Origin of the sequence: Hyunsoonleella ulvae (assembly GCF_016827605.1) — a bacterium.
GTDB lineage: Bacteria > Bacteroidota > Bacteroidia > Flavobacteriales > Flavobacteriaceae > Jejuia > Jejuia ulvae.
The window spans coordinates 173,015-230,685 of sequence record NZ_JAEPJQ010000004.1 but is presented as its reverse complement, the minus strand read 5'-3'; the positions used below and the strand labels follow the sequence as shown (position 1 = coordinate 230,685).

The 57,671-nt window shown below is 33.8% G+C and carries 47 protein-coding genes (2 of these 47 running past the window's edge); 22 read left to right on the top strand and 25 right to left on the bottom strand.

Going from position 1 to position 57,671, the window contains the following annotated elements; genetic code table 11:
* Positions 1–2,288, top strand: partial view of a T9SS type A sorting domain-containing protein gene (locus tag JS605_RS12235; RefSeq protein WP_203258016.1) — the end only. Its footprint begins 2,647 nt before the window's first position; 2,288 of the gene's 4,935 nt are visible here — the last part of the coding sequence; its start codon lies off the left edge, out of view; the stop codon is at positions 2,286–2,288.
* Between the two features lie 148 nt (positions 2,289–2,436).
* On the opposite strand, the gene JS605_RS12230 is transcribed toward JS605_RS12235, so the two are convergent.
* From JS605_RS12230 to JS605_RS12220, 3 genes are all read right to left on the bottom strand, one after another.
* Positions 2,437–4,755, bottom strand: a complete 2,319-nt coding sequence (locus tag JS605_RS12230) for a TonB-dependent receptor plug domain-containing protein (RefSeq protein WP_239000338.1) — start codon at positions 4,753–4,755, stop codon at positions 2,437–2,439.
* Positions 4,756–4,792: 37 nt separating this feature from the next.
* Complete coding sequence (locus tag JS605_RS12225) at positions 4,793–5,692, bottom strand: FecR family protein (RefSeq protein WP_239000337.1); 900 nt, start codon at positions 5,690–5,692, stop codon at positions 4,793–4,795.
* 180 nt (positions 5,693–5,872) lie between these two features.
* Entirely contained in the window at positions 5,873–6,391 is a 519-nt protein-coding gene (locus JS605_RS12220; RefSeq protein ID WP_203258014.1) for an RNA polymerase sigma factor, read from the bottom strand.
* Positions 6,392–6,613: 222 nt separating this feature from the next.
* On the opposite strand from JS605_RS12220, the gene JS605_RS12215 reads away from it, so the two are divergent.
* Complete coding sequence (locus JS605_RS12215; RefSeq protein WP_203258013.1) at positions 6,614–8,341, top strand: hypothetical protein; 1,728 nt, start codon at positions 6,614–6,616, stop codon at positions 8,339–8,341.
* A 549-nt stretch (positions 8,342–8,890) separates the two neighbouring features.
* Here the strand turns inward: JS605_RS12215 and JS605_RS12210 are convergent.
* The 3 genes from JS605_RS12210 to JS605_RS12200 are packed head-to-tail and all read right to left on the bottom strand — an operon-like array spanning position 8,891 to position 11,310.
* Positions 8,891–9,445, bottom strand: a complete 555-nt coding sequence (locus JS605_RS12210) for a hypothetical protein (RefSeq protein WP_203258012.1) — start codon at positions 9,443–9,445, stop codon at positions 8,891–8,893.
* Between the two features lie 6 nt (positions 9,446–9,451).
* Complete coding sequence (locus JS605_RS12205) at positions 9,452–9,922, bottom strand: RNA polymerase sigma factor (RefSeq protein ID WP_203258011.1); 471 nt, start codon at positions 9,920–9,922, stop codon at positions 9,452–9,454.
* Positions 9,922–11,310, bottom strand: coding sequence for a serine hydrolase domain-containing protein (locus JS605_RS12200; RefSeq protein ID WP_203258010.1), 1,389 nt, complete (start codon positions 11,308–11,310; stop codon positions 9,922–9,924). Before JS605_RS12200 ends, JS605_RS12205 begins: the two co-directional genes overlap by 1 nt.
* A gap of 355 nt (positions 11,311–11,665) precedes the next feature.
* On the opposite strand from JS605_RS12200, the gene ffh reads away from it, so the two are divergent.
* Positions 11,666–12,994, top strand: a complete 1,329-nt coding sequence (gene ffh / locus JS605_RS12195; protein ID WP_203258009.1) for a signal recognition particle protein — start codon at positions 11,666–11,668, stop codon at positions 12,992–12,994.
* 80 nt (positions 12,995–13,074) lie between these two features.
* On the top strand, positions 13,075–13,950 hold the full coding sequence (gene folD, locus JS605_RS12190; RefSeq protein WP_203258008.1) for a bifunctional methylenetetrahydrofolate dehydrogenase/methenyltetrahydrofolate cyclohydrolase FolD: 876 nt from the start codon (positions 13,075–13,077) through the stop codon (positions 13,948–13,950).
* 284 nt (positions 13,951–14,234) lie between these two features.
* On the opposite strand, the gene JS605_RS12185 is transcribed toward folD, so the two are convergent.
* Positions 14,235–15,437 (bottom strand): T9SS type A sorting domain-containing protein, encoded by a 1,203-nt coding sequence (locus tag JS605_RS12185; protein WP_203258007.1) that lies wholly within the window; start codon positions 15,435–15,437, stop codon positions 14,235–14,237.
* Positions 15,438–15,720: 283 nt separating this feature from the next.
* On the opposite strand from JS605_RS12185, the gene JS605_RS12180 reads away from it, so the two are divergent.
* The 5 genes from JS605_RS12180 to JS605_RS12160 all read left to right on the top strand — a co-directional run bounded on the left by JS605_RS12180 (position 15,721) and on the right by JS605_RS12160 (position 20,987).
* A complete protein-coding gene (locus JS605_RS12180; protein ID WP_203258006.1) occupies positions 15,721–16,098 on the top strand; it encodes a LytR/AlgR family response regulator transcription factor in 378 nt (125 codons plus the stop codon).
* A gap of 151 nt (positions 16,099–16,249) precedes the next feature.
* Positions 16,250–18,286: a beta strand repeat-containing protein gene (locus JS605_RS12175; RefSeq protein ID WP_203258005.1), complete on the top strand. Its 2,037-nt coding sequence runs from the start codon at positions 16,250–16,252 to the stop codon at positions 18,284–18,286.
* 48 nt (positions 18,287–18,334) lie between these two features.
* The gene (locus tag JS605_RS12170) at positions 18,335–18,553 is read left to right on the top strand and encodes a hypothetical protein (RefSeq protein WP_203258004.1); all 219 of its coding nucleotides are present in this window, start codon (positions 18,335–18,337) and stop codon (positions 18,551–18,553) included.
* Positions 18,554–18,600: 47 nt separating this feature from the next.
* Positions 18,601–19,959, top strand: a complete 1,359-nt coding sequence (locus JS605_RS12165) for a T9SS type A sorting domain-containing protein (RefSeq protein ID WP_203258003.1) — start codon at positions 18,601–18,603, stop codon at positions 19,957–19,959.
* A gap of 5 nt (positions 19,960–19,964) precedes the next feature.
* Positions 19,965–20,987: a PAS domain S-box protein gene (locus JS605_RS12160; RefSeq protein ID WP_203258002.1), complete on the top strand. Its 1,023-nt coding sequence runs from the start codon at positions 19,965–19,967 to the stop codon at positions 20,985–20,987.
* On the opposite strand, the gene JS605_RS12155 is transcribed toward JS605_RS12160, so the two are convergent.
* A complete protein-coding gene (locus JS605_RS12155) occupies positions 20,984–21,745 on the bottom strand; it encodes a LytR/AlgR family response regulator transcription factor (RefSeq protein WP_203258001.1) in 762 nt (253 codons plus the stop codon). The two genes, JS605_RS12160 and JS605_RS12155, sit on opposite strands and share 4 nt — an antisense overlap.
* Before the next feature lie 270 nt (positions 21,746–22,015).
* Here JS605_RS12155 and JS605_RS12150 point away from each other — a divergent pair, with 270 nt between their 5' ends.
* Positions 22,016–25,426 carry a ligand-binding sensor domain-containing protein gene (locus JS605_RS12150; protein WP_203258000.1) on the top strand — a complete coding sequence of 1,137 codons (3,411 nt, stop codon included), beginning with the start codon at positions 22,016–22,018 and terminating at the stop codon, positions 25,424–25,426.
* Entirely contained in the window at positions 25,423–26,172 is a 750-nt protein-coding gene (locus JS605_RS12145) for a LytR/AlgR family response regulator transcription factor (RefSeq protein ID WP_203257999.1), read from the top strand. The genes JS605_RS12150 and JS605_RS12145 overlap by 4 nt, the downstream gene beginning before the upstream one ends.
* Here the strand turns inward: JS605_RS12145 and JS605_RS12140 are convergent.
* From JS605_RS12140 to JS605_RS12110, 7 genes are all read right to left on the bottom strand, one after another.
* Entirely contained in the window at positions 26,156–26,914 is a 759-nt protein-coding gene (locus tag JS605_RS12140; protein WP_203257998.1) for a pseudouridine synthase, read from the bottom strand. The genes JS605_RS12145 and JS605_RS12140 overlap by 17 nt on opposite strands.
* 18 nt (positions 26,915–26,932) lie before the next feature.
* Positions 26,933–27,760, bottom strand: a complete 828-nt coding sequence (locus JS605_RS12135) for an alpha/beta hydrolase (protein WP_203257997.1) — start codon at positions 27,758–27,760, stop codon at positions 26,933–26,935.
* Between the two features lie 3 nt (positions 27,761–27,763).
* On the bottom strand, positions 27,764–28,126 hold the full coding sequence (locus JS605_RS12130) for a cupin domain-containing protein (RefSeq protein ID WP_203257996.1): 363 nt from the start codon (positions 28,124–28,126) through the stop codon (positions 27,764–27,766).
* 1 nt (position 28,127) lies between these two features.
* A complete protein-coding gene (locus tag JS605_RS12125; protein ID WP_203257995.1) occupies positions 28,128–29,102 on the bottom strand; it encodes a YitT family protein in 975 nt (324 codons plus the stop codon).
* 4 nt (positions 29,103–29,106) lie between these two features.
* Positions 29,107–29,664 carry a hypothetical protein gene (locus tag JS605_RS12120; protein ID WP_203257994.1) on the bottom strand — a complete coding sequence of 186 codons (558 nt, stop codon included), beginning with the start codon at positions 29,662–29,664 and terminating at the stop codon, positions 29,107–29,109.
* A gap of 33 nt (positions 29,665–29,697) precedes the next feature.
* Positions 29,698–31,236 (bottom strand): helicase HerA-like domain-containing protein, encoded by a 1,539-nt coding sequence (locus JS605_RS12115; RefSeq protein ID WP_203257993.1) that lies wholly within the window; start codon positions 31,234–31,236, stop codon positions 29,698–29,700.
* 65 nt (positions 31,237–31,301) lie between these two features.
* Complete coding sequence (locus tag JS605_RS12110; RefSeq protein WP_203257992.1) at positions 31,302–32,030, bottom strand: hypothetical protein; 729 nt, start codon at positions 32,028–32,030, stop codon at positions 31,302–31,304.
* Positions 32,031–32,162: 132 nt separating this feature from the next.
* On the opposite strand from JS605_RS12110, the gene JS605_RS12105 reads away from it, so the two are divergent.
* Positions 32,163–32,792, top strand: a complete 630-nt coding sequence (locus JS605_RS12105; RefSeq protein ID WP_203257991.1) for a 7-carboxy-7-deazaguanine synthase QueE — start codon at positions 32,163–32,165, stop codon at positions 32,790–32,792.
* Between the two features lie 92 nt (positions 32,793–32,884).
* Here JS605_RS12105 and JS605_RS12100 read toward each other — a convergent pair whose 3' ends face one another.
* Positions 32,885–33,430 carry a DUF2911 domain-containing protein gene (locus JS605_RS12100; RefSeq protein ID WP_203257990.1) on the bottom strand — a complete coding sequence of 182 codons (546 nt, stop codon included), beginning with the start codon at positions 33,428–33,430 and terminating at the stop codon, positions 32,885–32,887.
* Between the two features lie 228 nt (positions 33,431–33,658).
* Here JS605_RS12100 and JS605_RS12095 point away from each other — a divergent pair, with 228 nt between their 5' ends.
* Positions 33,659–33,961, top strand: coding sequence for a DUF202 domain-containing protein (locus JS605_RS12095; protein WP_239000336.1), 303 nt, complete (start codon positions 33,659–33,661; stop codon positions 33,959–33,961).
* 4 nt (positions 33,962–33,965) lie between these two features.
* On the opposite strand, the gene yiaK is transcribed toward JS605_RS12095, so the two are convergent.
* From yiaK to JS605_RS12070, 5 genes are all read right to left on the bottom strand, one after another.
* Positions 33,966–34,982 (bottom strand): 3-dehydro-L-gulonate 2-dehydrogenase, encoded by a 1,017-nt coding sequence (gene yiaK / locus JS605_RS12090; protein WP_203257989.1) that lies wholly within the window; start codon positions 34,980–34,982, stop codon positions 33,966–33,968.
* A 154-nt stretch (positions 34,983–35,136) separates the two neighbouring features.
* Positions 35,137–38,475 (bottom strand): bifunctional amidotransferase subunit GatB/aspartate--tRNA ligase AspS, encoded by a 3,339-nt coding sequence (gene gatB/aspS, locus JS605_RS12085; RefSeq protein ID WP_203257988.1) that lies wholly within the window; start codon positions 38,473–38,475, stop codon positions 35,137–35,139.
* On the bottom strand, positions 38,475–39,875 hold the full coding sequence (locus tag JS605_RS12080) for an amidase family protein (RefSeq protein WP_203257987.1): 1,401 nt from the start codon (positions 39,873–39,875) through the stop codon (positions 38,475–38,477). The genes gatB/aspS and JS605_RS12080 overlap by 1 nt, the downstream gene beginning before the upstream one ends.
* Before the next feature lie 3 nt (positions 39,876–39,878).
* Positions 39,879–40,148, bottom strand: a complete 270-nt coding sequence (locus JS605_RS12075) for an Asp-tRNA(Asn)/Glu-tRNA(Gln) amidotransferase subunit GatC (protein ID WP_203257986.1) — start codon at positions 40,146–40,148, stop codon at positions 39,879–39,881.
* Between the two features lie 480 nt (positions 40,149–40,628).
* Positions 40,629–41,897: a porin gene (locus tag JS605_RS12070; RefSeq protein WP_203257985.1), complete on the bottom strand. Its 1,269-nt coding sequence runs from the start codon at positions 41,895–41,897 to the stop codon at positions 40,629–40,631.
* A gap of 519 nt (positions 41,898–42,416) precedes the next feature.
* Here JS605_RS12070 and gyrB point away from each other — a divergent pair.
* The gene (gene gyrB / locus JS605_RS12065; RefSeq protein ID WP_203257984.1) at positions 42,417–44,357 is read left to right on the top strand and encodes a DNA topoisomerase (ATP-hydrolyzing) subunit B; all 1,941 of its coding nucleotides are present in this window, start codon (positions 42,417–42,419) and stop codon (positions 44,355–44,357) included.
* An 89-nt stretch (positions 44,358–44,446) separates the two neighbouring features.
* Here gyrB and JS605_RS12060 read toward each other — a convergent pair whose 3' ends face one another.
* The 4 genes from JS605_RS12060 to JS605_RS12045 form a co-directional block, all read right to left on the bottom strand.
* Positions 44,447–44,902 carry a hypothetical protein gene (locus JS605_RS12060; protein WP_203257983.1) on the bottom strand — a complete coding sequence of 152 codons (456 nt, stop codon included), beginning with the start codon at positions 44,900–44,902 and terminating at the stop codon, positions 44,447–44,449.
* 147 nt (positions 44,903–45,049) lie between these two features.
* Complete coding sequence (locus JS605_RS12055; RefSeq protein ID WP_203257982.1) at positions 45,050–45,628, bottom strand: porin family protein; 579 nt, start codon at positions 45,626–45,628, stop codon at positions 45,050–45,052.
* Positions 45,629–45,659: 31 nt separating this feature from the next.
* Positions 45,660–46,442, bottom strand: coding sequence for a zinc metalloprotease (locus JS605_RS12050; RefSeq protein ID WP_203257981.1), 783 nt, complete (start codon positions 46,440–46,442; stop codon positions 45,660–45,662).
* Positions 46,443–46,527: 85 nt separating this feature from the next.
* Entirely contained in the window at positions 46,528–47,580 is a 1,053-nt protein-coding gene (locus JS605_RS12045) for a hypothetical protein (RefSeq protein ID WP_203257980.1), read from the bottom strand.
* Between the two features lie 368 nt (positions 47,581–47,948).
* Between JS605_RS12045 and JS605_RS12040 the strand changes: the two genes are divergently transcribed.
* The 8 genes from JS605_RS12040 to secDF all read left to right on the top strand — a co-directional run.
* Positions 47,949–48,470 carry an RNA polymerase sigma factor gene (locus JS605_RS12040; protein WP_203257979.1) on the top strand — a complete coding sequence of 174 codons (522 nt, stop codon included), beginning with the start codon at positions 47,949–47,951 and terminating at the stop codon, positions 48,468–48,470.
* Positions 48,471–48,537: 67 nt separating this feature from the next.
* A complete protein-coding gene (locus tag JS605_RS12035) occupies positions 48,538–49,452 on the top strand; it encodes a FecR family protein (protein WP_203257978.1) in 915 nt (304 codons plus the stop codon).
* The gene (locus JS605_RS12030) at positions 49,439–51,982 is read left to right on the top strand and encodes a TonB-dependent receptor plug domain-containing protein (protein WP_203257977.1); all 2,544 of its coding nucleotides are present in this window, start codon (positions 49,439–49,441) and stop codon (positions 51,980–51,982) included. The genes JS605_RS12035 and JS605_RS12030 overlap by 14 nt, the downstream gene beginning before the upstream one ends.
* A gap of 94 nt (positions 51,983–52,076) precedes the next feature.
* Positions 52,077–53,093: a DUF6588 family protein gene (locus tag JS605_RS12025; protein WP_203257976.1), complete on the top strand. Its 1,017-nt coding sequence runs from the start codon at positions 52,077–52,079 to the stop codon at positions 53,091–53,093.
* Positions 53,094–53,478: 385 nt separating this feature from the next.
* Positions 53,479–54,405: a malate dehydrogenase gene (gene mdh / locus JS605_RS12020; protein ID WP_203257975.1), complete on the top strand. Its 927-nt coding sequence runs from the start codon at positions 53,479–53,481 to the stop codon at positions 54,403–54,405.
* Between the two features lie 70 nt (positions 54,406–54,475).
* Entirely contained in the window at positions 54,476–55,414 is a 939-nt protein-coding gene (locus JS605_RS12015; protein WP_203257974.1) for a SecDF P1 head subdomain-containing protein, read from the top strand.
* Positions 55,415–55,438: 24 nt separating this feature from the next.
* On the top strand, positions 55,439–56,053 hold the full coding sequence (locus JS605_RS12010; protein ID WP_203257973.1) for a hypothetical protein: 615 nt from the start codon (positions 55,439–55,441) through the stop codon (positions 56,051–56,053).
* Between the two features lie 184 nt (positions 56,054–56,237).
* A protein-coding gene (gene secDF / locus JS605_RS12005; RefSeq protein ID WP_203257972.1) for a protein translocase subunit SecDF crosses the window boundary here: on the top strand, positions 56,238–57,671 show its 5' end (the start). 1,560 nt of this gene lie beyond the right edge of the window; only the first 1,434 of its 2,994 coding nucleotides appear in the window; the start codon lies at positions 56,238–56,240; the stop codon falls past the right edge of the window.

Genomic DNA, 57,671 nt, shown 5'->3' with positions numbered 1-57,671 from the left:
CTTTAGATGTAACAGGTATATCAGCAACCTTAGGATTTTGTACAGCCGATGCAGGAACAATAGCAGCTAATGCGGATACAGTAATATTAACAGGAGATAGTGTAACTATAAGTGCTACTCCAGATGGCAACATAGTAATACCAGAGGGATACAGCAGTATTTTTGTACTAACCTCAGGAGATAATTTAGTAATAGAAGCTGTAGACTCAGAACCAAGCTTTGCAGTAACAGCACCAGGAAAATATACCATCCACACATTAGTATACGATGGCAGACCTGACAGTGCGAACTTCTTAGATTTAGGTGTAGTAGAGTTTGGCGTAACCACAGGAGTAGATGTACTCAATCTAGTAGGATCAGCAGGTATTTGTGCGTCCTTGGATGCAACAGGTGCCCCATTAATGGTTGAAGAAGCCTGTACAGCTGATGCAGGAACACTAACCGCCAATGCTGATACAGTAACATTAACAGGGGATAGCGTAACCATTAGTGCTACTCCAGATGGCAACATAGTAATACCAGAGGGATACAGCAGTATTTTTGTACTAACCTCAGGGGATAATTTAGTAATAGAAGCTGTAGACTCAGTGCCGAGCTTTGTAGTAACAGCACCAGGAAAGTATACGATCCACACATTAGTATATGATGGCAGATCTGATAGTGCTAACTTCTTAAATTTAGGTATTGTTAACTTTGGGGCGACTACAGGAGGAGATGTTTTAGAAGTAGTTATGTATAATAATTTATGTGCATCGTTAGATGTTAATGGTGCAATGTTTACAGTAATAGAAGCAGAAGGATGTACTGCTAGTGCAGGAACTTTAGCATCTACAGCTACAGAAATATGTTCTACAGGAGAGACGATAATATCGGCCCAACCAAATGGAGATGCGGTTGTACCAAATGATTATTCTACTCTATATGTATTAACCGAAGGGGATGAACTCATTATTCGTCAAATTGCAAATGTACCAGAGTTTAATGTTATAGGTGGAGGAGATTTCACAATACACACATTTGTATATCCAACAGGTTTAGATTTAAGTGGAGTTGTTCCAAATGAGACGACAGGTTTTGACGTAAATGGACTTTTAATTCAAGGAGGAGGAGAGTTATGCGCTTCTCTAGACGTAGCTGGGGCGCCAGTAAGTATAATAAATCCAGATGCAGGTACACTAACAGCCAATGCAGATACAGTAACTTTATCTGGGGGCTCTGCAATGATATCAGCTACACCTAATGGAGATATTAATGTTCCAATAGAATATAGTGTATTGTATGTTCTTACCCAAGGTACTGAATTATTGATACGTCAAGTAGGAGGTAGTCCAGAGTTTACAGTAAATGAAGCAGGAAATTATACAATTCATACATTGGTGTACCCAACAGGATTAGACTTGAGTGGAGTTGTACCAAATGAAACGACAGGTTTTGATGTAAATGGGCTTTTAATTCAAGGAGGAGGAAGCTTATGTGCATCGCTAGATGTAGCGGGTGCTCCTGTAATGGTAGAAAATGAAGAAGAAATTTGTGAAGCATCTTCGGGTAAAATGTACGCTCCTAAGCCAATTCAATGTTTAGACAGAAATGGAGCGACAATTGCTGCTAAGTTTTATGAACAACCAAATGTTCCAGAAGGATTTGCACAGTTGTATGTATTAACAGAAGCTTTTTCTCTAACGATATTACAAGTGTCAGCAACTCCAGAGTTTTCGGTAAATCATCAAGGGTTTTATAGAATCCATAGCCTAGTGTACAATCCTGATACTTTAGATTTAAGCGTTGTGCAATTAGGTAAGACAACAGGTTTTGATGTAGTAAATTTAGTAGCAGAAAATAACATTTGTGCATCGCTAGATGTAAGAGGTGCCATTAGTTTAGTAATTGGTTCTAAGTGGTTCTGTTATTTCTTCAATAAATACAGAGCGCGTCATTGGAAAAATAAAAGCGGAAAAGGAACAAATGATGAAGATTTAGCAGGCTATATTGACACCTACAATAGTTATGAGGAGTTTGAGGCATCATTTGTAGAACAGAATGACCAAGTAAGGTTCTACCCTAATCCAGTTGTTAATAATTTGAATGTAGAAATTAGATTATTTGATAATGAAGAAATGAGTTATAACATCATGGATATTAGAGGAAGGATGATTATGAGCGGTTCTGCAGAAGCATTAAAATCAGGTAAATTTACCTTGAATACAAACCAATTTTCAAAAGGAATGTATGTCGTGAATTTTGTGTCAGAGTTTAGAACGATAACCAAGAAAATTGTTATTGAAAAGTAATTATATAGATTCATAAATACTTAGAATTAATCCTGTGAAGTTTACTTCACAGGATTTTTTATACAGCAAAAAAGCCTTGAAAAGGAGTTTTTAACTTATGTTGATAGATATGTCTCGCGTTAGGAATTTATACTAAGGGCAGCAAAAATTAAAAAACAACCCTAAAACTCACATTTGGAGTAATGCCAAGAGAAATATTCTCTATTGGAGTTATGTCATTATCGGTATTTAAAATGTAATACCTATTAAGAATATTTTTTTTGTTTAAAATATTCCACAGGGAAGCCCCAATAACAGCTTTGGAAGTTTTTGAGATATTAAAGTTATAAGTAGCGGAGATATCGGCACGTATATAATCTTCCAAATTAGAGGCATTGGGAGAGGTGTAATTTATTTCAGTATCATCTTCATTTTGAATAAATGTAGGCAGTGTTGTTGGTCTACCAGAAAACCAATTAAACCCAGCAGCGAGTTTAAAATTGTTGTTGGTGTATGTACTTGCAAAAGTAAGCGCGTGTCTCACATCAGCATTATTTGGGAATGGTTCTCCGTTATTAAGTTCTGGGAATGTGTAATTATTAATACTATAAGAATAGCCTAACCAAGTACTTATTGCATTTTTAAACTGTTTATTTATTAGTACATCAACACCTTTAATTTCATAACCACCAATACTGTTTTCAAATTGATATTGGTTCTGGAATCCTTGGCTTCGTGTGGTAATGCCATCTACGTTTTTGATGAAAGCTTCGGCACTAATCAAAAAACCGTTTCTATTAAAATGTATACCCGCTGAGGCCTGTTTACTTTTAACAATTGGCACGGGATAAAGCGATTTTCCATTAATAACTTCTACTTCAGTTTTATCATTTGAAGCAATCCAACGGCGTTTTTCAACACCTAAAAAATCATTTTGTAAATCGATGATTTGCGATGTAGTTTGGCTTTTTAATTCCCCTAAAAGTTCAAACCTAAAATTATTTAAAAACCGCTGACTAAAGTTTAGGCGAGGTTCAATAAGTACATCATCAAACTTATTAAATATAGTAACCCTTGCACCAATATTTAATCTGGTTTGTGCATTTGTAGAAAGAAAAGCACTTTCAGCGTAAATGGAATTACTAATAATTACATCTTTAATATTACTGCTGAAATTTGGATTGTTTACATCTTCAAAATTACTAATACCAACTTCAGAAAGTTGATACCCTAAATTAAATTTATAGTTAAGATTTGGATTATAATTAATGTCTAATCTTGCAGACCTTTCCAACACTTCATTCTCTTGAAATAGGCGTTGTTGATTAATAATATCAAAGTTAGTGCCGTTTAAGTCGTATTTGGTTTCATAAAATTGTGTGCGAGTAGATAGCACGTCGCTCCAATCCCTTGTGTAGGTTAATCCGTATGCTAAGTTTTGTTGTGATAGGTTGCTGTTAAGCGCTTCATCCCTGTTATTTACAGTAGAACGTTCCTCATAATTTAGTGAGTTATTAATGTTCATAAAATGAAGTCGTACTCTGTCTTTTTTGGTAATATCGAACAAAAACTTAGCGGTAACATCATAAAAAGAAAAATCTTCGTTTTGAGAAATAACAGCATCACTTTGCGCATTGTTCGATAGGTCTGAATCCTGAAACACACGCTTAAAATACTGATCGTAGGTGGGAGTTACAATTAAATCGGTAATAGAACGTCTAGTAGACACTTGTAGTTCGGTATTATGAGATAAAGGGATTTTAGCATACGCATGAGCATTAATTAAATTAAAACCAGCCCCAGCGTTAAATTTACCATCAATGGCATCAGAAAGTTGCATGTCAATCACACCAGAAATACCATCTCCAAATCTAGCTCTAGTACCATTTTTAGATACGTTTACCTTTTTTGTTGTATAAGGATTAAAAGCTGAAATCAATCCATAAAAATGTCCAGATTGGTACATTTTAATACCGTCCCAAAGTATTAAATTTTGATCGTGGGTACCACCACGAATGTTAATATTGGACACAGATTCTTCAACACTAAATACACCTGGTAATGCTTGAATGGTTTGTAATACATCAGGTTCAATCAATCCGGGGAGGATTCCAAATTGTTCTGGCTTTACTGTAAGCGAACCATCATTAAGTTTAGTAATACCAGAGGTTAAATAGTTATTTACAACTACCTCTTCAAGCTGTTCTCGAATAATAGTTTTATCGTTATTAGTGGGCTTCACAATGGAAACAAAACGTTCACTTATAATATTAAACTTTAACTGGGTATCTACCTCTAATTCAAAAAGTGCATCAGCTAATTCAATATCAGCCTCTGGTAAAATAGCTTCAATATCAGCCACAGTTTTATCAACATAAGAAAAACTAACATCATAGCGCTCAGAAAGTATTTTTAAAATAGAGATAAGTGGTTGTGTTTTTTGATTGGTTTGAGGGTTGCCTTGCGAAACACCTTTAAGACCATTCAAAAAAAATAAGAGACTTAAAAGAAAAAGGAGTCTTTTTCTATTCACGCTTTAAAATGATCGTATTGTTTTGTTTACTATACGTTACTTGTAAAGGTAATGCAATAGATTTTAATGCAACATCGATATCTTTATGAGTAAACGAACCCGTAAATAGTTGTGTAGAGTCTATACCAACCAAAGTAATATTAACCTGGTATTGTCTTTCAAATTCGGCAACTACTTGTTTAAACGGAATACTTTTAAATTCACTTTCGTTATTCAACCACGAAGGCATGGAGCGATACTCTTTTTCTTTAGCAATAATTTTCCCATCGATAACTAGAAAGCTGTCTCCAGGCTTTAATTTTGTTTCATGAGATTTGTGTGTAACCCCAACTAATCCTTCGTAGCAAATAACCTCAAAATAATTGTCCCGTTGTTTTACATTAAATTGAGTACCATAAACCGTAACGGTTCCTGATGTTGTGTTCACGTTAAATGTAGAGCCTTTGGCTACCTTAAAAAAAGCTTCGCCTTGTAGCTCAACATCACGCTGTGTTTTCCATTCATTTTTATTATAAGCTAACAACGACTTTGCGTTGAGGGAAACGGTAGATGCATCAGGCAAAATTTCGGTCTTTACCTCGGCTATTTCAGTTGAAACAGTGGTGTCAAGCGTAGTGGTGTAGTAGTATATACTAAAACAAATAGCAATAACAGCAGCAACCCGCATTAGTGGTTTTAACCAATGGTTTTTAGGAACAACATCTCCTTTAATAGTAGATAATACGTTTTCTAACTCAGCAGAAGTATCGTATGTATCTGCCTTAAACTGTTGCAGATTGGTATTTAACTTTACTAAATCCTCATAGTCTTCAAGGGCTTTAAACGCCTCGAATTCCTGATCGTTTAGATCGTTATTTAACCATTTTAATATGAGTGCTTCTCTATTCATCATGTCGTTATTCAATGATATAACAGGTTACTTTTATTTTTTCCTACCCTGTCATTTAATTTTTTTTCAAAAACTTAAATTTCAGTGTTCAGTGTTCAGTGTTCAGTGTTCAGTGTTCAGTGTTCAGTGTTCAGTGTTCAGTGTTCGAAATCTGCTAACTCCAACTGAATACTTCTTACTAAATTAAAGTTCCTTAATCTCCTTACGCAATTTAGTCAACGCTCCATAAATACGTTTCTCTACCGCTTTGGTAGAAATATCTAAGAGTTCTGCAATTTCCTTAAAGCGTTTGCCTTCTACCCGGTTCATCATAAATGCTACACGTTGCGGTTCGGTTAAATTTGCCAAAGCACGTTGTAATTTATCATTATATTCTGCTTCCTGCATTAAAAACTCTGGACTTTCGTTAGTGCTCATCTTAGGTTTTATCGTTTGCTGATGTTTCAGTACCACTTTTTGGTGTGCTACCTCATTCAACATTAAATTATTAGCAGTGGTAAATACAAAACTTTTGGCTTTGTCAGGAGATATCTTGGCGCAATTTTGCCATAGCTTAACAAAAGCTTCCTGTACTTTATCCTTTGGGTTTAGTAATTCGCCAAATTTATAATATAAAAAGTCGTGTAAATTTTTAGAATGTTTATTGAATATAGAAGAAAATATACGCTCTTCACAAATATTTTCGTGTAATTGTTTGGCCATTGGTTTGTTGGTTAACGCTACTAAAATAAGGGTTTTTTGGTTTTAGGTTTTGGAATTTGGAATTTATTTTTTGATTTTTTTTTAGATACAGGGTAGGAGTTTTTAAAGATGGCATGTTTTATAATAAAATGCTTGAGCACATCTTAACGTTTAGTACTGCTATACTTTAAGAAAAAGAAAAGAAAAAACAATTTTGCAAGTTTAACCCAAAAAACATATACCATGAAAACCAAGTTTAAATTTTTAGTATTACTACCTTTTTTTGTCCTTTTACTATTTACCTCATGTCAGGAGGAGGAAGTTTTTATTACTCCTCCAGACGAGGCTGAAACACTTACTGCCACTTCAGAACTTACAAGTTTTTTAAGTGCAACTTCTAAAAACGACGGTTCTAAAGACAATATTATAGATGGTACAAGTTGTATCTCTGTAAAATTACCAGTTGTTGTAAAAGTTCGTGGCGTAGAGATTAGAATTGATTCTGAAGCTGACTATATAAAAATAAAGCGTTTATATAACGAAGTTGCAGATGATATAGATCGTTTAGACATTATATTTCCAATTACCATCATTACTTCAGATCATGAAGAAATTACAATAGAAAATGCAGAAGCATTATCAGAATTTATTGCTGAGTGTAAAGGCGATGATGAAGAGGATGAAAAGGAAATAAGATGTGTGGATTTTCAATTCCCAATTTCATTTTCTGTATTCGATAGAGATTTTGATATCATAGAGGTTGTAGAAATAGAAAACGACAGACAATTACACCGTTTTATGAAACGTGTTAGAAACGCTGAGGTTTTTGCAAGTTTAAACTTCCCTGTAAATATGGTGTTAAAAGATGGTACAGTATTAACTGCCGAAAATAACGAGCAATTAAAGCGTATTATAGCAGCAGCTAAAGACAGTTGTGATGAAGAAGAAGATTTTTCAAAAGAGCGTTTAGAAAATTATTTAAAAAGATGCCCTTGGATAGTTTACGAATTTAAAAGAGATAACCAAGATAGAGATGAGTATACCCAATACGCTATTAACTTTAAAGACGATGGTGTTGTAACAATGCGTTCAAGAAACGGAGACGTGTTAACGGGAGAGTGGGAATTAAGCCGTACAAGACGTGGTGTGCTTTTAGAGATGGCTTTTGAAAATTTAGCCGACTTTACCTTAAAATGGTTGTTATACGATTTTGAAGACGGAAAAATTAAAATCCATGAAATAGGCGGTAACAGAATTATCCTTAAAAGAAACTGTGAAGTAGTAGTTGATATTACAAAAGAGCGTGTAGAAAACTTCCTAAAAGAATGTTTATGGAGAGTAGCAAGATTACAAGTTGTAGGCGCTGATGATGAAAAAAAATATATTGGTACACCACTTAAATTCTTTGGAGATAACATTGTGAAAATTAGAATTAATGGAGAATTAGTAGAAGGAACGTACGAAGTATTAGTAAGAAATGCTGGAATTGGTTTAGAAATAAACCTAGAAGGTAGACCAAACTTAAAATTACAATGGTTAATTACATTCTTAGAAGAAGATATAATCAAGCTAAGTAATGAAAATAACGAAATGATTTTAAAGAGAGACTGTCCTGATAAAGATGAAGATGTAAATTACATTACAGAGGTGCTGATAAGTGGCGTTTGGGAAGTAGCATCTTATATGGTTCTTGATGCAGATTTAACTGCAAACTACGATGGTTACGTAATCGGTTTTGATCAAAGTGGTAAATTATTTACCGCAGGTGAGGGTGAGTACGTAGGGTCTTGGAGAGGTTACAGATACGAAGGCTTAAACTTAGGTTTAAATTTTGGAACCGATGATGCACCATTTTTCGAATTAAGACACAGATGGAAAATCAAAGAAATCACACCAAACAGAATTGAGTTAAAAGATTACAATTCTAATGGAGAAATAGAGCGCATATTAGTTCTAGAAAACATACAGTAATTTGAAAAAGAGAATATATTTTGCTTTTGGTTGATAAAGGACACTTCTAGAGTATTCGGTTAGTAGGTTAGTTAACTAATAGAGTCCTTTATAAAGGCTGCTAAATTTAATTTGGCAGCCTTTTTTTAGTGAAACCCAAACTTGAACAGCTTGTAGAACGCACTCAAGTTTGTTGTTTGAACTAATCCCGCTAAAGAGCGGGATCACATAGTTTATAAAAGTTTTATTATGGGCGTTACCCGCAAGGGGACGGGTCTGCCTGCCGGTAGGCAGGCTTTCTACTAGTCGCTCTTTGTGAGGAGCTCCAATATTTAGCCTGCACTGAGCGGAGCCGAAGTGTTCAATCCCTAACGCAGGTTGTTTGCCAACTTTATTTTTAACTTAAAGTGTAATTGTATTTTGGGAGGTTCGTTTAACGGTATCGTATAAGCGCAGTAGCAGATTTTATGCAACTGCCTTTCAATTGAAAATATACTTAAATTAAAACAAAACGATTCAAGTTGGTACCTGAACCGCTATTGCGTTTATAGAATGTTGCCACACGTTTTTTCAAATATTGGAATTTTCAAATTCCTTGATAGTCGTTTTGATTGCTTTAATTCGCTTAATCCAATTTCTGTTAGATAAATATACTAAAAACAATAGAGTTAAAATTATTCCAGCAAGTAAGAAGTATTTTTCTTGGGTAAATTTAATAGATGATGTGAAAAATGAGATGAATGCTGAGCCAAATAAAAATGCAGAAAACAGAATTGAGAAAGCCACTTGGTTTAATTTATTTTGAAAATGAATAAGAGACTTTTTAAGGTTGTCATCTTTTAACGGATTTTGCAAGACATACCATCCAACAAAGCGAGCGATGATATATCCGATTGCACTTACGATTAAAAAAACATTAGCCCACAGCGGTTTGTCCGCACCGTCAAAGCCAGTATAATAAACTGCTGAAAAAATAAATAGCAAAACAGCCTCAATCAGAAACTTAATTTTAATCTTCTTAATTTTTGGGTGGTTTTTAATTTTGGTCATCATCAATAATTCGGTCTGATTTCTTTTGCCTTTACCGGTATTTTTCCAGTTTGATTTTATGTGATCTATTTCCATTGTTTTCTATTTTAATTTCTTTTTGAGTTTTTCTTTAATCCTATTGACTTTGACACCAACATGATTTTCAGTTATCCCTGTCATTTCAGCGATTTCCCTATATTGATAGTCTTCTAAATACAAAGCTATAATTGCTCTTTCTGCTTTGTTTAAAGTCCTAATTGCCTCAAACAATCGTTCCTCATTTTCAGATGGTATTTCAGCGTGATTTTGTTGAGTGCCTTTAGGAATACTTTCTTTAAATTCAATTTCTATTTTGTTCCTTCTAAAGATTGCTATAGCTGTATTTAATGCTATCCGATACATCCAAGTGCTTATTTTTGATTCTTTGCGGAATTTTGGAAATGCTTTCCATAATTGAAGTACGATTTCTTGGAATAAGTCTTCTTGGTCTTCTTTGGTATCTCTATACATCTTGCAAACTTTATAGATAACACCTTGGTTTTCTTCCACAATTTTCAAAAAATCCGTTTCCATTATTTATCATCTTTTTTGAATTGGAATGATTTACCCATCCCGTTTGCAGTTAGACCTGTAACCACATCGACATCATTAACTTTAAAAGTGAATTCTATTTCTACTTTTTTACCAAAAAATTGATGATTCCCTTTTGGATAAATTTCAAAAGGTGGATTTCCTCCAAGTTTAGCATAAAGACTGTTCTCGGCTTTAATTATATTTAGTATCATTTTGTTTTCTTCCGTGATAAACTCGCCACTATACATTTCGAGGTTTACAGGTTTTTTTGAAACTTCTTCTATCGATGGTATTTGAAACGGTTTTCCAAAGATAATTTTCTCAACGTCTGATGCAATACTTGTTATTGGTAGTGTCGAAACGTTACTTAAGATAATGATGCTCGTTTTATCATTATCTAAATATATTGATGTGTATGTAGAGTAGCCCCAAGTTCCACCACCGTGATAGAATTTTTTGGGTGAGTCAGAATTCAAATACCAACCATATCCATAACTATCGCCATTTTTTGGCTTTGTATTGATTGTATTTGCAAATACAATTTCCTTCCCTTTTGTGCTCAAAAGCTTATTAGAGAAATAGCTGTTATTCCATTTTAACAAATCTGTAGCTGTAGAATACATATCTCCCGCACCTTTAAGCATCGAGTAATTTCGATAAGGTGCAACTACTAAACTATCATCCGTAATCAAATGATAACCAGAAGCCATCTGTGGAATGATTTTTAAATCATCTACAATTCCGGTTTCGCTCATTTGTAATTTTTTCAAAACTTTATCTTTCAATATATTCTCAAAACTATTTTTATAAACGTTTTCAAGGATTGATGCTAAAAGATAATAACCCAAACTTGAATATTGCATTTGTGAACCTGATTCAAAAAGCAAATCAAGTGTATTTATTTCCTCAATCACTTGTTCTGTTGTTGTGTGTAATTTTGATTTTGACTGCCAATAGTCTTTAATACCTTCATTGTGTGGTAGTCCTGAAGTATGATATAATAATTGCTCGATAGTTATATTTTTAAATTTAGACGATAGACTATTTAGATAGTCGCTGGCTTTATCTTGAACATTTAACTTTTGTTCTTCCTGTGCGATAGCGATGAGTGTTCCTGTATAAGTCTTTGTAATTGATGCTATTCGATATTTAGCTCCGTTTTTCAATTCGACACTATTTTCATAGGATGCCATTCCTATCACTTTTTGAAAGACTATGTTATTTGCTTTGGCTATTAGAATCTCTCCGTTGAAACCCTTTTTTAGATGAATAGCATTAAGATAGGAGTCAAGTGTACCAGCATCAAAAGTTTCTTTTGTTTGGGATTTTACTGTTAGCGATATGTTATACAGTAGAATAATTGCTAATAATTGTTTTGTAAATTTCATGAGACAACGATTTAAGTTCCATTTTCTATATAGGTTGTCTCAAAAGTTCAAAATCTTACAAACGACTATTTTTTTGGTATGGACGAGTTCTTTTAAATGTGTGGTAACTGTGTCACGGATATGCGCCGTTATGATACTGAAACGAGTTCATCACAAGTGGCTTATATCCGCCGTTAAACGAAGTTAGTAGAAAATTTTTACAAAGTCAAATAGTATTCTCTGTAAAACATCAGTTTAAATTAGGTTGTAAAACCCCAATTCAATCCTATTAAAAACCAAATATTTCGCTATTTTTGCAGTTCAAAATTTTAATACAAAAGGCAGATTGTAACTGCTTACTGAATACTGAAAAATTATGTTCAATAATTTAAGCGATAAACTAGATAAAGCCCTACACGTTCTTAAAGGCCACGGTAGTATTACCGAAGTAAACGTTGCAGAAACGTTAAAAGAAGTAAGACGTGCGCTTTTAGATGCCGATGTTAACTTTAAAATAGCCAAACAGTTTACCAATACCGTTAAGGAAAAAGCATTGGGACAAAACGTATTAACTACGTTGCAGCCTGGGCAACTTATGGTTAAAATTGTAAAAGATGAGTTAACTGAGTTAATGGGAGGTGATGCTGAAGGGGTTAATTTATCGGGCACACCAAGCGTCATTTTGATGTCTGGTTTACAAGGTTCTGGTAAAACAACATTTTCTGGTAAACTTGCCAACTACCTTAAAAATAAAAAGACGAAAAAGCCTTTATTGGTAGCCTGTGATGTGTATCGTCCTGCAGCGATAGATCAGTTGCATGTGGTTGGGGAACAAATAAATGTTGAGGTGTATAGCGATAAAGGGAATAACGATCCTGTTGCTATTGCGCAAGCTGGTATTGCGCATGCCAAAGCTAATGGGCATAATGTGGTAATTATAGATACCGCAGGGCGTTTAGCCGTAGATGAGGCGATGATGACCGAGATATCCAACATCCACAAAGCCATTCAGCCACAAGAAACTTTGTTTGTAGTAGATTCTATGACAGGGCAAGATGCGGTAAATACAGCAAAAGCCTTTAACGATATTTTAAATTTTGATGGGGTTATCCTTACCAAATTAGACGGGGATACACGAGGTGGTGCAGCTATTTCCATTAAATCGGTTGTAAATAAACCTATAAAGTTTATTGGTACAGGCGAGAAGATGGAAGCTATAGATGTATTCTATCCATCTCGTATGGCAGATCGTATTTTGGGCATGGGAGATGTGGTATCTCTTGTAGAACGCGCTCAAGAACAGTTTGATGAGCAAGAGGCCAGAAAGCTCCAAAAGAAAATAGCAAAAAACCAGTTTGGATTTGACGATTTCTTAAAGCAAATACAGCAAATTAAGAAGATGGGGAACATGAAAGACCTCGTGGGTATGATTCCAGGGGCTGGTAAAATGATGAAGGATGTAGATATCGATGATGATGCCTTTAAAGGTATAGAGGCCATAATTCACTCTATGACCCCAAAAGAGCGTTCAAACCCATCAGTATTAAATGCTAGTAGAAAAAAACGTGTTGCAAAAGGATCAGGAACGTCTGTTCAAGAAGTAAATCAATTGTTAAAGCAATTTAACCAAATGAGTAAGATGATGAAGATGATGCAAGGAGGTGGCGGCAAGAAAATGATGCAGATGATGAAGAATATGCGATAACTTAGGTTTTAGCTCTTGGCTCTCAGCCTTTAGTAAAAACTATATCCAATACCTATTACCCAAAAAACTAAAACCTAAAAATGACAATTCTAGACGGTAAAAAAGTAAGTAACGATATAAAAAATGAAATTGCAGCCCATGTAGAATCCATGGTCGCAAAAGGAGAAAAAGTACCACACTTAGCCGCAATTTTAGTAGGTAAGGATGGGGCAAGCATGACCTATGTTAACGCTAAGGTTAAAGCTTGTGAAAAAATAGGTTTCAAGTCTACCCTAATTGAAATGCCAGAATACACTTCTGAAGAAGAGTTGTTAGAAAAGATACATCAATTAAATACTGACGATAACATTGATGGCTTTATAGTACAACTACCACTGCCAGAACAAATTGATGAACAAAACGTATTAATGGCTGTAGACCCTGATAAAGATGTAGATGGGTTTCATCCCACCAATGTTGGTAGAATGGCTTTAGATTTACCAACCTTTTTACCCGCAACGCCTTATGGTATAATGGAACTATTGGAACGTTACCAAATAGAAACTTCTGGTAAGAATGTGGTAGTCATGGGAAGAAGTCATATTGTAGGTCGTCCTATGAGTATTTTAATGAGCCAGAAACGAAAGGCTGGAGATGCTACGGTAACCGTGGTTCATAGTCGCTCTAAAGATTTAGAGGAAATTACTCGTGAGGCGGATATTATCGTGGCCGCCATTGGAATATCAGAGTTCTTAACTGGAGACATGGTAAAAGAGGATGTGGTAATTATTGATGTTGGTATTACTAGGGTGCCAGACCAAACCAAAAAGAATGGATACCGACTTGCTGGTGATGTACACTTTGAAAGTGTGAGCAAGAAAGCGAGTTACATTACGCCAGTTCCCGGTGGTGTAGGCCCTATGACGATTGCTATGCTACTTAAAAACACGTTATTAGCGAGAGAAAGAAGAGCTTAAATTTACTATTACCTTTTCGTTTGCTATGCTTTTAATAAAGTAAAAAAACCTCTTTTTATAATAATGGGTAAAAATTGGGCTATTTTAAGACCAATACGGGTACAGCTTTTGTATCCATTTTTAGTATAAACTATTAATAGTAGATTGGCCTTTATCAATATGTTAAAAACACATTAACTGCAATAAGCTAATGTGTTTTACACAATTACACTCGTGGAAGTGAGAGACCATATACTATACTGCTTTCATTCTATTGTTTCTTTTATTCTTTTTTCCATATTAGTTTATTTATATAGCTTTATTTTTTTGCTAATATTTGTGTTATCGGTAAGTTCAATTTTTAAAATGTATATGCCGTCGCTTACATTCGGAATAGCAATGCTATATGTTTTGGTCCTTTCGTGAGTTTTTGTGTTTAAAATTAATTTCCCATTGTTATCGTAAAGCGTTACTGTATGTATGCTTAGCAATTTTGGGTTGTAAATTTTAATATTTGAAGTGTTTTTATCTTGAATCACATACAGGCTATCTGTTTCCAAAGGATTAGTGCTTAGTGTGTTTGATGTAAATGTTATTTCAAAACGTTCTGTATGATTACCTTCCTCTAAATTCATGGTATAATCACTTGAACGTAAATCAAAAAATAGATTAGTGTTTTTATCATGAAGGTAAATAGGCTGCTCTGGATTGAAATTTTGAATATCTGCTATCCTTACCCCAATAGGCATATTTTTATCAACTTTTACCGTTAAAGGTATTTTAAGATTTTCATTAAAAACCAATGCTTCTGCTATGTATGATGTGTTGTTGTTTGCTAGATAAGCATCAGAAGTTAAAATGTCTCTGGTATTTATTTTACATTCCATACCGTAATCAAATCCTGCTGATGCATACGGGTTAAAGGTTTCTACTAATTGTCTTGTGTAAGTGTTGTTAAAATCAATATTTAACCTAAATCTTTTGTAGTGTTCTGGAATTTTAGAGAAGATTGTATTTGCATTAATGCCTTTGTCCTTTTTGTTTGTGGTTTTAAAAAACTCACTATTTGCTGAAGATTCTTTTTCGAAGACACGATGACTGTTTTTAGCTTTCACAGTTCCTGTGGCAGTACCTTCAACCATGAAACCTTGACCAATAGGTATATGTCTTCTTGGGAGTTTCCCAGAGGGACTACCATATCCCATGCCACTTATAGTGCCATCACTATTATACATGCTAAATATTGCGAGGGTATATGTTTCTACCCCAAAAATATCTATGGTATATGTTGCATAACCACCATCGTATTCAGTGATATAATGTGAGTTTACATTGGGATCCTGTTCCCAGAAATACAAAGTACTATTAACGTCGTTTAAGTTTACGTCGTCTTCAACAAATACAACTTCATTGTTAACATAAAGAAAGTGATCGTTACTTACAGATAATTGGGCATGTAAAGTGAATAGGCTACTAGTGTAGATTAAAATTGCGAATAAATGCTTCATGAGATTTGGGTTTGAAATATTTATGCTTTTTAAGTAAAGTTTTAAAATGCATTCAATTGTTTGGGCTCTCACAAATATATGTAGGAGTGAAGGTGCTTAATTTATGGGATTTATTGAAATGGAATAAATATGTCTTGAAATACATTTTTAGCATCATGAGCAAATAATAACATAAGAATTGTAGCTATACTTTTGTAATACAACACGGATATTAAAAAAGCTATAACCAAAAAGTTCTTGGCTTTAGAAGCTAATATTACAGGATAATAAAATACATGTAGTTATGATAAAAGTAGTGATAATTGAAGATGAAACTATACTTAGTGATCATATAGCTAGTCTTTTAGATAAATATTGCTCTTCAGTGAATTTTGTGGTTGAGTGTACCGCTGAAAGTGTTAAGGATGCTGTATGTTGGCTGAATGAGCATGATAGTCCTGATTTAATTTTTATGGATGTTAACTTAAGTGACGGTTCTTGCTTCGACATATTAAATAAAGTAAAAGTAACATCTCCCATTATCTATACAACTGCATTTGATGAGCATGTAATAGAAGCTTTTAGAACATCTGCAGTGAGTTATTTATTAAAACCAATTACAGAAAAAGACTTTTATAATGCAATTGTGAAATTTCTAGAGATGCGAAGAGGGTGGGAATAAGTTTCGCCTTAAAGTGGGAAAAACGCATTAATCTTTTAAACGTTAAAAAACGTAGTTCACGGAATGAATATTCGTGTTTAGAAGTAATCAGAGTGTTCTTTACTCTTGGTGTTTATATATTTCAACGAAATAACCCCAAATACTATTTAATATGAAAGTTATCTATTTAACTGTCATGAGTTTTTTGTTTGCGATGAGCTCCTATTCTCAAGTAGGGATAGGTACAGTATCTCCAAATGCATCTTCAATCCTTGATGTGGAAAGTACAGATGCAGGAATTTTGATACCCAGAATTGCATTAACATCATCTAGTGACACGACGACAATTACTGGAACAGAAGAAGAGAGTTTATTGGTATATAACACAGCAACAATTGCCGACATAACACCAGGGTTTTATTTCTGGAATGGTGCAGCTTGGGAACGTATAGCCTCTGGAGCTAGTGCTTCAGGAGGATGGAATACGCTCGGTAATGCTGGGACTTCTTATGGAACAAACTTTATAGGAACAACAGACTTGCAGGCTTTAGATGTTAGAACAAATAATATTATACGTGCTAGATTCACTACTAGAGGACAATTAGAATTTCATAATACTGGAAATTCAGTATTTATAGGATTAAATGCAGGAGAAAATAACAACTTGTCTTTTACTAGAAATGTTTTTGTAGGTAATGATGCTGGTTATTCTAATGTTGACGGTTCTAATAATATAGCAGTTGGTCATAGAGCTTTACGAGAGAATACTACAACCTCAAATAACGTAGCTATAGGAAGTTTTGCTTTAGAGAATAATACAGGATTTAACAATGTTGCATTAGGATATCAATCACTTCAATTTTCAACTAGTGCAAATGATAATGTTGCTATAGGCCATTTAAGTATGGAGCGAACTACCACAGGGAGTAGGAATGTTGCTATAGGAAGAGGTGCATTATATTTTAACTCTACAGGAGTGGATAATGTATCTGTAGGTTACAGAAGTATGGTGTTTAATACCACAGGAGTTGGCAATGGTGCTTTTGGTTTTCAAACATTAAATAGTAACGTTACAGGGAGCTTTAATTTTGGTTTTGGTAACAGAGCATTAGAAAACAATACCTCAGGAAATAATAACACAGCTTTAGGATCTTTTTCACTTCAAAATAATACAACAGGAGATGATAATATTGGTTTAGGAATGCAAGCGTTAAATACAAACACTACGGGAGAAGATAATATAGGTATTGGTTATAGAGCTTTGTATCAAAATACAACAGGGAGTAAAAATGTAGGTCTAGGAAATCAATCACTATTTAATAATACTATTGGTTATGAAAATAATGGGTTGGGTGATGAAGCTTTGTTTTCTAATACCACGGGATACCATAACAATGCATTAGGTTATAGATCTTTATATAATAATACTACTGGAGCAGAGAACATTGCAATAGGAGATCAAGCATTGTTAAGTAATACCTCAGGGAATCATAACATTTCCTTAGGCTTTAGTGCTATGTATAATAATCTCTCGGCAGAGTATAACTTTGGTATGGGGTACGAGGCGTTGTATACTAACACTACAGGAGAGTATAATCTTGCTCTAGGATTTCAATCATTGTACAATAATAACGCAGACAACAACATAGCTATGGGAAGTTTGTCGTTATACTCGAACACCACAGGTACAGATAATTTAAGTATAGGTAGGAGAGCATCATATTTTAATACTACAGGGAATAATAATATTTCTATGGCTTTTGAATCTGGTGTCAATAATACCACAGGAAGTAACAATATTACACTAGGTTATCGCGCAAATTACAATAACCAAACTGGGGGTAATAATGTTGTTATTGGTCATGAAGCGGGCTTTGGTACAGGGTTAACCTCTGTAAGTGGCAACGTACTTATTGGTTACCAGGCAGGGTTTTTAAATACTGGGTCTAATAGATTGTTTATTGAAAATACAAACTCTTTAACACCTCTAGTTGGAGGGGATTTTCAAAACGACAGAGTTGGAATAAATGCAGATATAACAAGTTTAAACCACACATTAACGGTAGGGGGAAGTGTTAAAATAAACACTTTAGTAAATCTAACTCCTGGTACAGCACCTGCTACGCCAACCAGAGGAGATGTGTATTATGATGATGCTACAGACAAGCTAAGGGTATATACCGGTAGCGCATGGGAAGATTTAAATTAGCCTTAATCACAAAAAAAATCAATCAATCAATCGAACATAATTAATACAATGAGACTTAACGAAGCTGACAAAAAAATGGTAAGACTCAAAAATTTTGAGAGCTCTTTATTACAATTAAGACATTCTATTAGAGGAATAAAAAATGATTTTAGAAAAAATATTCATTTAGAATCTTGTGATAAGTTAAAAGAAACCTACAAACAAAAACTTGAAGACTATACAGTTAAAGAACTTAATCATCTTGTGAAAATGATTAAGAACTACTAAATACAATTAAATAAAGTAATGCATTAAACACAACCCTTTAACAAGTTATGATGTATCAAAACTTTGAAATACAATGTGAGGATATAAAACTAATTGATGTAATTAAAGAGCAAGAAAATTTGAAGAAAGACATAGAACGTTACAAAAGAATAAATAAGGAAATTAAACAAACGCTTAAAGCTTTAAATAAGACTAAAGAGAATTTTGAATTAATATTTTCCATTTTGGCATGGTCCTCTTTAATTTTTATTTTTAATGTTGCAAATGTACATGCTCAGTCTAATCCAAAAGATATAAGCAATCTGATGTTCTTCGTTGAATCAGATAATTTAAATACAACAAATCATATTGCTTACTGTGAAACTAACGATTGCTTAAATGAATCTAATACCGAAGGTGCTCCAATAGCAGATCAGTATTGTGATGTAAGTGGCAATTGTGGAGAAGGATGTGTTAGACGTTGGTTAGATCAGTCAAGTTATACAGGAACATTTAATCCACCTGAATATACATCGGGTAGAGATTTTGGTCAGGATGATAGCATAAAACCCTGTTATATTAGTAATTGTATTAATGGGAAACCTTGTGTGAGAGGAGGCGGTGGAGTGCCCTTTGCAACGGATTATACAAGTCAGGATAAGTACTTAGAAATTCAAATTAGTGATTTTATAAATTTAACAGGAGCATTTTCAATTTTTCTACTAGCAAAACCAGTTGCTCAAACTCAAGATTGGGATTATTTTGGACAATCAACAGACTATTTTAGGCATAGATATCAAACTAATTATTTGCAGTTAAGAATACACCCAAATACAGTTTATAGAGTTACGCCTGATAATGCTGTAGTTTTAAATGAATGGCAGCTCATTGAAATTCATAGAGATACGCTAGATAAGATTACAGTTTATATAAATGGTCTAGATGAAACGTACTCAACAAATATAATTTTACCAGGAACATTTACTATAGGTTATTTATTCTCAGCATTTAAGACAAACTCTAAGTTGGGAGAAGAAAAAAGTATGCATGGAGATATTGCAAGTTTTTTGGTTTATGATAAAATGACATCACAATCTGAAAACACTAATATCAGAGATTATTTTGATTCTAATTATTTGGGAAATGTATTGAATTTAGCTGAGGTTAATTTAAATACATCAAAGATTAAAGTGCACCCAATCCCTGCTTCAAAAAGCATTTATCTAAAATTCAACAAGTCGGAAATTAAAGATTTAAAAAATAGTATTCCATATATTTACGATATGCGGGGTAGAAAAGTAAAACTACCAATTAATAAAACTGAATCAGGAGAAAATATTGAATTTGAAATAGTACTTAATAACGTTAGTAAAGGACTTTATGTAGTATATTTTGAAGGCCATACAACTAAATTCATTAAAGAATAAACTTAATGAAATTTGCAAATAACAATTTAGATTTTTACACAGAAGATTTTTTAAAAACCATTTTTAATACTGCTACGGAGTCTTGGGTATTAACCGATAGTAAGGGAACTATTGTAATGATAAACCCCATAACCGAAAAAATGTTCGGTTACACCGAAGACGAATTGTTAGGTAAGAAAATTGAAGTTTTAATGCCAGAAACAGATAGGCGAGATCATGTTCCATTAAGGAACAGTTATATTAAACACCCTAGAAAGCGACCTCATGGTATTGGTGTAGAAGTTTTAGGCTTGAGAAAGGATAATTCTCAATTTCCTGTTGAGATTAGTTTAAACTATTACAAAACAGGTAATGATACTTATGCTTTGGCAGTTATTATTGATATTACATTAAGACGGGAAAGAGATAGGCAACTTAGAGAAGCATTATTAGAAAAAGAACAGTTAAAGAGAGAAAAAATTGAGGCAGAGTTACAAGTGCTTAAAAACCAGGTAAGTCCTCATTATTTCTTTAATAGTTTAAGTGTTCTTGTACCTCTTATAAATATAGATAGTCATACAGCACAACAGTTCGTTGAGAAGTTGGCACATTCTTATCGCTATATCTTGGAGATTAGGGACAAGTTAACGGTTACTTTAGAAGAAGAATTGAATTTTATTAAGGATTATGAGTATCTCCAAAAAGTACGTTTTAAAGATAAATTTGATATTCAGTATAAGATAGATACTAAAGATTTATCGCAACGCATATTGCCCTTTTCAGTTCAGATTTTAATTGAAAATGTATTTAAACACAATGCATTGTATAAAGATAATAAGTTACTTATAGAGGTAGGGACTCTTAATGGAGGCATACAGATAAAAAATAATGTAATTAAACGTATAAATACAGAGGCTAAATCTTTAGGAATTGGATTAAAAAATATTAAAAAACAATATGAGTATATAACAAATAATAACAGACCAATATTTGATAGTGATGAGAATACGTATAAAGCTTGGATTCCTTTTATAAAAGAAAAGAGTTAGTTGAGAATAGATTTTAAATGGCTAGATCTCTCTTGGCTAAGCACAATTAAATCATCAAACTTAGGTTTAACCTTAATTGTTAATTGACCAGGTTTGTATTGAGACAAGTAGTCAATAGCATCTATGTTTACTAAAAAAGTTCTATTTGCTCTAAAGAAAAGGGTTTCGTCTATAGAGTTTTCAATATGAGACAGAGAGTTGTTCATGGGGTAAACGTTACCAGAAAAACTTTTTGCAAAAGTAATATCGTCTTTATAGAAGTAAGCAATGTCCTTAATTTTTATAGGAGTGTATTTGTTTCCAAGTTTTACCAAAAAACGGTCTTTGTATACTTTAGCAACATCCAAATTTAATTTGTGTATGTTATTGCTTGCATGTTTTAAATCCATGTTAAGTTCTCGCATTTTAAAAAACTTAGAAACTGCTCGATGAAATTCTTTTTCTGTAATTGGCTTTAAAAGATAATCTATACCACTTGTTTTAAAAGCTTTTATGGCATAGGCATCATAAGCAGTAGTGAAAATTATGGGGCAATATATTTCAACTTCTTTAAAAATTTCAAAACATACGCCATCACTTAGTTGTATGTCCATAAAGATAAGATCAGGAATTTCATTGTTCTTAAACCAAGAAATAGTTTCAACAATATTATCCAGTTCCTTTTCTATAATAAATTTGTCAGGGAAACATTTGTTAAGTAAAGAGATAATATATTTACTAGAAATAGATTCATCTTCTATAATTAAAACTTTAAGCATATTTTCAGAGAGAATTTGGTTTAGGGTTAAACTAAAATAAAGATTATGATTTTAAATAGTATCTTAATTTATCAGTTAGTACAAATTGAAGTATAATTGGGTAAAAATCAAATATTTGTAAAAAAATAAAACAAGTAAAATAGTATTTAGATTTCATGTTTAATGTTGCGTAAAAGTGTAAATAAAAAACCAAGATTGAAAAAAAGTGTAGTCTTATTAGTTTTGCAAATTTTATGGTTGTGTGCTTGCGTAACAAAACATAATACTCCTGTGGAACTATTAGAAAATACAGAAACAGAGAAGGATTTTTTAGTTCTTTTATCTGGGGATACCTTGTTTACTGGAGTTCCTGTTAAGCTTAAAAAAGATGTTGTTACAATTGGTAAAGTAAGTAAGAAAAAAATCAAGAATAAACCTTTAGAGTATAAGGCGCACAACAATATCAATGTACTAAAACAACCACAGGCTAGAGAAATTCTTTCAATAACAGATAAATTAAATGCTCTAAACTTAAAATCAAAAAACCTGGGAAAGGATACTGTATTGGTTGGGGTAACACTAGATATTAGGCTGAAAAAACCAAAAAAAGCAAATGAACCAACCTATAGAGATAATGCATTATATGATATAAAATGTATAGGGTTAGATGAAGGCTTATCCGAATATATCTATTCAATCATGGAAGACTCTAGAGGCTATATTTGGTTTGGACATTATTTTGATGGTTTAACTAGATATGACGGTAAGGAATTTGTAAATTTCACAGGAGGTAATGGTATTTTATCTCAAACTAATATATGGGCAATGTTGGAGGATGATAAAAAGAATTTTTGGTTCTCTAGTTTGCCTCATGGTGTAGTAAAGTATGATGGGAAACACTTTGTTCATTATTCAAAAAAGAATGGGTTTTTAAGTGATAGAGTATTTGGTTTAACACAAGATAAAAAGGGAAATATTTGGTTTGCTACAGATCAAGGCATTGTAAAATATAATGGTAAAACATTTACAAGTTATACCACAGAAGATGGATTGTCTGGTAACATCGTAATTTCGGTTTTTAATGACTCTAAAGGCAATATCTGGTTTGGTACCACAAAAGGTATTACAGTGTATAGTAACTCTAAATTTATAAACTATACCTCTAAAGATGGTTTTCCTCCAAACAATATTATCGCAATCTTTGAAGATAGTAAACATGATATGTGGTTTGGTACTTATGATGGTGGTTTGTGTAAGTACAATGGTAAAACCTTATCAATTTTCACAAAGGAACATGGTATGCAAAGTAATTCCATTAAGGGAATTCAAGAGGATAATAATGGAAATTTGTGGTTTGCTAGTAATAAAAAAGGGCTAAGTAAATATGATGGTAACACCATTCAACATATTTCCATAAAGCAGGGCTTGCCTAATGATAGAATAAGAACACTTATAATAGACAGTAAGCAAAACTTATGGGCAGGTACCCAAGCAGGAGGTGCTTTTAAATTTAACATAAACTCATTTACGTCAGGGAGTTCCAATCCAAAATCAGATGAATCATCAGCCTCTAAAATGGTGTATTCTATATATGAGGATCGGTATAATAATCTATGGTATGCCAATGCTGGAGGAGAACTTTGTAAATATGATGGTAAGAATTATACTGTGTATGGAGAGAATCAAGGAGTAAATTATTATGAGATCTTTGAAGTTATTACAGATTATAATAATGACGTGTGGTTTGGTACTTGGAAAGGGTTAATAAAATTTGATGGTACAAATTTTTACCAGTATGATAGAAATAGTGGTTTAAAACACGAGCGTGTTTTTGAGTTAATAGAAGACAGTAAACGTAATATATGGTTTGCAGGATACAATTCTGGTTTAAGTAAATTAAACAATGGTTTAATTACGAATTATACGCTTTCTAAAGATCTTTCAGAAAATGGTGTCTTATGTATATATGAGGATAGTAAAAATAATATATGGTTTGGTACAAATAAATTAGGTGTATGCAAATATAATATGCGGAATGATACTTTTATTTTTTATACAGAAAATGAAGGATTGTCTGGTAATAGTGTATTAGCGGTAATGGAAGATAGCAAGCATAATATTTGGGTTTCTACTTCTGGTGGAGCCTCTAGATTTGACGGCTCTGAATTTACCAATTTTACCGAAAAGGAAGGAGTACTAGATAAAGGTGTCTCATCAGTAACTGAAGATTATAGTAATAATTTATGGTTAACTACTATGAGGGGACTTAGTTGTATTGTAATGGATGAAAGATTAGTTGAAAAGGTTGATGAATACAAAAAGGTAGATAGAGGTAATGCGTTTATTATTAATTATAAAAAAGAAGATGGTCTTAAAAGTATCGACTTTCATGGAAATACTCTAATAGATCACAATAGAGTTTTAAGATTTTCAACAAGTAATAGTCTCATTAATTTGAGTTTAGATTCTTTTAAATTACCAGTTGATCCTCCAAGTTTAAGTCTCAGCACTGTAGAAATAAATGAGCAATTTGTGGACTATAGATCACTAAATGAAAAAGACTATTTAAAATCTCTACATAAGTTATCAGACTTAGATAATTATATTTCAAATGTAAAAGCTTTTAAAAATTATCCTGAAAAATTAGTTTTACCTCATAATTACAATCACTTAAATTTTAAGTTCTCAGCAATAGATTGGAAAGCTTCTCATGATGTTAAGTTTTCTTTTAAAATTGATGGTTTAGATGAAAAATGGAGCACGCCAACATATAATAATTATGCAGATTACAGAAATATACCAGTTGGGAACTATACTTTAAAAGTAAAAGCTGTAGGTAAAACAAAACTATGGAGTAAAACACTGGAATATCCTTTTTCAATAACTGCTCCGTGGTGGTTAAGTTTTTGGGCAAAATTAGCCTATGTAATACTTGGGGTATTATTATTTGTTTTTTCTTTTAAATGGTATAGCTCTGTTATGAAAAGAAAACAATTGGCCCTGGAGAAAATCGTTGAAGAGCGGACAAAAACCATAGAGAAGCAGAATATTGAGCTTGCGAAAGCTAATACAGAGCTTGAGTTAGAGAGGGATAAAATGGAATTAAAAGCATTAATCAACCAAATTAATCCACATTTTATCTTTAATGCATTAAATTCTATTCAGCAGTTTATAATCGCAAACAATGTAAAAAGATCTTTAGATTACTTTAATAAATTCGGAAAGTTAATTAGATTCTCATTAGAGCATTCAGAGAAGAAATTTGTATCTATTCAAGATGAAATAGAAGTTCTTAAAAATTATGTGGATTTGGAAAATTTAAGATTTTCTCATCCAGTTGTGTTAGAGTTTGTAACCACAGGAATTGATGTGTATAATGTACAGATTCCTCCAATGTTTATACAACCAATTGTTGAAAATGCAATCATACATGGGTTTTATAACAAGGAGAACGATAAACTAATACAGATATCCTTTAAGGAATTAAATGACCATATTTTATGCTTGGTAGTTGATAACGGAAAAGGTTTTAAAAGTAGTAAAAGCGAAAAAAATAATAATTCTGGTTTAGTAATTACACAGAAGCGATTAGAAGCTGTATGGGGAGAGAGAAGTACTAGAGAACCGAAAATTTTTATTGAAAGTTTAGAGAATAATACAGGAACCAAGGTTGAAATTAAATTGCCTAAAAAAATCTCATGATAAAAACAATATTGGTTGATGATGAAAAAGGAGCATTAGAAACGTTAACCGGAATGCTAAAGCTTTTCTGTAAAGATGTACAGATATTAGGGAAAGCCTCGTCAGCTAACACCGCTAGAGAATTGATTGAAAAATTTAATCCAGATTTAATTTTTTTAGATATCAATATGCCATTTGAAAATGGATTCGATTTATTAGGATCATTGGAGCATCATGACTTTCATGTTATTTTTACTACTGCTCACAATAACTATGCATTAAAAGCAATTAAGTTTGGTGTTTTAGACTATTTGTTGAAACCCATAAACTTTAAAGAACTTCAGGAAGCAGTTGCTAAAGTCCCTAGGAGAAAAATTAGTAAATCTCAATACAATATTTTTAGAGCACATCAATTAGATGATAAACATGAACAAATTGTGCTGCCTCATAAAGAAGGTTACAGAATTGTGAATTACAAAGAAATTCTCAGATTATCTGGAGAGAGAAATTATACTAAAATTTATTTTCTGAATGGAGAACAACTTCTTGTGGCAAAAACTTTAAAAGAGTATGAAGAACTTTTGGGTAGTCATAATTTCTTTAGGGTACATCAATCAAATATTATTAATATGAATTGTGTTAAAGGCTACATAAATGGAAGAGGAGGTGTAATACAGTTGATAGACGATACTGAGGTTGATTTAGCTAGGAGTAGAAAAAAAGAATTTTTACAACTTTTAGAATCTATAACTAACGAGTCCTTTTAGTTTTTTTTGGAGTATATGTTTTTGATGAACTACTTATTAACTTGCTTAGCTCTTTAAATTCTTCTTTGGTTAATTCTCTGTATCCACCAATAGGGGTATCTAAACTGATATTCATAATCCTTACCCTTTTTAACGTTTGAACTTCATAGTTTAAGTGAGAACACATTCTACGAATTTGCCTGTTCAATCCTTGGGTAAGTATTATTTTAAAAGTGTTGGAGTTTACTTTTTTAACAATACACGGTTTGGTAGTTTGTTTTAAGTCTTCTAAATAAATACCGCGTGACATACGCTCTACAAAAGTTTGCGAGATAGGTTTATCTACTGTAACTACATATTCTTTTTCATGGTTGTTACTTGCTCTAAGAATTTTGTTTACAATATCGCCATCGTCTGTTAAGAGAATTAAGCCTTCACTTGGTTTATCTAATCGTCCAATAGGAAAAATGCGTTTGTGGTAGCCAATAAAATCTATAATGTTGTCTTTTTCAACACGAGTGTCTGTGGTACATACAATGCCTACAGGTTTATTAAATGCTAAATAAACAAACGCTTCTTTTTTAGAGCCTACAATTTTACCATCTACCGCAACCACATCGTCAGGGCCTACTTTTGTTCCTGTTTCGGGTATAGCACCGTTAATGGTTACACGGCCTTCGTCAATCAATTTATCAGCAGCTCTGCGTGAGCAATATCCTGCTTCACTCAAAAATTTGTTAATACGTTTTAAAGGTACTTCCATAGTGCAAAAATAAGCATCTTATTCTTCTAAGAAGTCTAAAATATTTTTGGTTACAGAAGAGCTGTTTAAAGAATGTCCCAATCCTTTGGTGGTAATTAGTTTACTATTTTTAAAGTTTTTATTGATGCGTTTAGCGTCTGAATAGGGGATTATCATGTCTTTTACATCATGAATAATAAGTCCTTCGTTATTGATGTCTTTAGAGAATTTAGAGGTTGAAAAATCACTAGGTTTTGCGCCAAACTTCTTTAGGATGACACGATGAAGCTGTTTTTCAATACGTTTATTGTAACCTAAAAGTTTGATGTAATTTTTAAGGATACTTGAGAATTCTGAAGGTGCGCCAAGTAATACCATTTTGTTTAAAGAGCCCAATTGGTATTTCTGTTGAAAAAATACGGATGCCATACCACCAACTGAATGCCCAATAATAATTTCTGGAGTGTGTATCTTAGCTACCACGTTAATAAATTCTGCATATAGCAGTGCATTGAATAGTTTACTTCCAGAAGCACCATGTGCTGGGGCATCTAAAGCAATAATGTTAAAGTCTTCTTTTATAAAATGATTTATTTTGTTTTTCCATCTTGCAGCATTGCTTTCCCAACCATGAACCAAAAGAATGGTGGCTTTGTTGCCTTTCCAATGGTAAGTGGCAATCTTGAGGTCTTCATATGTTAAAAATTCTTGTTCGGCAGTGTCTAAAAAAGTAATATCCTTGGGTTTTAATTTACCTTTTCTAGGTGTGGAAAATAAATGTAGTGCCTTATTTGCCGCATAATCGCCAGATACATAACTTAAAATATTTAAATAAGTGCCAATGAGCTTAACTACAAATTTCTCCATTGGTTATATTTCTCTGTGAACTTTCTCTATTGAAAATGCAGGAGTACAAATAGCGATGTATTCACAAGACTGAGTAAACGGATTTGAATATTGTACTCGGGTGTGTTTTTCTATTTTAATGGATTGGCCAGCCTCTAAAACAACAATATCATCGCCAATAACAAATTGCTTTTTACCCTTAATAATAAAGGTGTACTCGTCAAATTCTGGAGTTTGAAATGGTTCGCTCCAACCAGGTGGAGCTACCATATGGGCAATGCTTATTTTAGAATCTCCAGTAGTTGGTATACCAAAATGCTCTTTAATTACTTTTCCATCATTGGTTGGTACTACAAAGGGATTATCTTGAATGGTGTACTTTTTCATGTTAATCTTTAAAGGGTTTTCGCTTAATCATTCCGCCTTTTATGTCTTTTACAATACCCATAATTAAAAAAGCTTTTCTATCAATTTTATCAATTTCGGTTTTAATCCTTGGAAGCTCCAAACGTGTAATAACGGTGTAAACAATATCTTTTTCATTACTTTCTCCGTTTTTTCCATAGCCTCCTTTACCCTTGTAAACCGTACAGGCTCGACCTAGTTTTTTAGTTAGCACTTTTTTAATGTCTTCATGCTGACTCGAAATAATGGTTAGCCCTACGTATTCTTCAACACCATCTACTACAAAGTCTACGGTTTTAGCTGCAGCTAGATAGGTTAAAATTGCATAAAGGGCAGTTTCAATCGATAAAATATAGGCACCAAAGGAAAAGATGATAATGTTAATTATTAGCAAAACATCGCCTACGGTAACAGATAATTTTCTGCTTAAATATATGGCAAGCACTTCAGTACCATCAATAACGCTTCGCCCTCGCATGGACATACCTATACCTAAGCCCAAAAAGAAACCACCAAATATGGCGATAAGCAGTTTATCCTCGGTTATTTTCGGATAATTTACATAGTGTACTACAATAGCTAAACATGCTATGGCGCCAATACTTCGTAAGGCAAATTTTAAACTTACCGTTTTTGAAGCCAAAAAGATAAAAGGAATGTTTACGATAACAAGAAGTATTCCTAGTTTTAAGGATGTGATGTTTTCTAATAGTAGTGAAATACCAGTGGCACCTCCATCTATAAAACTGTTTGGGAGTAAAAACCCCTTAAGACCAAATCCCGCAGAGAACACACCAATGATTATAAAAATGTACTCGCCAATGGTGTGTGATAACTCAACATATAATCGTCTGGCTAAGGGTACAACCTCCTTTTTGCTTACAGGTTTGCTAGTCTGTTGCTTCTGTAACCTCTTACGGGCTACATCTATTAATATTTTTGATAGAAAAGGATTCAAATGTTTAATGCCAGTTTATAAAAAAGTATTTAATTTTTGCGTTATCAGGAATATGGGTAGCTTCAATTTGTAGGTCCATATCTAAACGTAAATTTGATGGTAATTCTTTTTTGTCAATTGTAAAGCTAGTATTAATACTTTTTACTGTAACTACAATGGAGTTAATTAAATTATCAATTCTTGTAATGTCATAATTGTCAGCAATATCTTTAAATGTACTTAATACATTAATATTTTTATCAGTTTTATAACGCGCATCTATAATTTGAACTGTTTGGAATACTGAGGTAGAATCTAAAGCTTCAGAAGGTTCAAGAATGAGTAATTGTTTTCCTGTGTTGTCTAAAATCTCTATGTGGTTCTTGTTTCCTATAAACTCATCGCCACCAATACGCTTTACAATCGAATCATTAGGAAATACAAGTTCTAAATCTTTTACTTGAGTTGAATCTGTAAGCAGACCAACATGTTGTTTTGAAATTTCAAAAGGGTCTTGGACTTTGTTACAGGCTAAGAAGCAAACTAGAATACTAAAAAGTAAATATATGATTGTTTTTTGCATTAGATTAAAATTAGGTTGGGTATTAGTGTAGCGTTATTTTTTCATTACTTTGGTAAGAATACCAAACACGCTTCTTATAAAAGTAGCACTGGTAAGTACTTTTACCACAGGGTTCATACGTGTACTTTTACGGCGAGATGAGGTGGTTCTTCTAGATTTTGCTTTTTCAAGCGCCTCTTTTTCTTGTCGAGCTTTTTCTTTAGCTTCTTCAGCTTCGGCTTTTTTTATCTTCTCGTTTAAAAGCTCATAAGCACTTTCCCTATCTATGGTTTCATTATACTTTTTAGTCAGTTTTGATTTAGACAGTAATGATGCTAATTCAGTATTTGTTAAAACATCCATTCTACTCATCGGGGCGCGCATCATTGTTGCTGCAAGAGGTGTTGGTCTCCCTTTTTCATCTAAAGCAGAAACTAATGCTTCTCCAATTCCTAGCGAGGTTAAAACCTCAGTAGTGTCATAATATTCAGAATCTGGATAGTTTTGGGCAGTTAGTTTTATAGCTTTTCTGTCTTTAGCGGTAAATGCCCTTAAGGCATGTTGTACTTTTAAACCTAATTGTCCCAACACAGCTTCTGGTACATCTGTTGGGTTTTGGGTAACAAAATACAAGCCTACACCTTTACTTCTAATTAATTTTACAATACTTTCAATTTGATCTAAAAGAGCTTTCGAGGCTTCGTTAAATATTAAATGAGCTTCATCTATAAAGAGCACCAATTCTGGTCTTCCACTATCGCCCTGCTCTGGGAATGTTGAATAGATTTCGGCCAATAAACTTAGCATAAACGTTGAGAATAATTTAGGTTTATCTTGAATATCTGTTAACCTAATAATGTTTATATAGCCTCTACCATTCTCATCTATTCGAAGCAAATCATCAACATCAAAAGACGTTTCGCCAAAAAACAAATCAGCTCCTTGTTGTTCTAATTCTATAATTTTGCGCAGGATGGCACCAGTAGAAGCGGTTGAAATTCGCCCATATGCTTCAGTAAATTCAGCTTTACCTTCTTGGGTGGCATACTGTAATATTTTTTTAAAATCTTTTAAATCCAGTAATGGTAATTTATTGTCATCACAGTACTTAAAAATAACAGAAACAATTCCAGATTGGGTTTCACTCAAATCTAAAATCCTAGATAATAATACAGGTCCAAATTCACTAACAGTTGCTCTTAGGCGTACACCGTCTTGTTCAGATAGGGTTAAAATTTCAACAGGAAAAGATTTAGCATCAAACGGTAAGCCTATTTTTTCGTGACGTTCATCAATTTTTGGATGCCCCGGACTTGGTTGTGCTAGTCCGCTTAAATCCCCTTTAATATCCATCAGTAATACAGGAATCCCTTTTTCACTTAAGTTTTCTGCCAGTACTTGAAGCGATTTTGTTTTTCCTGTACCTGTGGCTCCAGCAATTAAACCGTGGCGATTCATGGTTTTTAAAGGGATTTTTACATGTGCTCCTGTGATGGTTTCTCCATCCAACATGGCTGCTCCAATAGGTATGTAGTCACCTTTGGTTGTATTGCTTTCAGTAATATATTTAAAAAAAGTGTCTTTTGTACTCATACCTTATATTTTGCATAAAAATACAGGAAAAATGAAGAACAAAAAATTGCTTATGGCTTTAAACTTTATTTTATTTTTTCGATGTAGATATTAGAAGTTCCAGCACTTCTAAAAACTGCAGGTGCAGAGTTTCCTCCTCTAATGGTTTGTATACTAATGGTTTGTCCTGAAGTAATATTAAATACCTCTGTAATATGTAAAGAAGCTTCTACATGGTTACTCGCATGGCGTACATATCCTGTGTTTCCTATAGCTCCCGTAGGTGTACCATCAATGGCAATTTGGGCTTCAACAGATACTCTTTGGTCGGAGTTTCCTCCTACAGTAGGAACTCTGTAGGCTATATTTACTGTAATTTTATAACGTCCAGTAGTATTAATGGTTATTGTATTTCCTGCTTGGGTGTACAATGTAGTATCATCATTCCATTCTAAGGTACCAAAAATAGGAATGTTGGCGTAAGCTCCATTATTGTTAATATTTGTAGATGTATCTGTATTGCTATATTTTACTGAAGAAGGATGCGAAATTTTACTCCAATCTGGTGTGCCAATAGATCCACAATTAAATTGAAACTCTTTAAGATCTGTATTATACACCATTAAACCATTAGCAGGGTTTACAATTGCATTAATTTGTGCTGTTGTAAGTCTTGGGATTAAAACACCTTTGTCCGTAGATTCGATATCTAAAACAGAGGAATTATCAGGGTTGGTAGTGCCAATACCTACCTGAGCATAACAACCAGAACTGATGATAAAACACAACAGAGCTACATAAAATATCTTGTTCATTTTGAGAGACAGTAAGATTTTATTTTTAGCAATTAACGAGGCAAATATATAAAAATACGATTAAATAGCAAAAAAACACGATGAAATGCATATTTATCTAAAACTATTTTGAATTTGTATCTTTGCGCGCTCATGAATAAAGACATTGAAATATTAGTAGAAAAAGGGCTCATGCTACCATTAATGGAAGAGTTCTATACAATACAAGGAGAAGGTTACCATAAAGGTACAGCTGCCTATTTTATCCGTATTGGAGGTTGTGATGTAGGTTGTCACTGGTGCGATGTTAAGGAAAGCTGGAATGCGGCATTGCATCCACCAACTGAAACTGCTAAAATTGTTGAAAACGCTAAAAAGTATAGCGATACTATTGTAGTTACTGGTGGAGAACCGTTAACCTGGGATATGACGCAGTTGACTTTGCAGCTAAAAGCAAATGGACTTCAAACCCATATTGAAACTTCTGGAGCCTATAAGTTAACTGGTCAGTGGGATTGGATATGTTTATCTCCAAAAAAAATGAAGCTGCCAACTGATGAGGTTTACGATAAGGCTCATGAATTAAAGGTTATTGTTTATAACAAAGATGATTTGCGTTTTGCAGAAGAGCAAGCTGCCAAAGTAAATAAAGATTGTATACTATACCTGCAACCTGAATGGAGTAAACGTGACAAGGTTATTCCTCTAATTGTAGATTACGTGATGCAGTACCCAAAATGGAAAGTGTCTCTTCAGACCCATAAATATTTGAATATACCTTAATTTGGTTGCTGGTTAATTCTGTGTGAAAAGGAAAAGTTCCTAGTTTTATTGAAAAACTAAGAACTTTTTAATTTAATAGAAACGTTTACAGCTTATTTTGTAAAGGGTACTGCCACTCTTACGGCTCCCCAACCTAAATGCATGTCTACACCGTTTTCAGATTCTGAGAATGTTATGGAGAACGCTTCTAAAGTTTCATCAGAAGCACTTACAGGAACAGCCAAGCGAGCTACATCATTTTTTTCATTATAGAAATAAGACCCCCAAACATTTAAATCTTTACTTATAATAGCTGTCCATTCTTCATCTCCTGGGATTACATAAAAAGTATAGCTACCTGCTTCAATGGTGTTTTCTCCTAGTTTCATATCTGTGTATAGTGTTAATTCTGCAGCTTCATTTGCTCCAGTTCTCCAAACTTTGCCATTAGGTGCTAGTTTAGATAATGCCCTCCCTTTAAGTTGAGGTCTGCTATACACAATTTTAATAAGTTTATCTGAAACTTTATAATCTCTGGGGAATGCTGCTGCATCCATCGGACTTTTATCTAATTTAGGGAATTTTTGTGCTTCAGCGTTTATGCTAAAAAGCATTATCATGCTAAAAGCTAATGTTGTTAGGGTTTTTGACGTTTTCATCTGTTATTTTTTTTGATTTTTCAAATTTAAGGGGTATTGTTATTAAAGTTTTGATAAAAGTCGTTAAGCTTTGTTAAAGTTTACATCTTTTTACAAGGTTTGTCCGAATTATAGGGTTGGAATTTTTTCATGTGTTGTATTTCGTACTATTTATAATCATATAGATTGGCTTAAAACTGGCAAAATTTGTAGTACATTTGGTGGTATGGGAATATTAAAAACAAGGTTTTGAAATTTAGTAGGGATTTTAAACCAGACGAAAAAGTCATTCTAAGGGATTATTTAGCTATAGAACGTACGCGTTTAGCAAATGAAAGGACACTCTTGTCTTATATACGATCTTCATTGTATCTGTTAATTGGAAGTATAGCACTTTATCAGTTAAAAGAATTTCCTAATTTTAAATACTTAGCGCTGGCGTCTTTAGTATTTAGTGCTTTGTTTCTTGTTATTGGTATATACAGATTTACAACCTTAAAACGAAGTTTAAAGCGGTTGTATTATATGTCTGAAAATTTGGAGGCCAAATAATATATTAAGAAAGCATCATGATTTTTTCCCAAATGCTCTTATTAACTGGTATTCCGTTTTTTAAATTTTCAGCTTTTCTAAGCGAACTTCTTTCTCCAGGATAATAAGTTTTATCATCAGGATGTATTGGCTCTACATTATGCGTGTAATCAATAATTTCATTTATTAATCGATCTTGTAATTCGGTATCATTAAAAACTTCAGGGTAAATACATAAATACACTTGTGAAATACCGGTTTCAATATCATTTAAGCTAACTCTGTAGGTGGAATTTCCTGCTGATAATAATGTAGCAAGCATATCTAAAATAATAGAAAGAGCAGAGCCTTTCCAGAAGCCTATGGGAAGTCCTCGTTCTTTTTTAGAGATGCTTTCAGGATCTTTAGATAATTGGTCATTATCATCCCAACCACCATAAAATGGTAACTTTTCTCCTTTTAGTTTATAGTCGTTTATTTTCCCGAAAGAAAATTGGGATATTGCCATATCTAAAACAACATGTCCACCTTTACGAGGAATGGATACAATAAATGGATTGTTGCCAATGCGGCTGTCTTTTCCTCCCCAAGGTGGCATATTAGGTTGTGTATTGGTAAAAAGTATAGAGATGCACCCAGCCTCTGCAGCTTGATAACCGTAGCTACCTCCTCGCATCCAGTGGTTGGTGTTACGAAGTGCGACTAAACCCATACCATGCTTTTTTGCAAGAGCTAAGGCTCTGTTTGTACATGTTATGGCATTAAGTACGCCAGAACCAAAATTACCGTCCCACCGTTCTATACTCCCAAAAGTTTCCATTTTTTCTGCCTTAGCATTGATGTTGATGATACCTTTTTTTAAGTATTCTATAAAAAGTGGTATGCGATTAATGCCATGGGAATTTACCCCAACCAAAGAGCTTTCTGTATGTGTTTTAGCAATTAATCTTGCATTTTCTTCAGTGAATTTGTAGTTAATGAGCAGTTTGTATAGTGCATTCTGCATCTCCTTTTTTGGAATCCGTATGGTTTTTTCTGTCATTTTAAATAAGACCTTGGTTTATAAAGCTGTGATTTGGATATAAATATTTGTGTGAAAGTTACATCTAATACCAAAGTGTCTAAGTTACATATAATTGGTAAAAACGAAAAGCCCCAGATATCTCTGAGGCTTTGATTTTTATTTAGAAAAAAGGTTATTTCTTAATGACTTTAACATTCATCTCCTCAACTTTTTTATCAGAAAGTGGAGAAGGCGAACCAAATAGTAAGTCTTCACTGGTTCCTGTTTTTGGGAATGCCATCACCTCGCGAATGGAAGCTTTCTTCTCTAAAATCATCATGAGTCTGTCTACACCCCAAGCTATACCACCATGCGGCGGTGCGCCATAATGAAAAGCCTGGTACATAGTGCCTACACTTTTCATCATTTCGTCTTTATTGTACCCCATGTTTTTATAAGTGGCTTCCAAAATTTCAGGTTTGTGTGCACGAACAGAGCCACCACCAATTTCATAACCGTTAAGAATTAAATCGTATTGCTGGGCAATAATACTTCCAATTTCTTCTTCTTTACCGTTAATGTGCTTATCTATATCGTATACTGCAGGCATAGAGAATGGATTGTGGGTAAAGGTCCAGTTGCCTTCATCGGTTTTTTCAAACATCGGGAAATCTACCACCCAAGCAGGTCGCAATTCTTTGTGATTGATAAGTTTTAGCATGTTGCCTAATTCCTGTCTAACGGCATCTAACGCTTTATTTGCAGTGTCGTAATCAGCAGCAGAGAAGAATACAATATCGCCAATTTGCGCCTTGGTAGTTTTTATGATATTTTCTGCAATAGATTCTCCTAAAAATTTAATGATAGGCGATTGCAAATCGTTTTCATTCACTATTATATAAGCTAAGCCGCCAAGGCCATTATCTTGTGCAATAGTTGTTAGTTTTTCAATCTGACCTTTAGATAGGCGTTTACTACCTTGTTCTTTAGCAGATACTTTTATGCATTTTACAATACCACCTTCATCTATGGGTTTACTAAATACTTGGAATGAGGTCTCTTTTACTATGTCCGTAATGTCTTGTAGTTTTAATCCGAAGCGTAAATCAGGTCTGTCGCATCCATAGTTGTCCATAGCTTCCTTGTAGGTTAAAACTTCAAAAGGATGCAGCATCCATTTTCTACCATAGATTTTGGTTACAATATCATTAAACATTTTAGTGTTTAAATCAATAATGTCCTGCATACTCGCATAAGCCATTTCTATATCTAGTTGTGTAAACTCTGGCTGCCTATCGCCACGAGAATCCTCATCCCTAAAACAACGTGCGATCTGGAAGTATTTTTCGTAACCACTTACCATTAAAATTTGCTTAAACTGTTGTGGTGCTTGCGGTAAAGTATAAAAAGAACCTGCTTTTTTTCTAGTAGGTACAATAAATTCCCTTGCGCCCTCATCGGTTCCTGCTGTTAGGATAGGTGTTTCTACTTCTAGGAATTCTTGCTCATCTAGAATATCACGCATGAGTTTGATAACCCTATGGCGATTTACTATGGCTTTTCTAACGGCGTCGTTTCTGTGGTCTAAATATTTGTATTGAAAACGAACGGTTTCATTTGATGTGTGCGCCCTTTTAATTTCAAAAGGGAGCGTTTTGGATAAATTTAGAATATCTAATTGAGAAGTTTCCAGCTCAATCGTTCCTGTTCTTATGGACGGGTTGTAGTCATCAGGATTACGGCGCACTACTTGACCAGTAACCGTAATTACAGATTCTGGTTTTAATTTTACCAATGCATCCAGATTGGCAAAGGTTTCTTTACTTAGCCTTACTTGGAAAATCTCATGGCTAGAATCGCGTAAGTCAATAAACATGAGCTCTCCGTGGTCTCTAACACTAGATACCCAGCCTGCCAGGGTTACGTTTTCTGAAATAGACGTTTCGCTTAAATCTGAAGCCTTGTGCGTTCGGTATTGTTCTTTTATAACAATTGGGATTTCAGGCAGTTCTTCTTCCTCAGTCTTTAGTTTCTGCCCTTTTACTTTTGCGTCTTGTATTCCAGAGACATTGGTTTGGTCTGTTTTGGTATCAGAACTTTGTAACTGGTTTAAGATACGTTCCCTAATTACTTTTCCGGAAGCACCTTTACCGATAATCCCAATAACCTTACCAACTAAAATCCCTGCTTTTCCTTGGTTGCCAGCTTTAATATCGTTTGCTACTGCTTCATTTTCAACAATAACTTTAGCAATAGCCCCATCGATTTTTTCTTCAGAAATGCTGTTGTTATCAAAATACGTTTTGTAATCGAATTTAGCATCAGCTAATAAAGATTTTATGGCGTTTTGTGCTAAAACTGGGGTTACTTTTTCATTTTTAAACAGACTGAAAATTTCAATAAAATCAGAAATATGTTCAATTTTAGAATAGTCTTCAGGTTTAATATTGTTAGTTAAGGTTTTAGCGACAAATGATGGTTCTTTTATAACATTGTTTATGCTTACAAAGGTTTCAGAACGTAAGGCATCTCCAGTAAAAAACTTTGCGTCTTGAGGTAGAACACCACCTTTTATCAAAATAGATTCTACAGCAAAAGGCAGTGTGCTTAAATCTACATCTATGCGCTCTACAGTATCTTTTATGTTTACAAAAGGGAGGTCTGGTTCAGATATAAAACGGTAATCTGCTTCAAACTCCTTTTTACGCATCGTCTTGGTTTGCTTCAAATCAGCATCAAAAAGCACCGTGGTTTGGTCTGGTCTAAACTCTTTATGTTCCAGATAGTAATTAAGCTGTTTTTCAACTTCTTCTTTTAACGCCTCAACCATAAACTTAAACGAGTTAAGGTTTTTTATTTCGGTACGAGGATTTAAATCATAGTTATGTTTTTTACGAAGTGAAACAGAAACGTCTGATTTAAACTCTCCTTTTTCAAGGTTGGCCTCTGAAATTCCTAAATTTTGTACAATACGCTGAATGTATTGTGCATAAGTGGAAGCATCTTCAATATGTCGAATACATGGCTCTGTTACTATTTCTATTAGTGGTACTCCAGCTTTATTAAAATCTACCAGAGAGATATTTTTCTCGTGTATTAATTTAGCAGCATCTTCCTCAATGTGTACCTGTGTTAAATTTACGGTAAATTGGGAGCCGTCATTTCTAAAGCAGGATACTTGTCCGTCTGGAATTACTGGATTATGAAACTGTGTTATTTGTATGTTTTTGGGGTTATCTGGATACTCATAGTGTTTCCTGTCCCAAGAGATTATCTCGTTACTAAACGTAGATTTAACTGCCTTACCAAAGTGAATCGCTTTTTTTATAGCCTCTTTGTTTATAGCAGGTAATACACCCATTTGCCCCGTACAAACCGAACAAATATTAACGTTTGGAATTTCGATATCCCCAGCATTGGCACAAGAACAAAATAGCTTTGTTTTGGTATTTAATCGAACATGTGTTTCAAGACCGATTACCAATTCTATCTCGTGTGCTTTTAATAGCTCATTTAATTGATTTAGCTCCATTATATCGTATCTTTTAGGAAGTTTGCAAACTTCAAAACAAGTTCGTCATTCGTTTTTGCGGCAGTAATTTGTATGCCAGTATCTGTGCCCTGTGGAATGGTTAAAGTAGGCAACTGCCCTAAGCTAAAACCAACGGTATACGCATCAGATAAATACATCGCTAATGGATCTTTTAAACTATCTCCAATTTTGGGTGGTGTATTTGGTGTTACTGGCGATATGATAATGTCTACTTCGTTAAAATCATGTTCAAAGTTTTCAGAAATTTGGTCTCTTAGGTTTAATCCTTTTAAGTAGATTTCATCTGAAAATCCTTGTGATAATACCTGATTGCCACCAACGATTCTGCGTTTAGTCTCTTCTGAAAAATTTTCAGAACGAGTAACAGCATACGTTTCTTTTAAATCTTCGGCTTCAATACGATTACCATAATTTGTTCCATCTAGCCTTGATAAGTTTGATGCTGTTTCTGCCATTGCTAATGTATAGTAGGTGGAAACAAGTGTGTTGGATTCAAAAAAATCTAAAGCTTTTACTGTAATGCCTTTGGCTTTTATCTTTTCAATTGTATCTAGAAAATCTGCTTTTATTTTGGTGTCAATAGCTTCGCTATCAATAAAATTTTTAAAATAACCAACAGTTTTTATGTTGTCGTATTTTGATAGGCTGTCTTCAGTAATCAAATCTGAAGGATAAGAGGTTTGGTCTTTTCCATCTTTCCCGCTTATGGTATTTAAAACAATGCGGATATCCTCAATAGATGTTGCAATTGGACCAACACAATCCGTAGATGATGCATAGGCCATTAACCCGTATCTGGATACACGTCCGTAGGTTGGTTTCAACCCATAAACCTTGTTATAACCTGCAGGCTGACGAATTGATCCGCCTGTATCGCCACCAATTGAAAATACGGTATATGCTTTGGCAACGTTAACAGCAGAACCACCACTGGAACCACCACCAACTAACTCAGGATTTACAGCATTTTTTACAGCTCCAAAAATGGTGTTCTCACTTGAGGAACCATGACCAAAACTATCGCAATTTTCTTTTACTAAAGGAATGGCACCAGCATCCAATAGTTTTTGGATTGCTGTAGCTGTGTAAGCCGATTTATAGTTTTTAAGTAAATTAGAGCTGGCAGTTGTGTACGTACCCTGTACCATATACACATCTTTAATGCCAAAAGGGATACCCTCTAATAAGCCAATGTTTTCTCCATTAGATATTTTAGCATCAACTTTAGCAGCTAGTTCAAGGGCCAGCTCATCTAATAAAGCATTAACCGTATGGTGTGTATTAGGTTTTAAGGCTTCTAATTTTTCTTTTACAAGCTGTACACATGTTATATTTTTGTCCACCAAAAGTTGATGGGTTTTTCTAATTTGAGAGTCCATAAATTAACTTTCAATAACTTTAGAAACTACTAAGTAGTTGTTTTTTTGTTTTGGAAAATTTTCAATGATAATTTCCTTTTCAGCCTCAGAGCTATCAATAATTACATCGTCCCTTAAATTATCTAAAGACACGGCAGTATTTTTGTTGGCATCAAAAGAATTATTGTTTGAAGTATTAGCATTTTTAATTACCTCAAATAGTTTATTCACGGTTTCAGAAGGCTGCGCACCTTTAATGCTCGACAAAACGTCTACCGTCATAATCTTACTCATAGCTGTAATTTTAGATTAAAAAAAGCCTTCCGTTATGGGAAGGCTTTTTAATATGTTAAAACAATAACCTTCCAATCCTATTGCATAGGATTATTGAAATTATTATTGTTAGTATTATTTCTCATTCTTTTAAAAAGCCAAATATATACAGAATATACGTAGTATGCCCATTTTTTTTACCCTCACGTTGCATTATTGTTAAATTGATAAAAAAATTGATTTTAATTTTTGAGTTTTTAATGTAATTAAGATAAATGTTTGTGTTCTATGCAATCTATTTTGTAATAAATTGTTACTCTGTTGATAGGTTTGTATGTTTTTATTAGCGGCATTGCCTACGGGGGTTGGGCCTGTAGGTAGACAGGCAGGCTTTTCGTTTCAACCCCTCATTGCACAGAGGGCTTTGCTTGGTAATTCCTAAGGCAGTTATATTCGCTAATTTTAATTTTAGCTTAAAGCCCAAGGTGTCTTTAAAAAGTGTTATTTCAATGAGATTTGATATTGCATCACAGCCATGCCTTTATAGTCTTTTTGTTGCAAATTATTGGCGTCGAAAATAGGTCTATGTTGGTAGCCCAAACTTAATTTATTACCATGGGAACCATTTACAAAAAAGTTTATAGTAAAATCATAAACAGTCATTTTATCAGTAAGTCTATCCCAATCTGAATGTTGTATGGAAATATTAGGCTGTATTATTACTTTTTGGTTTAAAAATTTGGTTTCTTTAAAAGCGTATCCAAATTGTCCGTACCACGTGGTTCCGGTACCAATCATAGGAAAAGCTACACCTGTACCATTAAAATCTGTGCCTCCAGCTGATGTCGGGTTGTTTGCTCCTACATTTCTTATGTATTCTTTTCCAAAATCATAATCATAAAAGCCAAGGTAAGCAGTAATCGCATCTCCATTAACAAGTGGTAAGTTTAAAAAGGCATCTGCTGCAAAATGTCTCATATCGTAAAAAGTAGTAGACTCTAATCTTGCATCGCCGTCACTCATGGCCTCGGGTTGGTATTGAAATCCAGCTCCTATGTTAAACACTTTTTTGTGTTGCATATAAGTCCCTACCTGATAAGCAGACTTGTTAGATTCATGCTCGAAAAATTGATATTTTACATAAGCAGAGGTTTTTACTCTGGGTTTGTTGTTGGCAAAATTTACCTTTCCATCAGGAATAACGGTTACAAAAAACGGTCTGTTAAAAGCCATTCTATAGTCAAATTTGCCAGCTTGACCTTTAATCCATAACCCAAATAAACGACCAATGTCATCATTTTTTTCAACCGAGTTTAATGTAAATAAAGGGGAATCTAATCCCATAAGGGTTTTGTTTGAGCGTATATTCCAGCGACTTAATCCTTGCCAACCAGACTTGCCAACACCAACTTCAAAGTATTTGCCAAATGTATATTCGGCATAAAGATCAAGTACCTCTAAGGGAAGGTCTTTCTTCTTAAAATTAAAATTATTACCGCCAAAAATAGCATACAGAAATATTTTAGGCGTTACTTGAGAAGATACAGGAATACGTAACCTACGAATCGATATGTCAAAAAAATCAGAAGTAGGCTCTTCTTGTATTAACGAACCTTCATTTAAATCGGAATACCGCATCCAAATCTGTGCAGTAACATTCCATTTAATTGTTGGTTTTGGTTTTTCTTCATTTTGCCCGATGAGCAAAATTGGAAATATGAGAATTATGTGGCATATCCATAATTTAATCATCCTTTGTATTGGTATCATGATGAATTACTTCTAAAGTTCAAGACAAAATTAGGATGAACATATATGGCAAAACCTAACAAGTGTCATGTTTCAAGAACATTGTTTTGCAGCACACAAAAAATTAAAAAAGAGGAGTGGGTTAAATAAAAAAAGATGAAAAGACGTTGGTTTTTAGATGTAAAAAAAATCAAAACTTAAGTTCTAAACGATTTTATGTGTGTTGCTAATATTGGAACTGGTAAAAAATATGTGAAATCGATTTTAAGGTGTATTTAAGGCGATTTAAGGCGTTTTTTAGTTAATTAACAATTGTTGATAATTATTGTATAAACTCGCTAAAAAGCTATTTTAAGGGTCTAAAATTTCGTATATTTGTTAGTGAAGGAAATGATGCTATGGCGTCATTTTTTTATGTTAATGAGATTCTAAATGTTCAAGATAGAATTTCTAAACATTTAACATATTGAATTCATCTTGCCGACGGGCACGATTGTTTAAGAACAAACTCAAACTAAAGTTTAAAATTAATAAAAACACATGAGCGAAGAAGCTAAAAAACACAATTATTCAGCAGATAGTATCCAGGCTTTAGAAGGTATGGAGCATGTACGCATGCGTCCATCGATGTATATTGGAGATGTTGGTGTTAGAGGTCTACATCATTTAGTATACGAGGTGGTTGATAACTCCATAGATGAGGCCTTAGCTGGACATTGTAACAATATAACGGTAACCATTAATGAAGACAACTCCATCACTACAGAAGATGATGGTCGTGGTATTCCTGTTGGACTTCACAAAAAGGAAGGCGTTTCTGCACTAGAAGTTGTAATGACTAAAATTGGTGCGGGAGGTAAGTTTGATAAAGATTCCTATAAAGTATCAGGAGGATTACATGGTGTAGGTGTTAGTTGTGTAAATGCATTATCCGAACATTTAAAAGCAACAGTTCACAGAGAAGGGAAAATATGGGAACAAGAATATGAAAGAGGAAAAACATTGTATCCTGTAAAAACCGTTGGAGAAACAGATAGAACAGGAACCATAGTTACCTTTAAGCCTGATGCACAAATTTTTACCCAAACACTTGAATATAGCTACGATACATTAGCTAGTAGACTACGTGAGCTAGCATTCTTAAATAAAGGCATCACAGTGCATTTGGTAGATAAAAGAGCAACGAAAGAAGATGGCTCTTTTGAAGGAGAAACATTTCATTCCGAGGAAGGTTTAACGGAATTTGTAAAATATCTTGATGCTACAAGAGAACCTCTAATGAAAGATGTGATTGCTTTTGAAGGAGAGAAGAATGGCATTCCAGTTGAAGTGGCTATGATTTACAACACCTCTTATGCAGAAAACTTGCATTCTTATGTAAATAATATCAATACGCATGAAGGAGGAACTCACCTTTCAGGCTTTAGACGTGGACTAACACATACCTTAAAAAAGTATGCAGATTCATCTGGTTTAACAGATAAATTAAAGTTTGACATTTCTGGAGATGATTTCCGTGAGGGATTAACAGCAATCATATCGGTAAAAGTGGCTGAACCTCAGTTTGAAGGTCAAACAAAAACCAAGTTGGGTAACCGAGAGGTGTCTGCTTCAGTGAGTCAGGCAGTTTCAGAGATGTTAACTGATTATTTAGAAGAACACCCAGATGATGCTAAAACCATAGTGCAAAAAGTAATACTTGCTGCTCAGGCAAGGCATGCTGCTCAGAAAGCACGTGAGATGGTACAGCGAAAAACCGTTATGAGCATTGGTGGATTGCCAGGGAAATTAAGTGATTGTTCTGAGCAAGACCCTGAAAAATGTGAGCTATATCTTGTTGAGGGAGATTCTGCAGGTGGTACAGCAAAAGCAGGTAGAGATAGAAATTTTCAAGCTATTTTACCACTTAGGGGTAAGATTTTAAATGTTGAAAAAGCCATGCAGCATAAAGTGTTTGAGAATGAAGAGATAAAAAACATTTTTACAGCACTAGGTGTTACTATTGGAACAGAGGAAGATAGCAAAGCGCTCAACTTATCTAAATTACGTTATCACAAAATTGTAATTATGTGTGATGCCGATATAGATGGTAGCCACATTGCTACGTTAATATTAACGTTCTTCTTTAGATACATGAAAGAATTAGTAGAGAACGGTCACGTTTACATCGCTACGCCACCACTATATTTAGTGAAAAAAGGTGCTAAAAAGCAATATGCATGGAGTGATAAAGAGCGAGATGAAATCATAGAAAAATTTGGAGACGGTTCAAAAATTCAGCGTTACAAAGGTTTAGGAGAAATGAACGCAGAACAATTATGGGATACTACTATGGATCCAGAATTTAGAACTATGCGTCAAGTACAAATAGATAATGGTACAGAAGCTGATAGGATTTTCTCTATGCTAATGGGAGATGAAGTGCCTCCTCGTAGGGATTTTATTGAAAGAAATGCTATCTATGCGAATATTGATGCGTAAGCATAACCAAATAAAACTAAAATTAAAAATGTCGCTTTTGTAAATAAAGCGACATTTTTTTGTTTGAATGACAAATTAAAATTTATACTCTAAATGCCAATTCTTACGCTTGGTACATTAACCCTAACACTAGTGTTTATAGTGCTTCTTCTCGGGTATCTATTATAGTAATAGCCATCATATCTGTAATAATAGAATGAAGCATGGTAATAATAGCGCTCCCCATGATGGCAATGGTCATTACAGTGTTCGTAATGTTCTGCATAAGCATCTCTTTTTCCTCTCATGTAAGCACGGTATGATTTACGGTCTCTTTGTTTTAACTCTTTTTCATAAGCTTTTTGATCTTCCCAGAATGCTTTGGCTTCAGTTTCGGATTCTGCTTTAAATTGTTGCTCAAATTTGGCATCTTCAGCAGCACGCTTTTCATAGTATGATGCTTTGTCTGTTATTTTCTCATCTTCATTTTTGTTGCCTTCTTGTGCGTAAAAAGAAAATGAAATACACATGATTATAATACTAATGCTTGTTTTTAAAAGTTTCATAGCTTAAATGTTTAAGGTTATTAATTAGGGTATTTAACCCTTTCATATATAAGACACCTTAATTTTAATTTACCCTATGTATTTAAAAAAATAAAAAGCCAATTTGATAAATCAAACTGGCTTTTGCTATATATGATTTTTTTTTGATTAAAAATCGAATCCTAATGAGAATTGCCAAACTCTGTTTTGTGGGTTGCCCTCGTTATAAATATCTCCCATTCCTAAATGATATCTTACGCCAAGGCTAACTCCTGTATCGGTTTTAAAACCTGCTCCAAAATTAACACCCCAATCAAAACTTTGAGGGTCAAATTCTTGTGAAGTATTGAATAAGCTAAAGTTACTATCAAATTCTTCTTTGTGGTTAATGGCTAAACCCGCTTGCGGTCCAGCTTCTAAATAGAAATTGGCATCGGGATATATTTTTAGGACTAAAGGCATATTTATATAATCTAATTTCTGGGTAAAGGTTCCTCCGTTATCTCTCAATTCATAGCCTTGTTGAGAGTATAATACTTCAACTTGTAAAGCTATCACATCAGATAGGAAAGATTCTCCATAAAATCCAGCATGAAATCCATGTCTTTGTCCAGTTTTAGTTTCGCCGTCAAAACTTACAGCAGCTAAATTGTAACCTACTTTTAAACCAGCATTAGATTTGCTCTGCGCATTAATATTGGTTATTGTACTTAAAAGTGTTACTATGATTAAAAATTTTATTTTCATTGTTCTGTTTTTTTTAGGTTATATTCTTTCTTTATTTGCCTCCATTAGCCCTAAGGTCATCTAAGCAAAAGGCGTCTAATTGTGGTGCACTAGTCATTTCCGTCATATTAGCAATCCCAGCTCCCGTTTCAGCAGCCCAATACATAAGGCAATTTTCTACATTACAATGCTTAGGGTGGGCTTCGTCTTCATGATGTTCTTGCATATCTGACCCTAAATCTGTTAAACCCAGAATGTGGCCTACTTCATGCGTAATTACTGTAGTTTCCAATAAACTTCTATCAGGTTCAAATGGGCTGTTGCTTAAGTTTTGTAGGGTTTCTTGGTAGATTACAAAAGAGGTATTCCAATAGGCACTACCCAGGGTTACGCTGTTTTCGGTATCATTTTCTGATTTACCATCAATAAAAAGTGCCCAAATAGCTATTTCATCTCCAGAGTTGTATTTGGTACGCTCCTTTTTTTCAATATCTGCAATATCATCAATTGAAAACCGCTCTTTCCCAGGTGTGACAATTCCTCGTTTTTCAACTCTGATACCGTTTGGCTTAAACGTTCTGTTGTTTAAAAATGAAACAAAATTATCAATAGCTACCTGAGTAGGTTCAAAACCCTCAACATATACTAACTCAATAACAGCACTCTTAAAAGTAGTCTCTGATAGCAAATCGTTTGCTGAACTTCCTGTAGGCTGTCTATTTATGTTTTTATTTAAGATCTGATTGTCTGGGGTGTTTTCTGTATTGCTGTCATCTTTAGAACATGCAAAAATCAGCGATAAAAACAGGGTTGTAATGATTGTATATTGTTTCATCTGTTTGTTTTTTTGTTAAAAGCAGCTACCATTTGGGGTTGGTAGCCGCTTTACCATAACATACGTAATAAAAACCAGTCTAGTTTTATATTTGAGACAACACTAGGGTTACTCCAGCATTTGTTGTGCTTTGTAGATTAATTGTATTTGATGAAAAACTGGTTACTTCCCAAGTAGTGTTTAACAACTCGAACGTAGCGTTTCCACTAAAGGTTAATGTTAAGAATACTTCAGTTTCTGAGGCTACTTCATACGTTCCCTCTACATCCTGTACTGTTGTGTTTACTGTATTTTCAGCAGTACATGTTAAGTCGTTTGCAAAATCGATAGTGTAATCAGCATAATCGGTAGCAGTATTTACCCCTGCAGTTATGAACGATTCTATTCTAAACATCCCGTCAACTAAAATATCTTCCAAAGTATTGGCATTTTCCTCAGCCTCCTCTTCCATTTCCTCAATGCCTAGGCATTCAGTAATTCTAGACTGTAAGTCCATATCACTTGTTATTGTAACTGTGGTGTCTCCATTTACTGTAGCAGTGATAGGGTAATTTACAGAGAACAGTGCATCGTTTCCAAAGTTATTCATGTAGGTGTATAACTCCTGCTCAGATTCGATAACTACACTTCCTGTTTGCTCAAGACCCAGGTCGAAAGTTAAAATAGTGATTGGAAAATCAATGTCTATACAGTTAATAGCATCTTCCGCCTCAGCTTCGGCCTCTTCACAGGCAGCCATAAGGGCATCATATTCTGTCTGGTTTGCCACTTCTACTTCAGTATAGTTACTTAGTCTTACGGTTAAGGGAAACTGAAGCTGAATACTGTCATCATCGTTTGTAAATTCTCCAAGAATATTCAGTACTAAATTATAATCAGATTCACTAATTAAGGTAACCTGAGTATTGTTTATTGTTGCGGTAACCGGTAATAATACTGATGAACAGGATATACCATCAAGAAAATCGTCAAAACTACCATCGTACATAGAGGAGCGTTCTAAGTTGCTTGCTGTTGGAGATGTTGCACTATTCGTGTTTTCTCGGTTTCCATTTTCGCTATCAATTTCATCTTGACAAGATGTAAACGTAAAAATTGATACTAATAAGATTGCGGTTAAAAATTTTAAATTTTTCATGATTTCATTTTTTTTGGTTATAAGATTTTTCTTTTTCATAGCTTTTTTCGCTTTCTATTGGTAAGACACGTTATTTGTTTTTTACCCTACCAAATTTTTAAAAAAATATTTTAATTGTTAATTCTATCGAGGTAAAAATACATAGTACAAGTATGATGATTAATAGCGTTCTAACTATTTTATATATTATATCAAATCCTGTATTGTTGTATTTTGTTCTCATACATTTTTAAGACACATGGGTTTCTTTTTACCCTATGGATTTTTTTACTTTTTTACTTGAATAATGTATAAGTAATTGAAAATAAGATATTTATAATGTGAAAAAAAATATATCTATTTTTGTGGTATCATAATTTTTTGATTTTATGAGCAGCTCCAAACCTAAACTTTGTAAAGAATCGCATTTTAATGCCTTTTATTTAGAACACATACAAGCGGTTAATAATTTTGCCTATTATAAATGTGGAGATAATGCAGCTGCATTAGATTTTGTTCAAGATGCGTTTTCGAAAATTTGGGAAAATTGTGCCAAAATAGATTTTGAAAAGGCTAAAACCTATCTTTTTACCACTGTCAACAATTTATTTTTAAATACTGTTCGTCATCAAAAAGTGGTGTTGAATTATGCCAAGGCATCTCCATATATGGATAGAACGGATATGAGTCCTGAATATTTACTGGAAGAAGAAGAATTTAAACAAAAATTACAAGCTGTGATTGCTGATTTAAGTGAGGAACAACGTGAAGTTTTTTTGTTGAACAGGGTTGAGGATAAAAAATACCGTGAGATTGCTGATATGTTGGGTGTGTCTCAAAAAACTGTTGAAAAGCGTATGTCTGGTGCCTTAAAAGTATTGCGTAAAAAGATGGAGGGGGTAAATATTTAATTTTTTTTAAAAAATTTGGTAGGGTAAACATATATATAGGTGTCTTAAGGTTGAAAAGCATTAAAAAATGAGTAAAGAAAACGACATACTAAAATGGTTTGATGGTAAGATTTCTACCGAGGAAATCAAATCTCTTTACCCAGAAGAGGACTTTACTGTTTTAGAAAAAACGGGTTTTTATGCTAAACAGTTAGAAGCGCCAAAAGTAGATGCAGAAAAAGCTTTAGCAGATTTTAAAAAGAAGATGTTTAACAGAGAAGAGCCTAAGGTTATTCCGTTAAATTTTAAATCTTTCCTTAAGGTGGCTGCTATTTTTATAATCCTACTCACGTCGTCATACTTTTTGTTTTTTAATAATACCGAAACATTTACCACTAAAATAGCCCAGACAGAAACTTTAAGTTTACCCGATAACTCTGAAGTGATATTAAATGCGCAATCTAAACTTTCGTATAATAAAAAAGAGTGGCAAAAGGATAGGGTTTTAAACCTGGACGGGGAAGCCTTTTTTAAGGTAACCAAAGGAAAAACATTTACTGTAAATACAGATGAAGGAACTATAAAGGTTTTAGGAACCCAGTTTAATGTAAAAGAGCGTGACAATTATTTTGAGGTTCAGTGTTATGAAGGTTCCGTTCGTGTTACTAGTGGTTCTAGCAAAATAGTATTGTTGCCGGGAAAAACTTTCAGGCTGGTAAATGGTAAAATAATTAACGTTGGGGATTTTAATGCACAAAACCCTTCTTGGCTAACTGAGGAGTCAAGTTTTAAAGAGGTGCCGCTATGGCAAGTTATTGAAGAACTTGAAACGCAGTATGATATTAACATTACCTCTAAAGGAATTGATCAAAATGTGTTGTTTTCAGGGAGTTTTACGCACACCGATAAGAATATTGCATTAAAGGCTGTAACTATTCCATTAAAATTAAGCTATACAATAAACGGTAAAAATGTTAAGTTCTACAATTATGAAGCTAAATAAGCGCTGTGTTGCTATTGCTTTTTTTTTACTTAGTTTTACGATAATACAGGGACAGGAACAGGTAAAACTTGAAGAGCTCATCTCTGATATGGAAACAAAATTTGATGTAAAGTTTTCGTATTCAGTAGAAGATGTAAACCATGTAATAGTTAATCTACCCCCTGATGCAAGTTCATTAAAAACTATTATTCAGTATCTTAATGATACGACCATTTTAAGTTTTAAATTTTTAACGGATCGCTACATAACCGTATCTACCATAGATAAAAAAATAACAATTTGCGGAACATTGGTTCCCGAAGTAAAGGGGGAGTCGCTACTTGGGGCATCCATATTTATTGATAATTCTTCAAAAGGCATTATTGCTGATGCTAATGGTAATTTTGAAATAGAAAATGTAGAAGTTAAAGAAGCTGTGGTAATATCGTTTTTGGGATACAAAACATTGCGCTTTGAAGCTCATGAGCTTCGAAAAAAGTATGGGACATGTAAAACGGTGGTGTTAACAGAGGAAAGCGAAATCTTAAACGAGATATTAATTTCAAAATTTTTAACCACTGGTTTACAAAAACAAACAGATGGTAGCACGTTACTAAATACCGAAAAGTTTGGTGTGCTTCCAGGACTTACAGAACCAGATGTTTTACAATCTATTCAAGCACTTCCTGGTGTAGAAAGTGTAAATGAAAGTATTGCCAACATAAATGTACGTGGTGGTACAAACGACCAGAATTTAATACTTTGGGACAACATAAAGATGTATCATTCTGGGCATTTCTTTGGGCTTATTTCTGCTTATAACCCATATTTAACCAATAAAGTTGTAGTGACCAAGAACGGTACATCAAGTGAGTTTAGTGATGGGGTGTCCAGTACTATTAATATGTTTACTAAGAATGATATTGGAAGCGATCTTTCAGGCGGATTTGGTGCTAACTTAATACACGCAGATGCATTTCTGGAAATCCCAATAAATAAGAAATTAGCATTTCATGTTTCTGGAAGACGTTCTTTTACTGATGTGTTTAGTTCGCCAACTTATGATAATTATTTTGAGCGTAGTTTTCAGGATAGCGAATTAACTACAAATAGCGATAATATTAGTGAAAGCAATAGAACTTCAGATTTCTTCTTCTACGATTATACAGCAAAAATACTTTTCGATTTAAATAGAAACCACAAATTCAGGGCTAATGTCATTGGCATTAACAATAACCTGGATTACACGGAAACATTTACAAATACAGAAAACGAAACAGAATCTAAAACCAGTAACCTACAGCAGAAGAATCTAGGTTTCGGGGGGAGTTGGCATGCTAAGTGGAACAATAGGTTTTCCACCCTAATTAACGGGTTTTACACAAAATATAATGTTGATGCAATAGATTTCAGGATAGAAACAGATCAAAGGTTGATACAGGCCAATGAGGTATTGGAAACAGGTGTCAAGATAAAAACAGATTTCAAGATTCATGAAAAACTAAATGTTGCATTAGGATATCAATTTAGCGAAACAGGGATTTTAAATGCTACTGATGTGAGCAACCCAGCCTACGACCGTACGAAAAAAGATGTATTGCTTAACCATGCAGCTTTTGGGGAGTTAGAGCTTAACAACAGTAAAACTTATTTAAGATTAGGTGTTAGGGGTAATTATTTTCAGAAGTTTAATGAGTTTATCATAGAACCACGATTAAATTTGAGGCAAAAATTAACCAATCAGTTTGCAATAAAATTACAAGGAGAGTTTAAAAACCAATCTGTAACGCAAATAATCGATTTTCAAGATGACTTTTTAGGTGTAGAAAATAGACGATGGATTTTAGCTGATAATGTATCTATTCCAATTTCTAAAAGTAAACAGGCGTCTTTTGGCTTAGAATACCTCAAGAATAATTGGGTTTTGGATGTAGAAGGGTTTTACAAAACAGTAAATGGTATAACAGTATCCAATCAAGGGTTTTACAATAATTTTCAATATTTAAATGCCTCTGGTAGTTACGATGCTCGTGGAGTAGAATTTTTGATTAATAAAACAGCTGCTACTTTTAGCACCTGGTTAAGCTATACTTATAGTTTAAATGATTATGAATTTGATACGTTATCGCCATCTATATTTCCCAACAATGTTGATATTAGGCATTCGGTATCATTAGCATTTAACTACAGTATCTTAAAAACGTTAGAAATTTCTATTGGTGGTATTTGGCGTTCTGGGCAACCATATACAAAGCCTGTTGAAGGTAATGAAACCGTACAAGACGGCAATACCATTTTTGTAAACTATGATTTGCCAAACAATGAAAGACAAGATGATTTTATACGTTTGGACGCTTCACTCAATTATGCATTTAAAATAATGCCAAACCTGAAAAGCTCGTTAAGGATAGGAGTTATCAATCTTTCAAATAGAAAGAATGTAATTAATACCTATTATGAGGTAGATCCAAACAATTCCAATAGCACTATTAAGATAGAAAATAAGTCCTTAGGATTAACGCCTAATATTAGTTTTAGATGTAATTTCTGATATTAAATATCGATAAAAAGCATTTTTTTTCGATAAAATGTTGTTTCGTATGTTTTTTTTTATACATTTGTAAAACCAAATCTAAAAAACCATAATGAAAAGATTAGCCTTACTACTAGTATTAACACTTTCAGTAACATTCGTAAAAGCACAAAATGATATTGACGCTTTATTGGCAGCAGGTGTTGAAGACGCTGAACGATTTGCTAACGATTACCTTGCACCGGGAACCAATGGTTTAATGCACAGTATGAATGCCAATTGGTTTAATTCTGGAAAGGCAAAACCTTTAGGAGGTTTTGAGATTTCAATTATTGCCAATGCTGCTCAGTATGGAGATGATCAGAAAATGTTCAATATGAATACGTCTGATTATAACAATATTTCTTTTACGCAAGGTGGTAACCCTCAGATGGTAGCTAGTGTTTTAGGCGAAAATGATCCTACAGTATTTGTTGATATAGAATATGAAGACCCAATTTTTGGCAATCAAAGTGAAACCTTAGAGTTGCCCGACGGTATTGGAGATGGTACAGGTAACCTATTGCCAACCGCTTTTATTCAAGGAGCCATAGGCTTGAGCAAAGGTATTGAGGTAAAAGCACGATTTGTGCCTACCGTAGATACAGATGAGGTGTCATTGAGCATGTATGGTGCTGGATTGCAAATTGAATTTACAGATTGGTTACCAGCTGACAAATTATGGCCTGTGGCTGTTTCTGGTGTGGTAGCATATACACACCTCGATGGTAAGTACGATTTAACAGATTCCTCAGGAATTAGCGGTAGCGATCAGCGTATAGAGAATAAAACAAATACTTTACTCTTATCATTAGTAGCGTCTACGAAACTTCCTGTTATCAATTTTTATGGAGGCTTAGGTTACATAAAAGGTAAGTCAGAATCTGATTTGTTAGGAACCTATATCGTCACAAACGGATTAATATCGTCAGATCCTATTGTAGACCCATTTTCAGTACAAAGTGAAGTGTCGGCAGTAAGAGGAACGCTTGGAACAAAATTAAAATTAGGCTTTTTTAGGCTTAACGCAGAATATCATTTATCTGATTTTAACGCCTTTTCATTAGGTATCAATTTTGGATTCAGATAAAATGTAATAACGACATTATTTTTTCATAAATAATTATTTAGTTTTTTTAGTTAGTTTTTATTTAATTTAGTTAGAAAGTGCAGCTATTTTAGTTGCACTTTTTTCTTGCTTAATACTTAGTTCTTTTACAATCCTTAGAAGTTTGAGACTTCAAATTGAATTAATCTTAATTTTTTTGTGAAATTTTTAAGGCTTTGCTTTAAAATAGTCTGGGTTTTTATAGAATTGGTATTCGTAGGTTTAACTAAATGTTTGTGTCGCTTTTCATTGTTTAAAGTGCTTTAATTAACTAATTTTGCATGACTTAAAGTATAAGGTTGCATGAATTGCAATCTTATATTTTTGTGTTAAAAACTTAAATCACAAACAATCTAAATATAAAATTATGAAAGTTACCGTAGTTGGAGCAGGAGCAGTAGGTGCAAGTTGTGCCGAATATATTGCGATTAAAGATTTTGCATCTGAAGTTGTATTGTTAGACATTAAAGAAGGTTATGCCGAAGGTAAAGCTATGGATTTAATGCAAACAGCTTCTTTAAATGGTTTTGATACCAAAATTACAGGAGTAACAAATGATTATTCTAAAACAGCAGGAAGTGATATTTGTGTAATAACTTCAGGTATCCCTCGTAAACCAGGGATGACTAGAGAAGAATTAATTGGGATTAATGCAGGTATCGTAAAAACAGTATCAGCTAGTTTGATAGAGCATTCTCCAAATACGATTATTATTGTAGTAAGTAACCCAATGGATACTATGACTTACTTAGTGCATAAAACTACAGACTTACCAAAGAATAGAATTATAGGTATGGGTGGCGCTTTAGATTCTGCACGATTCAAGTATAGATTAGCAGAAGCTTTAGAATCGCCAATTAGTGATGTAGACGGTATGGTAATTGGTGGGCATAGCGATAAAGGTATGGTGCCATTAACAAGCCATGCGACAAGAAATAGTATTAAAGTATCTGAGTTTTTAAGTGAAGAACGTTTAGAGCAAGTTGCTGCAGACACCAAAGTAGGTGGCGCAACTTTAACTAAGTTGTTAGGTACCTCTGCTTGGTATGCGCCAGGAGCAGCAGTAAGTGGTTTGGTGCAAGCTATTGCGTGCGACCAAAAGAAAATGTTCCCATGTTCTACATATTTAGAAGGAGAATACGGATTAAGTGATATCTGTATTGGTGTACCAGTAATTTTAGGTAGAAATGGCATTGAGAAAATTGTAGATGTACCATTAAGTGATGCCGAAAAAGAGCATATGAAAGCTAGTGCAGAAGGTGTTTCTAAAACTAACGGGTTGTTAGAATTGTAATACCAATAAGATTTTAAATATATTTAGGCTATCAAAATTATTTTGATAGCCTTTTTTATTCAAAAATATTATGAAAAAAATAATAGTATTTGCTTTTGTGTTTTGTTTGTTTTCCTGTGAATTGATTAAGCCTAAACAAGAGTATAGATTTGTATATGGTTTTGAAAATGATATCGGGTTGTCTGGTATAGAAATTAAAAATACCATAGCAGTGATTCAAGAAAGATTAGCGAATTTTGGTGTTGTATCAACTGTTGAGTGTTTCGGAAAAAATCAAATAGAGGTAAAGATTAAAGCAAATGAACTTAATATTAAAAGAGTAGATAGATTAATTTCAAACAGAGGAAAACTTGAGTTTTGGGAATTGTATAAAGGGGAGGAGTTTAATACTTACTTTTTTAGTATTGACAGTGATGAAAATAATAAGAATAAAATTGAGAAAGAGAATAGTCCACAATTATCAGAACTGGTTACATCTATTGGGTATATGGGAGGCCCCGTTATCTTTAATTTTAAAGTTGAAGATACTGCCTACCTTAATTCAATTTTAAAACGTAAAACATCAAAAAGTAAATTACCTTTTAGCGCAGATAAAGTTAAATTTTTATGGGGGATGCCCGATGCTTCTGGGCATGTTCCTTTGTATGCTGCCAAATCAAATAGAGAACAAAAACCACCTTTAACAGGAGAGGTTATAACCAGTGCTAGACAAGTATTTGGAGTTACAGGGAAACCTGAAATAACAATAAAAATGAATGAAGAAGGTGCTATGATTTGGGAACGAATTACAGGAAAAGCATTTCAAAAAGGAACAAGTATAGCCATTACTTTAAATGATATGGTATATTCTGCTCCGGGTGTAACTTCTGGTGCGATAAAAGGAGGGGACTCTTCTATTTCTGGGAATTTTACAGTCGAGCAAGCACAAGATTTGGCTGCAATTTTATCAGCCAAAAAAACGATTCCGCAACTAATATTATTAGAACAAACAACCCTAGGTAATAAATAATCTTTATTTTTTTATATTTGCCGCATGACTCTAAAAAAGTACATAGGCGTAATCGTCGTTATACTTACTTTACTTGGTATTGTAGACCAACAGCAGGTTGATGTACATAACCAAGAGATTGTATTAGAGTTTAATGCATCCCAACATGCATCTGTAGACGACCAATCCACAATTTCATTACTAAAACAGGAGCTTGAAACTCTAGGTATTACTGATGTTAAGGTGGTTGAAAAAGGGAATGGTACACTAAAAATCACATACTTTAGTAGTATAGATGTATTATCTGTAAAGCGTATTTTACTTAAACGTATTAGGTCTGAACTTAATACTTCTGATGAAGAAGACTTACCATTCAGCTTTCCTGTAGAAGATCATGATATAGCCTATAGTTTAGATGTCCATGAAATACAAGATGGCAAGGAAGCAGAATCTGGACTTAACGGTATAGTTGTTTTAGAATTAAAACCCAAAGCAGATAGGTTTTTTAAGCCAAAAACGGTTGCCTCGCTATTACACAAATATAAAGAAGCAGAAAATGCCAATACCAAAGTGGCATTTCAACGTCATAAAAAAAATGTGTATGCACTAAATAATGCATCACGACAAATACCTGAAGTTAGGGCTGGGCCTCACAGTTAAAGGGAAAAGGTCTTGAAGATTCCCAAAATACACTTTTCTATTTAGGTTGTAAAAATACCTTAAACAAGCAGCTTAGTACCTAAAGGGTTGCTCAAATTACAATAATTATAAAATAGTGTCAAAATCTAAACGCAAACCATATATTTGTGCGTTTAGAAAAATTTTGACCCATAAACACTAAAAAATGCAAAATAAAGGAGTAGTTAAATTATTTGCTATTTTGTTTGGTTTGGTAAGTATCTACCAATTATCATTCACATTTAAAGCAAATCAAATTGAAAAGGAAGCAGAGGAACTAGCCATAAGCAAGTTCCCTGAAACAGAAGAAGATTATCGTGCTAAGCGAAATCTAGAAGAAATAAATTATCTGGATGCCAAGGCCACAGATACTGTTTTTGATTTATTAGTAGCTGATTATACCTACAATGAAGTAAAGCAAAAGTCCATGAACCTAGGTTTAGACCTTAAAGGAGGTTTAAACGTTATTCTTCAAGTGTCGGTAAAAGATATATTAAAGGGGTTAGCAAACAATACAAAAGATCCTGTATTTAATACAGCTTTAGAGAATGCATCAAAGCTTCAAGAAGACAGTCAAAACACTTATTTAGAAGATTTCTTTATCGCTTTTGATGCCATTAAAGGCGATCAAAAATTAGCGTCTCCAGACATATTCTATACCAAAGCTTTGGATGGGGAAATTACTGGAGACATGTCTGATGAAGAGGTGCAAGGGATTATAGAAACTAAGATTGATGAATCAATCGTTTCTGCATTTGAAGTATTACGTAAGCGTATCGACCAGTTTGGTGTAACCCAACCTAACATTCAACGTTTAGGAAACTCTGGGCGTATTTTGGTAGAACTACCAGGAGTAAAGGATATAGAGCGTGCTACAGGATTATTGCAGAGTACAGCGCAATTGGAGTTTTGGGATGTATACAAAGGGCAACAATTACAACAATTTATATTTCAAGCAGATCAAGTATTAAAGGATATCGTTGAGGTAGAACAAGAAGTAGAAGAGATAGAGCCACAAGATGAGGAAGATGCCACAGAAGATAAAATTGATGAACTTTTAGGTGAGGCTGCTACAGATTCTACAGCGGTTGATCCACTTTCAGCAAGTCCATTAGGAAGTTTAGTAAAAGGTTTTGGATATCCAGGAGGACCAGTAGTGGCGTCCTTTGCAATAAAAGACAAGGAAACCGTGCTTGACTATTTAAACAAGCCACAAGTAAGAGCATTATTACCTGCAGAACTACGCTATGTAAAGTTTGCATTTAGTAAGCCAGAAAAGAACAGCGAGGTATTAGATTTATATGCCTTAAAAGGTAATAGGGAAAATACGCCAGAGTTAAGTGGAGCAGTAGTAACAGATGCCAGACATACATTTGGGCAAACTGGACAACCAGAAGTGTCTATGCAAATGAATAGTAAAGGTGCAAAGATCTGGGAAGAAATGACAGGTAGAGCCTATCAAGAAGGCGGACAAATTGCTATAGTTTTAGATAATGTAGTGTATTCGGCACCAGGTGTTACTTCAGGACCAATTTCTGGGGGGAATTCTTCAATATCAGGAAACTTTACGTTGAATGAAGCTATAGATTTAGCAAATGTG

Bases quoted from the DNA above. Each gene is read 5' to 3' on its own strand.
- JS605_RS12220 (WP_203258014.1), bottom strand. From the start codon at position 6,391: ATGGCCAAACAATTACACGAAAATATTTGTGAAGAGCGTATATTTTCT.
- JS605_RS12010 (WP_203257973.1), top strand. From the start codon at position 55,439: ATGACTCTAAAAAAGTACATAGGCGTAATCGTCGTTATACTTACTTTA.
- JS605_RS12145 (WP_203257999.1), top strand. From the start codon at position 25,423: ATGATAAAAACAATATTGGTTGATGATGAAAAAGGAGCATTAGAAACG.
- ffh (WP_203258009.1), top strand. From the start codon at position 11,666: ATGTTCAATAATTTAAGCGATAAACTAGATAAAGCCCTACACGTTCTT.
- JS605_RS12155 (WP_203258001.1), bottom strand. From the start codon at position 21,745: ATGCTTAAAGTTTTAATTATAGAAGATGAATCTATTTCTAGTAAATAT.
- JS605_RS12180 (WP_203258006.1), top strand. From the start codon at position 15,721: ATGATAAAAGTAGTGATAATTGAAGATGAAACTATACTTAGTGATCAT.
- JS605_RS12035 (WP_203257978.1), top strand. From the start codon at position 48,538: ATGAGTAAAGAAAACGACATACTAAAATGGTTTGATGGTAAGATTTCT.
- JS605_RS12060 (WP_203257983.1), bottom strand. From the start codon at position 44,902: ATGAAACTTTTAAAAACAAGCATTAGTATTATAATCATGTGTATTTCA.
- gatB/aspS (WP_203257988.1), bottom strand. From the start codon at position 38,475: ATGGAGCTAAATCAATTAAATGAGCTATTAAAAGCACACGAGATAGAA.
- JS605_RS12135 (WP_203257997.1), bottom strand. From the start codon at position 27,760: ATGGAGAAATTTGTAGTTAAGCTCATTGGCACTTATTTAAATATTTTA.
- JS605_RS12080 (WP_203257987.1), bottom strand. From the start codon at position 39,875: ATGGACTCTCAAATTAGAAAAACCCATCAACTTTTGGTGGACAAAAAT.
- JS605_RS12110 (WP_203257992.1), bottom strand. From the start codon at position 32,030: ATGAACAAGATATTTTATGTAGCTCTGTTGTGTTTTATCATCAGTTCT.
- JS605_RS12055 (WP_203257982.1), bottom strand. From the start codon at position 45,628: ATGAAAATAAAATTTTTAATCATAGTAACACTTTTAAGTACAATAACC.
- JS605_RS12040 (WP_203257979.1), top strand. From the start codon at position 47,949: ATGAGCAGCTCCAAACCTAAACTTTGTAAAGAATCGCATTTTAATGCC.
- JS605_RS12015 (WP_203257974.1), top strand. From the start codon at position 54,476: ATGAAAAAAATAATAGTATTTGCTTTTGTGTTTTGTTTGTTTTCCTGT.
- JS605_RS12025 (WP_203257976.1), top strand. From the start codon at position 52,077: ATGAAAAGATTAGCCTTACTACTAGTATTAACACTTTCAGTAACATTC.
- JS605_RS12030 (WP_203257977.1), top strand. From the start codon at position 49,439: ATGAAGCTAAATAAGCGCTGTGTTGCTATTGCTTTTTTTTTACTTAGT.
- JS605_RS12050 (WP_203257981.1), bottom strand. From the start codon at position 46,442: ATGAAACAATATACAATCATTACAACCCTGTTTTTATCGCTGATTTTT.
- JS605_RS12120 (WP_203257994.1), bottom strand. From the start codon at position 29,664: ATGCAAAAAACAATCATATATTTACTTTTTAGTATTCTAGTTTGCTTC.
- JS605_RS12075 (WP_203257986.1), bottom strand. From the start codon at position 40,148: ATGAGTAAGATTATGACGGTAGACGTTTTGTCGAGCATTAAAGGTGCG.
- JS605_RS12130 (WP_203257996.1), bottom strand. From the start codon at position 28,126: ATGAAAAAGTACACCATTCAAGATAATCCCTTTGTAGTACCAACCAAT.
- JS605_RS12200 (WP_203258010.1), bottom strand. From the start codon at position 11,310: ATGAAATTTACAAAACAATTATTAGCAATTATTCTACTGTATAACATA.
- JS605_RS12210 (WP_203258012.1), bottom strand. From the start codon at position 9,445: ATGGAAATAGATCACATAAAATCAAACTGGAAAAATACCGGTAAAGGC.
- JS605_RS12175 (WP_203258005.1), top strand. From the start codon at position 16,250: ATGAAAGTTATCTATTTAACTGTCATGAGTTTTTTGTTTGCGATGAGC.
- JS605_RS12140 (WP_203257998.1), bottom strand. From the start codon at position 26,914: ATGGAAGTACCTTTAAAACGTATTAACAAATTTTTGAGTGAAGCAGGA.
- gyrB (WP_203257984.1), top strand. From the start codon at position 42,417: ATGAGCGAAGAAGCTAAAAAACACAATTATTCAGCAGATAGTATCCAG.
- JS605_RS12205 (WP_203258011.1), bottom strand. From the start codon at position 9,922: ATGGAAACGGATTTTTTGAAAATTGTGGAAGAAAACCAAGGTGTTATC.
- JS605_RS12070 (WP_203257985.1), bottom strand. From the start codon at position 41,897: ATGATACCAATACAAAGGATGATTAAATTATGGATATGCCACATAATT.
- JS605_RS12160 (WP_203258002.1), top strand. From the start codon at position 19,965: ATGAAATTTGCAAATAACAATTTAGATTTTTACACAGAAGATTTTTTA.
- JS605_RS12225 (WP_239000337.1), bottom strand. From the start codon at position 5,692: ATGATGAATAGAGAAGCACTCATATTAAAATGGTTAAATAACGATCTA.
- JS605_RS12215 (WP_203258013.1), top strand. From the start codon at position 6,614: ATGAAAACCAAGTTTAAATTTTTAGTATTACTACCTTTTTTTGTCCTT.
- JS605_RS12165 (WP_203258003.1), top strand. From the start codon at position 18,601: ATGATGTATCAAAACTTTGAAATACAATGTGAGGATATAAAACTAATT.
- JS605_RS12105 (WP_203257991.1), top strand. From the start codon at position 32,163: ATGAATAAAGACATTGAAATATTAGTAGAAAAAGGGCTCATGCTACCA.
- JS605_RS12185 (WP_203258007.1), bottom strand. From the start codon at position 15,437: ATGAAGCATTTATTCGCAATTTTAATCTACACTAGTAGCCTATTCACT.
- JS605_RS12100 (WP_203257990.1), bottom strand. From the start codon at position 33,430: ATGAAAACGTCAAAAACCCTAACAACATTAGCTTTTAGCATGATAATG.
- yiaK (WP_203257989.1), bottom strand. From the start codon at position 34,982: ATGACAGAAAAAACCATACGGATTCCAAAAAAGGAGATGCAGAATGCA.
- folD (WP_203258008.1), top strand. From the start codon at position 13,075: ATGACAATTCTAGACGGTAAAAAAGTAAGTAACGATATAAAAAATGAA.
- JS605_RS12115 (WP_203257993.1), bottom strand. From the start codon at position 31,236: ATGAGTACAAAAGACACTTTTTTTAAATATATTACTGAAAGCAATACA.
- JS605_RS12045 (WP_203257980.1), bottom strand. From the start codon at position 47,580: ATGAAAAATTTAAAATTTTTAACCGCAATCTTATTAGTATCAATTTTT.
- JS605_RS12170 (WP_203258004.1), top strand. From the start codon at position 18,335: ATGAGACTTAACGAAGCTGACAAAAAAATGGTAAGACTCAAAAATTTT.
- mdh (WP_203257975.1), top strand. From the start codon at position 53,479: ATGAAAGTTACCGTAGTTGGAGCAGGAGCAGTAGGTGCAAGTTGTGCC.